This window comes from Pseudomonas sp. CP-1, assembly GCF_021213715.1.
Taxonomy (GTDB): domain Bacteria; phylum Pseudomonadota; class Gammaproteobacteria; order Pseudomonadales; family Pseudomonadaceae; genus Pseudomonas; species Pseudomonas aeruginosa.
The window spans coordinates 1-57,025 of the sequence record NZ_JAJQKY010000014.1 but is presented as its reverse complement, the minus strand read 5'-3'; the positions used below and the strand labels follow the sequence as shown (position 1 = coordinate 57,025).

Sequence of the window (57,025 nt, the reverse complement as noted above, 5' to 3'; positions counted from 1 at the left end):
CATCTGCTCGACTGTGGTGTTCTGGCTCTCGTCGAGGATGATGAAGCTGTTGTTCAGCGTGCGCCCGCGCATGTAGGCCAGCGGCGCGACCTCGATGACGTTGCGCTCGATCAGCTTGGCCACGTGTTCGAAGCCGAGCATCTCGTAGAGCGCGTCGTAGAGCGGGCGCAGGTAGGGGTCGATCTTCTGCGACAGGTCGCCGGGAAGGAAACCGAGCTTCTCGCCGGCCTCGACCGCCGGGCGCACCAGCAGGATGCGGCGGATCTGCTCGCGCTCCAGGGCGTCGACGGCGCAGGCCACGGCGAGATAGGTCTTGCCGGTGCCGGCCGGGCCGATGCCGAAGTTGATGTCGTGGTCGAGGATCGCCTTGACGTAGCGCTGCTGGTTGGCGCCGCGCGGGCGGATGTGCGCCTTGCGCGATTTCAGGGTGACCTGCGGCGCGCTCTGCAATTCCTCGAGGTCTTCCAGGCCGGACTCCTGCAGGTACAGGTGCACGGTGTCGGGAGTGAGATCGGTGCCGCTCTGCGCCTCGCGGTAGAGACGCTGCAGCAGGCGTTCGGCAACCTTGGTCCGGCGCGGTTCGCCGGCCAGTTCGAACTGGTTGCCGCGGTTGCGGATCTCGATGTCGAGGCGTTTCTCGATCTGGTGGAGATGCTCGTCGAACTGCCCGCAAAGTGTCGCGAAGCTGCGGGCGTCGAACGGCTCGAGGATAAAGCGATGAAGTTCCTGGGGGGCGTTCAAGGTGTTCTGTCGTACTCGCCAGTGGCTGATTGATAGAGAAGAGAATAACCGCTGGATATCGTCGCGCAAAGTTGCCGTATCGCGGCGGCTCTTTCCCGGTTCCCGCTGAAACGTTGGTGCACCGTGGCGGCGGGAAGGTTCAGCGAGCCCGCCGTACGGTCGTCGGCCTCAATGCAGGGTGCTGTCGATCAGGGTGCCGCGCAGCGAGTGCGGCAGCGCGTCGTCGATGTGCACTTGGGCGAACTGGCCGATCAGGCGCGGATTGTCGCAGCGGAAGTTGACGATCCGGTTGTTCTCGGTGCGCCCCTGGAGCATGCCCGGGTCCTTCTTCGAGAAGTCGGTGACCAGGATCCGCTGGGTGCTGCCGACCATGCGCCGGCTGATCTCGTAGCCTTGCTGGTGGATGCGGCTCTGGAGGATCTGCAGGCGCTGTTTCTTCACTTCTTCCGGCAGGTCGTCGGCGAGGTCGGCGGCGGGCGTGCCGGGCCGCGCGCTGTAGATGAAGGAGAAGGAGAAATCGAAGCCGACGTCCTCCACCAGCTTCATGGTCTGCTCGAAGTCCTTCTCGGTTTCGCCGGGGAAACCGACGATGAAGTCGGAGCTGATGCAGATGTCCGGTACCGCGGCCTTCAGCTTGCGGATACGCGACTTGTATTCCAGCACGGTATGGTTGCGCTTCATCGCCGCCAGCACGCGGTCGGAGCCCGACTGCACCGGCAGGTGGATGAATTTCACCAGCTCCGGCACCTCGGCGTGGGCCTGGATCAGCGCGTCGGAGAATTCCAGCGGGTGCGAGGTGGTATAGCGGATGCGCTCGATACCGTCGACGGCGGCGACCACCCGCAGCAGTTCGGCGAAGTCGGCCAGGCGGCCATCGTGGGTCAGGCCGCGGAAGCCGTTGACGTTCTGTCCCAGTAGGGTGACTTCGCGGACGCCGTTCTCGGCCAGGTGGATCACTTCGGCGATCACGTCGTCGAATGGTCGGCTGACTTCCTCGCCGCGGGTGTAGGGCACCACGCAGAAGCTGCAGTACTTGCTGCAGCCTTCCATCACCGAGACGAAGGCGGTGGGGCCATCGACCCGCGGTTCCGGCAGGCGGTCGAATTTCTCGATTTCCGGGAAGGACACGTCGACCTGCGGCTTGCGCGTGCTGCGCGCGGCGTCGATCATTTCCGGCAGGCGGTGCAGGGTCTGCGGGCCGAAGACCACGTCGACATAGGGCGCGCGCTCACGGATCGCGGCGCCTTCCTGGCTGGCCACGCAGCCGCCGACGCCGATCACCAGGTCGGGATTCTGCTGCTTCAGCTCGCGCCACATGCCGAGCTTAGAAAACACCTTTTCCTGGGCCTTCTCGCGGATCGAGCAGGTATTGAGCAGGATGACGTCGGCCTCGGCGGCGTTTTCGGTCACCTCGAGGGCTTGGTGTTCACCGAGCAGGTCCGCCATTCGCGACGAGTCGTACTCGTTCATCTGGCAGCCGTGGGTTTCGATGAAAAGCTTCTTGGCCATGCGCTTCGTCGGACAGTTCGAAAAGGACCGCGCATTATAGAGGGCGGGGCCCCCGGTTCCTAGCGTTGCTGGCCGAAAGGCTGTGCTATGATTCGCGCCCTTCATTTTCCGGCATTGCTTTCCCCGCCATGAACAAGCGCGAAAACCCCATCTACAAGGTGATTTTCCTCAACCAGGGCCAGGTCTTCGAGATGTATGCCAAGCAGATCTACCAGAGCGATCTGTGGGGCTTCCTGGAAATCGAGGAGTTCGTCTTCGGCGAGCGCACCCAGGTGGTGGTGGACCCCAGCGAGGAGAAGCTCAAGGCGCAGTTCGAAGGCGTTCTGCGCAGCTTCGTGCCGATGCACGCGATCGTCCGCATCGACGAGGTCGAGCGCCTGGGTACGCCGAAGATCAGCGAGGCCAAGGGCGCGGGCAACGTCATGCCGTTCCCCATGCCGATGCCCGGCAAGAGCGACTGATTCGCGAAAGGGACGTCAGGGCAGCGGCGCGAAGGGCGTGACGCCGCCGGCAGTCTGCAGTTCGATCAGGTAGTTGCGGAAGATCTGCCCCAGCACCCGGGTGGCGATGTCCAGTTCGTCGCGGTTCATCTGCTCGGCTACCAGGTCGGCGCTGTCCAGGGCGTCCTCGGCGCCGTTCACCGCCGCCATCTTCAGCACGATGTAGGCCTGTACGTTGTTCGCCGGAACCCCTTCGCCACGGAAGAACATGGTGCCGAGGTGGTACTGGGCCTGGGCATGGCCCTGTAGAGAAGCTTTCTCGAACCAGTTGAGGGCGGCCTGGAGGTCGCGCGGGATGCGCTCGCCGTCGTAGAAGAATTCGCCCAGTTCGTATTGCGCCTCGGCGTCGCCGCCATTGGCGACCTGCTGGCAGGCGGCGAGCGCCTGTTGCAATTCTTCGGGAACGGTGTTCAGCGCGCAGCGGCCGGTCGCTGGAATCAGCAACGAGTTGCCTCCCGCCTGCGCGAGCAGCGGCTGGAGGATCAACAGGCAACCCAGGGCGAGGGTGCGGCCGGTACGGAACATGAGGGGAAGACACCTCCTGGATCGGGGCGGGCAAGGGCTGCCCGGCCAACGAAATGCGCTGACCCTCACATTATGAAATAAGCCGACGCCTCCTTACAAAGTCTTTACTGTCTTTTCGGGAACTTTGTCGGCGCGTTTATGCATTTCGGCTAGGAAGGCGTTCCGGCGGGGTGGAGGGCGGCGCCCGGGAAGGGCGCCGCGAAGAGGGTCATTTCAGCGCGGCGAAGGCTTTTTCGGCGGCGTTCAGCGTGATTTCCAGCTCCTTGTCGCCATGGGCGATGGAGGTGAAGCCGGCCTCGAAGGCGCTAGGCGCAAGGTACACGCCACCGTCGAGCATCAGGTGGAAGAAGCGCTTGAAGCGTTCGACGTCGCTGGCCATCACGTCCTCGAAGGTGACGATGGCGTCGGCACCGCTGAAGTACAGGCCGAACATGCCGCCCGCCTGGGTGGTGACGAAGGGGATGCCGGCGGCGTCCGCGCGCTGTTGCAGGCCGTCGAGCATGCGCGTGGTGTAGGCGGTCAGTTCGTCGTGGAAACCGGGGCGGCTGATCAGGCGCAGGGTGGTCAGCCCGGCGGCCATCGCCAGCGGGTTGCCCGAGAGCGTGCCGGCCTGGTAGACCGGGCCCAGTGGGGAAATCTGCTGCATGATCTCGCGCTTGCCGCCGAAGGCGCCCACCGGCATGCCGCCGCCGATGATCTTGCCGAAGGTCGACAGGTCCGGGGTGACCCCGTAGTAGGCCTGGGCGCCGCCGAGGGCGACACGGAAGCCGGTCATCACTTCGTCGAAGATCAGCACCACGCCGTGTTCGTCGCAGGCTTCACGCAGGCCTTCGAGGAAGCCCGGCGCCGGCGGCACGCAGTTCATGTTGCCGGCAACCGGCTCGACGATGATGCAGGCGACCTCCTTGCCGACTTCGCCCAGGGTCTTGCGCACCGCCTCGATGTCGTTGAACGGCAGGGTCAGGGTGTGCTTGGCGAAGGCCGCCGGAACGCCCGGGGAGTTCGGCACGCCGAAGGTCAGGGCGCCGGAGCCGGCCTTCACCAGCAGGCTGTCGGAGTGGCCGTGGTAGCAGCCTTCGAACTTGATGATGCTGTCGCGCCCGGTGTAGCCGCGGGCCAGACGGATGGCGCTCATGGTCGCCTCGGTGCCGGAGCTGACCATGCGCACCATCTCCATCGACGGCACCATGGAGCAGACCAGGTCGGCCATTTCCACTTCCAGCGCGGTCGGCGCGCCATAGGACAGACCGTGGTCGAGCTGCCGGCGCACCGCGTCGAGCACGTCCGGATGGCTGTGGCCGAGGATCATCGGGCCCCAGGAGCCGACATAGTCCACGTAGCGCTTGTCGTCCTCGTCCAGTACATAGGCGCCTTCGGCGTGCTTGAAGAACAGCGGGGTGCCGCCGACGCTCTTGAAGGCGCGCACCGGGGAGTTGACCCCGCCGGGAATGTGTTTCTGGGCGTTGTTGAACAGCGTTTCGGAACGGGACATGGCTAGCTCTCTATCTCTCGGGCGAGGCGCGGAGGCGTCAGGCAGGTTCGAACAGGGCGCTGAAGGCGCGGGCGCGGCGTTCCACCTCGGCGGCGGACGCGGCGGCGAACAGCGCATGGATCACGGCGACCAGATCGACGCCGCGGGCGATCAGACCGGGCGCGGTATCGAGGCTGATGCCGCCGATGGCGGTGATCGGCAGGTGCAGGCGCGGCCGGGCCTGGTCGAGCAGTTCGACGCTGGCGGCGGGGGCGCCGGGTTTGGTGCTGGAATTGAAGAAGCGGCCGAAGGCGACGTAGCTGGCGCCCTCGGCCACCGCCTGCTCGGCCAGTTCCAGTTGGGCGTGGCAGGTGGCGCCGATGATCGCCTGGCGGCCGAGCAGGGCGCGCGCCGCCGACAGCGAACCGTCGGTCTGGCCGAGGTGCAGGCCGACGCCCAGGCGCGCGGCGAGTTCGGCGTCGTCGTTGACGATCAGCTGCGCGCCGTAGCGTTCGCAGAGTTCGCGCAGGCTTTCCGCCTCGCGCAGGCGCCGCGCCTGGTCGCTGGATTTGTCGCGGTATTGCAGCAGGCGCGCGCCGCCGCGTAGCGCGGCTTCGACGTAGGGCAGCAGGCGGCCGTCGTCCAGTAGCTGGCTATCGGTGATGGCGTACAGGCCGCGCAGTTTCATCGGCTGGCTCTCAGTGACAGAAGTCGGTGGGCAGGCGGCGCGGCACGTATTGGCCGTGGCCCGGACTCTCGGCGTCGCGCAGGGTCCGCCAGGTGTAGTCGAGGGCGCTCTGTACGGCGCCGTGCAGCGCTTCGCCGAGGGCGATGCGACCGGCCAGGGCGCTGGCCAGGGTGCAGCCGGAGCCATGGTAGCTGCCGGGCAGGCGCTGGCAGGTGAAGGTGCGGCGGCTGCCGTCGCGGCTGTACAGGCGATTGTGCACTTCGCTTTCGTCGCCGTGTCCGCCGGTGATCAACAGGTGCTCGCAGTGTTCCAGCAGGCGCTCGGCGCACTGGTCGGCGCTGCCCTCGGGCAGGTCGGCGAGCAGGCGCGCTTCCGGCAGGTTCGGCGTGGCGATGGTGGCGCGCGGCAGCAGCCGCTCGCGCATGGCGAAGCCGACGTCGCCCTTGCCCAGCGCACCGCCGCCGCCGGCGCGCAGCACCGGATCGCAGACCACCGGCAAGTGCGGGTGGGCGGCGAGGATCTCGGCCACCGTGTCGACCATCTCCAGCGAACCGAGCATACCCAGCTTGACCGCCGCGACGGGCAGGTCGGCGAGTACGGCGTTGGCCTGGGCCAGCACCCACTCGCGGTCGAGGACGCGGAAGTCGCTGACGTTGACGGTGTCCTGCACGGTCAGCGCGGTGACCGCCGGGGCGGCGTGGCAGCCCTGGGCGAGCAGGGCTTCGATGTCGGCTTGCAGTCCGGCGCCACCACTGGGATCGTGACCGGACAGGCAGAGCACTACGGGGCGGGAAGTCGGTGTTTTCATGGCGCGTGAGCTTACCACTAAAAGCGCTTCGTGGCGGCTGCGCGGACGACCTTTCGGGCGCCGCGCCCGGGCCCTGCGTGACACGTCCCGGGCCTGACGTGGCGTGGCGTGTGCTAAAGTTCGGCGAATATTCATACAACGCTCGCCAAGGGCGGACCATGACGAGGGAGGTGGGGCTCCCGGTCCGTTCGAGGAGCACTGCGGGGCATCATGCGGCACTGGCTGATTCTCTTTCTTCTTGCGTTGCCGTGCCTGGCGGGTGCGGTGAGCTTCAACGAGCAGGTCGAGCGCCTGCCGCTGGGGCAGTCCATCGACGTGTTCGAGGACGTGCGCGGTAGCGCCGATATCAACGACATCACCTCGCGGGCCATCGACAGCAGCTTCCGCCGCCATGACAAGGACGTGCTCAATGCCGGCTATTCGCGCTCGGTGTTCTGGTTGCGCCTGGACCTGGACTACCGGCCGGTCGCCTCCAGCGATCCGCGCACCTGGCTGCTGGAGTTGGCCTATCCGCCGCTGGACAAGCTCGACCTCTACCTGCCCGATGGCCAGGGCGGCTACCGCCTCGCCCAGCGCACCGGCGACACATTGCCGTTCGCCAGTCGGCCGATCCGGCAGAACAACTACCTGTTCGAACTCGGCCTCGAGCCGAACAAGCCGCAGCGTGTCTATCTGCGGCTGGAAAGCCAGGGATCGATCCAGGCGCCGTTGACCCTGTGGTCGCCCAAGGCCTACCTGGAGGAGCAGCCCGAACGCATCTATGTGCTCGGCATCATCTATGGCGTGCTGCTGGTGATGCTGATCTACAACCTGTTCATCTTCCTCAGCGTCCGCGATACCAGCTATCTCTACTACATCCTCTATATCGCTTCATTCGGGCTCTACCAGGTCTCGGTGAACGGCGCCGGCATCGAGTACTTCTGGCCCGACAGCCCCTGGTGGGCGAACGCCGCCACGCCATTCCTGATCGGTTCGGCGGCGCTGTTCGGCTGCCAGTTCGCGCGCAGCTTCCTGCATACCCGCGACCACAGCGTGTGGGTCGACCGCGGCCTGCTGGCGCTGATGGCGGTCGGCGCGCTGGTCATGCTGATGGCGCTGACCATGAGCTACGCCGTGGCCCTGCGCCTGGCCACCTACCTGGCGCTGGCCTTCACCGGCCTGATCTTCGCCGCCGGCATCCTCGCCTGGCTGCGCGGCATGCGCGTGGCGCGCTATTTCATCATCGCCTGGACCGCCTTCCTTCTCGGCGGCATCGTCAACACCCTGATGGTCCTCGGCTACCTGCCGAACATGTTCCTCACCATGTATGCCAGCCAGATCGGTTCGGCGCTGGAGGTGGGCTTGCTGTCGCTGGCGCTGGCCGACCGGATCAACGCGATGAAGGAGGAGCGCGCGCGAATCCTCCAGGAGTCCAGCCGCAAGCTGGAAGCGCTGAACCAGGAACTGGCCAACAGCAATCGCCTGAAGGACGAGTTCCTCGCCACCGTCACCCACGAACTACGCACCCCGATGAGCGGGGTGATCGGTTCGCTGGAGCTGATGCAGACGGTGCCGATGGACGTCGAACTCGCCGAGTACCAGCGCACTGCCGCCGGTTCGGCGCGGGACATGATGCGGATGGTCAACGACATCCTCGCCCTCATCGAACTGCAGGCCGGCAAGCTCTACCCGCGCCGCGAGCCGTTCAGCCTGCGCGGCCTGTTCGACAGCCTGCGCGCGCAGTACGCGCCGCGCGCCGAGGAGAAGGGCCTGCGCTTCGCCCTGCAACTGGACGACAGCCTGCCGGACACCCTCGAAGGCGATGCCGGCAAGCTGGCCCAGGCGCTGGGCTACCTGGTCGACAATGCGATCAAGTTCACCGCCAGGGGCAGCGTGACCCTGCGCGTCGCCGCCGGGCGTACCCATGACGGGGTGGCGCTGCGGGTGGAAGTGATCGACACCGGCATCGGTTTCGACATGGCCGCCGGCAGCGACCTCTACCAGCGTTTTGTCCAGGCCGACAGCTCGTTGACCCGTGGCTACGGAGGCCTCGGCATCGGCCTGGCGCTGTGCCGCAAGCTGGTGGAGCTGCTTGGCGGCGAGCTGACCCACGAGTCCCGGCCGGGACAGGGCAGCCGCTTCCTCCTGCGCCTGCAACTGACCCAGCCGGCCCAGGGCCTGGCGCCGCCCCCGCGGCGCGCCGGCGGGCAGGCGGTGCGGCGTCCCGAGGAGTGCACCGTGCTGGTGGTGGAGGACAACGCCATCAACCAGTTGGTGACTCGCGGCATGCTGCTCAAGCTCGGCTACCGGGTGCGCACCGCCGACAACGGCAGCGAGGCCCTGGAGTTGCTGGCGCGCGAGCGGCCGGACGGCGTACTGCTCGACTGCCAGATGCCGGTGATGGACGGCTTCGCCACCTGTCGGGCGATCCGCGCGCTGCCCGGCTGCGCGGAACTGCCGGTGCTGGCGTTGACCGCCCACAGCCACAGCGGCGATCGCGAGCGCTGCCTGGCGGCGGGCATGAGCGACTACATGGCCAAGCCGGTCAAGTTCGAAGAGTTGCAGACCCTGCTGCACGATTGGCTGCTGTGCCAGCCGATCGTCACCAAGTCCGCCTGAAGCCTTTCCGCGGCTGGCTGAAATGCCGGCCTGCGCGACCTGTATGTCTCTTTAGGCAAAGCCTGAAGCGTGATTCACTGGGAAAAAGTGAATCCGGATTCAGTCATGGTCTATCGTGTCACCGAACGCCGCCTGCAACGCGATTCCGCGCTGCGCGAGCGCATCCTCCAGCTAGGCCTGCGGCGTGTCGCGGAGGGCGGTTTCGCCGCGCTGACCATGCAGGCCCTGGCCGACGACGCGGGGATCGCCACCGGCAGCCTGTACCGCCACTTCCGGGGCAAGGGCGAGCTGGCGGCGGAAATCTTCCGCCGCGCCAGCCAGCGTGAGGTCGATGCCCTGGCCGTGGTCCTGCGCGGTCCCGGCGCGCCCGCCTGGCGCCTGGCCGAGGGCTTGCGGCGCTTTGCCGCGCGCGCCTGGAGCAGCCAGCGGCTGGCCTTCGCCCTGATCGCCGAGCCGGTGGATCCTGAAGTCGACGAGCAGCGCCTGCGCTATCGCGAGGCCTACGCCGCACTGTTCGTCGAACTGCTCGAGGAGGGCCGGCGCAGTGGCGCATTCCAGCTTTCCCTGGTGCCGCTTGCCGCGGCCTGCCTGGTCGGGGCCATCGCCGAGGCGCTGGTCGGCCCCTTGTCTCCCCCGGCGCGCGCCGCTCGCGACAGCGGCCAGCCGGAACCGAGTCTGGAGCCGGTGAGTACGGCTCTGGTGAACTTCTGCCTGCGCGCGGTGGGCGCGCCTGTCTGCGAGGAACCCTCATGAACCTGCACCAGTACGCCGAAACCCACGAAGTGACCAACCAGGTACCGTCGCTGGATGGTGCCAACCTCTACCGCCTCGACCTGCCTCTCCAGGAGTGGGTGCGTCGCTACCAGGGCGGCTGGGCCGAGGAGCGCCTGCAGCGCTACGGCGAGCTGGCCGGCGGCCCGCTGATGGCGGCCGGCTTCCTGGCCAACCAGCACAAGCCGGAGTTCCATAGCCACGACCGCTACGGCAACCGCGTCGACCTGGTGGAGTTCCACCCCGCCTACCACGAGCTGATGCGCGCCGCCATCGAACACGAACTGCCCTCGCTGCCCTGGACCGACCCGCGCCCCGGCGCCCAGGTGGCGCGGGCCGGGCTGTCCTACCTGCACAGCCAGGCGGAGGCCGGCACCGGTTGCCCGTTGACCATGACCTACGCCAGCGTGCCGGCGATTCGCCTGCAGGCGGACCTGGCCGAGAAATGGCTGCCGAAGATCCTCTCCCGCGAGTACGACCCGCGCAACGTGCCGATGGAGCAGAAGGCGGGCGTCACCATCGGCATGGCGATGACCGAGAAGCAGGGCGGCACCGACGTCCGCGCCAATACCACGCGGGCCTACCCGGTGGGGATTCCCGGGCCGGGGCAGGCCTACGAACTGGTCGGGCACAAGTGGTTCTGCTCGGCGCCGATGTGCGACGCCTTCCTCACCCTGGCCTACACCGACAAGGGCCTGACCTGCTTCCTGCTGCCGCGCCACCGGCCGGACGGCAGCCGCAACCAGTTCTACATCCAGCGCCTGAAGGACAAGCTGGGCAACTGGTCGAACGCCTCCAGCGAAATCGAGTATCGCGGCGCCCTGGCCTGGATGGTCGGCGAGGAGGGCCGTGGCGTGCCGACCATCATCGAGATGGTCGCCATGACCCGCTTCGACTGCATGATCGGCTCCAGCGCATTGATGCGTCAGGCGTTGACCCAGGCTGCCCACCATTGTGCCTACCGCAAGGTCGGCGGGCGGGTGCTGGCCGAGCAACCGCTGATGCAGAACGTGCTCGCCGACCTGGCCCTGGAAAGCGAGGCGGCGCTGGCCCTGACCCTGCGCATGGGGCATGCCCTGGACCGTGCCCACGACGAGCAGGAGGAGAAGTTCGCCCGCCTGGTCACCGCGGTGGGCAAGTACTGGATCTGCAAGCGTGCCCCGGCGATGATCAACGAAGCCTCCGAATGCATGGGCGGTGCCGGCTACGTCGAGGAAACCATCCTGCCGCGGCTGTACCGCGAGGCCCCGGTGAACTCGATCTGGGAAGGTTCCGGCAACGTGCAGTGCCTGGACGTGCTGCGTGCCCTGTCGAAGGAGCCGGGGGTGCTCGACGCGTTGTTCGCCGAACTGGGCGACGGCCATGGCGACGCCCGTCTCGCCGCGCACATCGGCAACCTCAAGGCGGCCTTCGCCGACACCGCCGACATCCAGTACCGCGCCCGCCAGCTCACCGAGGACGTGGCGATCGCCTTGCAGGCCAAGCTGTTGCTGGAAGCCGGCAACTCCGCGGTGTCCGACGCCTTCATCGGCAGTCGCCTGGGGGACGGCGGGCGGGTCTACGGCACCCTCCCGCGCGGCGTCGAGGTCGAGGCGCTGTTGGCTCGCGCCACCCCGCACCTGGCCTGAGGCGCGTCGCGATGCAAGCGCATCCGCGCTACCGGGAGCTGGTCGAGCAGGGCTTCGCCGCGGCCAGTTTCGTCGGCGACCTCGGCATCCGTCCGCTGGACTGCGGGCCGGGTTGGGTCGAAGCGGGGCTGGACATCCTGCCCCGCCACGCCCAGCAGAACGGCTTCATCCATGCCGGGGTCCAGGCGACCCTGGCCGACCATGCCGCCGGGGCCGCCGCCGCGACCCTGGTGGAGGAGGGGCAGACGGTGCTGAGCCTGGAGTTCAAGCTCAACCTGTTGCGCCCGGCGCTTTGCCAGCGCCTGTTGTGTCGCGCCGAGGTGCTCAAGGCCGGGCGCCAGGTGACGGTGGTCGAGGCCGAGGTGTTCGCCGAGCGGGACGGTCGGCGGCGCCTGTTCAGCAAGGCCACCGTGACCATGGCGGTGGTGGCGCTGGCCGAATGAGGTAACGGGAGAAAAGCGCTGTGTTTTCCTGTCGGTACAGGCAAGATGTTTTCCATGCGAACCGACAGGAAGCCCACCATGAGTATCGATTCCGACGACGGGTTCGTCGTCGCCCGCACGGCCGAGGAGGCCGTCGACCGTCTTGCCGAGCTGCACCGCCAGGCCACCGCGGCGCTGAGCCAGGCGCTCAAGCGCTACATCAAGGAGCGCATCGAGCCGAGCGAGGCCGAGCGGCAGAACTTTCACTACCCGCAACTGCGCATCGGCTACCGCTGCCAGGGCGAGGTGCCGTCCACCACCCGCGCCTACGCCAAGGTCCAGGTGCCGGGCGAATACAGCGTCACCGTCACCCACCCCGACGCCTTCCGCAAGTACCTGCTGGAACAGTTGCGTCCGCTGATGGACGATTTCACCGTGCAGGTGCAGGTCGGCCCGAGCCAACAGGACATCCCCTATCCCTACGTGGTCGAGCAGGGCGACGAGCTGGCCGGCTCCGGGGTGACCGCCGCCGAGCTGGCGCGGGTGTTCCCCAGCACCGACCTGTCCGCCGCTTCCGACGACATCGCCGACGGCCTCTACGAATGGGAACGCGCCGACCAGTTGCCGCTGGCGCTGTTCGACGCCGCGCGGGTGGACTTCTCCCTGCGCCGCCTGGTGCACTACACCGGCAGCGACTGGCGCCACGTGCAGCCGTGGATCCTGCTGACCAACTACCACCGCTACGTCGACCAGTTCATCCGCCTCGGCCTGACCCGCCTGCGCGAGGACCCGCGCTTCGTGCGCATGGTCCTGCCGGGCAACGTGATCATCGAGCGCGGGATGGACGAAGGCGAGGCCAACGCCATCGTCGCCGGGGTGGTCTGGCACCGCTACCAGATGCCGGCCTACCACCTGATCGCCGCCGATGGCGACGGCATCACCCTGGTCAACATCGGGGTCGGCCCGTCCAACGCGAAGAACATCACCGACCACCTGGCGGTGTTGCGTCCGCATTGCTGGCTGATGATCGGCCACTGCGGCGGCCTGCGGCAGTCGCAGACCATCGGCGACTACGTGCTGGCGCACGCCTACATGCGCCGCGACGGCATCCTCGACCGCGCGCTGCCGCCGCACATCCCGATCCCGGCGCTGGCCGAAGTCCAGGTCGCCTTGCAGGAAGCCGCCGCCGAAGTCACCGGCGAGCGCGGCGAGTCGCTCAAGCGACGCTTGCGCACCGGCACCGTGCTCACCTACGACGACCGCAACTGGGAGCTGCGCTGGGCCCAGGAGCGGCCACTGATCAACCTGGCGCGGGCCATCGCGGTGGACATGGAGAGCGGCACCATCGCCGCCCAGGGCTACCGCCTGCGGGTGCCCTACGGCACGTTGCTGTGCGTCTCGGACAAGCCGCTGCACAGCGAGATCAAGCTGCCCGGCTCGGCCAACGCCTTCTATGAGCGCGCGGTGAACCAGCACCTGCGGATCGGCATCGCCGCCCTCGACCTGTTGCGCAGCCAGCTCAACTCGCTGCACTCGCGCAAGCTGCGGAGTTTCGACGAGCCGCCGTTCCGTTGATCGGACGCGCCCCGGTTTCCGCGCGGAAACCGGGGCGCGCTTCTACGCCTCGCGGCGCCGAGGCCCTACAATGACGGCCCTTCGCCCTGCGTGGAACCGCGGCGCCTTCTGCCGGTCGGAACGACCACGCCTGCCATCGATGTGAGCCCCATGCCGTTCAGCGCCCCCACTCATCTCAGCAACCCGCTCCGTCGCTTCGCCCGCCGCCTGGTGCCCGATGCCGCGCCGGAAGTGGCAGCGCCGTTGCCGATGCCGGAAAGCCTGGCCGGCGAACCGTGGTTCTCGGTCGGTCGGGCGGTCGAAGCCCTCGGCGGCGAGCGGGTCGACGGCTGGATCCTGGAAGAATGGCGCGGCCTGGCCCTGCGCGCGCGTTTCAGCGCTTGCTGGCGCGATCCGCGCGGCAACCTGTGGAATGTCCTGCCGCAGGCGGGCGCCATCGCTTTTCTGGCAGACCCGCAGCGGCGCTACGAAGGCGTGCCGCTGGCCGACCAGTACCAGGCGCTCAGCCGCGATGTCCTGCTGGAAGACTACCTCGGCCTGCGGCGCCAACTGGCCCGCGCCGGCCTGGACGACGAGGCCCGCGAGCGCCTGGCCGGGATGGCCGCGCGCCTGGAAAGCTGGCTGGCCCTGGGCGGCCGTGGCGACCAGGCTTGTCCGTGCGGCAGCGGCAAGCGCTACCGCAACTGCTGCTCCCGCCTGGTGGCCCCGGCCTCCTGAGCGACGTTGCGCGGTGCGACGCGCCACTGTTCGCCGGGTTTCGGCGTGCCGAAGGTCGCCGGGTCCACGCCTTGGCTGCGCAGCGCCGCCTGGAGCGCCTTGGGCGGGTCGTCCTGCTGTTCGTCGGTGAGATTGAAGGTACCGAAGTGGATGGCCATGCTGGTCTGCGCCTGCAGCGTGCGATGGGCCTGCACCGCGTCGTCGGGATTCATGTGGTGGTCGCGCATGAACCAGCGCGGCTCGTAGGCGCCGATCGGCAGGGCGGCGAAGCGCATCGCCCCGAAGCGCTGGTTGATCAGCCCGAACTCCGGGCCGAGCCCGGTATCGCCGGGAAACAGCAGCGGGCCGTCCGGCGAGTCGATGACGAAGCCGAGCCAGAGCGTGCGGTTGGTGTCGCTGCGGGTGCGCGACGACCAGTGCTGCACCGGTACGCCATGCAGCGTCAGGCCAGCGCCCAGCGGCACGGCCTGCCACCAGTCGATCTCCACGACGTCGGCGAAACCTGTCTGGCGGATCAGCCCGGCGTTGCCCAGGCCGCTGACCACCTTGGCCGTCGGCCAGCGCCGGTGGAGCTGGCGCAGGGTTTCCAGGTCGAGGTGGTCGTAGTGGTTGTGGCTCACCAGCACCAGGTCGATCGGTGGCAACTGGTCGAGCGTCAACCCGGGCGGATGGTGGCGCTTCGGGCCGATGAAGGCGAGCGGGCTGACCCGTTGCGACCAGACCGGGTCGGTGAGGATGTTCAGGCCGCGGTGCTGGATCAGCAGGGTGGCGTGGTTGATGTAGGTGACCCGCAGTTCTTCGCCGCGGGCGCGCTCGTTCACCCTTGGCGGCGTTGCCGTCGGCGGCAGGGCGACCCACGGGCGTTGCGGCGGGCGGTTCCACTGCCACTTGAGCAGGTCGCGCAGGCTCTTGTGCGCGGTCGGCTGGATATTGCGGAAACGTTCGCCGTCGAAATGGTCCGAAGGCGGACCCTGATAGGCGCTGCCAGCGCAGCCGGCCAGGGTCAGCAGGCTGATCAGCCAGGTGGGACGCAGGGAGGGCATGAGGGGATGCTCTTGCGGTCAGGCTCTCGGACAACCTAGCATGCCGCCCGGTACCCCGATCAAGCCAACTCGTTTCCAGTCATGTCCCGTCCCCCGCGTCCTTCCCCGCGTCATCCCGTCCGCCCTGCGCCACGCCGGGTGGCCAAGGCGCCGCCGAGCGAGCCGAAGCTGCTGCTGTTCAACAAGCCGTTCGACGTACTGACCCAGTTCAACGACGAGCAAGGGCGCTCGACCCTCAAGGACTTCATCCCGGTGCCGGGCGTGTATCCGGCCGGGCGCCTGGACCGCGACAGCGAGGGCCTGTTGCTGCTGACCAACGACGGTCGCCTGCAGGCGCGCATCGCCGACCCCCGGCACAAGCTGCCGAAGACCTACTGGGTGCAGGTCGAAGGCACGCCGGACGAGGAGCAATTGCGGCGCCTGCGCGAGGGCGTGACGCTCAACGACGGCCCGACGCTGCCCGCCGAGGCGCGTCTGCTGGATGAGCCGACGTTGTGGGAGCGGGTGCCGCCGGTGCGTTTTCGCAAGTCGGTGCCGACCCACTGGCTGGAACTGGTGATTCGCGAGGGGCGCAATCGCCAGGTACGGCGGATGACGGCGGCGGTGGGCTTGCCGACGCTGCGGCTGGTGCGGGTGCGGATCGGCCCCTGGAGCCTGGACGGCCTGGGCCTCGGGGAATGGCGGGAAGTGCCGGCGCGGCTGGACTGACGAGAGGGGCGTCGTCCAGCGGGCGCGGAACGATCAGTAGTACGACTTGATCACGGCGATGCCACGACCCATCACGTCGCGCCAGGCGTCGCGGGTCTCGGCGTCGCAGTCGCGGTCGTGCTCGGCGACCGCCATCAGCAGGGCGTCCAGCCACAGGTCGTAGAGTTCCGGGCGGATATCCAGCGCGGCGCGCGAATGGCTGGCACCGAGGGCGCGCAGCTTGCTGTCGGACATGCCGCGGGCGTACATCACCAGGTTCATGATCCCGGCACGCAGCAGGTGTTTCTGCGCAGTCATGTCGGTGGTGGCGAACTTGGCGCGAATCTGCGGGGAACTGGCAAGGAAATGCCGGTAGAAATCATCGAAGAATCCGGTGCTGGCACAGCAGCGTCCATAACTCTGCATGACGCGGTCGGCGGCGTTCATGGCGACTCCCTTGTTCTAGGCAATGGCAAGGCGAGCCGGCCCCGTTGGCCGGGGCCGGCGGATGATTACGAGTGGTTGGATGACGCGCGTGGCGCCGGGGTTACATGCCCGCGCCTTCGAGGCTGCCGATGACCAGGCCCTTGATGATGAAGCCCAGTACGCCCAGGCCGAGGGCGAAGAACAGGATCAGGGTTCCGAACTTGCCGGCTTTCGACTTCTTCGCCAGGTCCCACACGATGAAAGCCATGAACAGGATAAGCACGGTCACCAGACCGGTCATCATCCACTCTTCGAACAGTTCGGGATCCATTGGCAACCTCCGGATTTTCAAGCAAACGAAGTCCGGCTCGCGGTCGGACGGAGCGTGCCATGGGGGGCGGGCAAGGCGTTTATCGTTCTACGAGCAGGCTGCTCTTTATATGCGGGGGCCACGCGGGCATGACAACTGAAACAGGCTGCCGATTATACGGCATGCCGCCTGTTCCGTGTCATGTCCCAGGTCTCGCTACGATCAATCGCGCAGGTGCTCCAGCGGCAGTTCGGTACTCGCCAGCACCTGGTTGAGGACGAAGCTGGAGCGCACGCTGGAGACCCCTTCGATGCGCGTCAGGGTACCCAGCAGGAGCTTCTGGTAATGGTCCATGTCCGGCACCACGACCTTCAACTGGTAGTCCGCGTCCATCCCGGTGACCAGGCTGCACTCCAGCACTTCCGGGCATTTGCCGATGACTTCCTGGAAATGTTCGAAGCGTTCCGGGGTGTGTCGGTCCATGCCTATGAGGACGAAGGCGGTGAGGCTCAGGCCGAGTTTCTTGCGGTCCAGCAAGGCTACCTGGCGGACGATGTAGCCGTCGTCCTCGAGCTGCTTGACCCGTCGCGAACAGGGCGATGGCGACAGGCCTATCCGTTCTGCCAGTTCCTGGTTGGAGATGCGTGCGTCGCGCTGGAGTTCTTCGAGGATACGCAGGTCGTAGCGATCGAGTTTGTTCATGGCGAGGATTTCTTTCAGGTTGATTGCCATTGGCAAGGTGAATTTGAGTGATTTATTGCGCAATCAAGGTTCTGGTGAGCAATATTAGCAATCATTGGTCGCGCCTGGCGACGTATTCTTTTACCCAGATTCACGGCCCGGACATCTCGTCCATCACGGCTCGCCCAATCAGGCCAGCCGTGGCCGCCGACCTTACAGGGTTGCGCCGGCCTCCGGGTTGCACACCGCCCAGAAGGTGGAGTGAGGTGAGCCGTCGCCAACAGCGCCGAGCCAGGACAGTTACCCCAGAAGGGAGGTCGACGGGCCTCCCTTTTTCTTTGCCCGCGATCCGGCCCGTGCCGCGCTTTTACCCATTCTTTACCCGGCGTTTACCCACCCTTGGCGGAAAACGGCGGAAAGTCGTTCCCGGGATCATTCGAACGTGGCCGGGCGACCAGGCCCGGGGCGAGGCAGACGATGAACGGTGGATGGTGGCGAATGCTCGGGGTGGGCGCTCTCTCGCTGAGCCTGTGCGTCCAGGTGCAGGCCGACGACGGCCGAGGGGGACGCGGCGGACCCGGCGGCGAGCGCGGTGTTGCCCACGGACAACCGGGACCTGGCCGCGGCGAAGCGCATGGCGGCAGTTGGGGACCGCATCCCGACTGGCGTCCGGGCCGGGTGGTGGAGGCCTTGCCGCGCGGACACCTGCGGGTGCCCTATCGCGGCGGCGAGTATTTCTTCCACGACGGCTACTGGTACCGACCCGACGGCCCGCGCTATGTGCTGGTCGTGCCGCCCCGCGGGGTGCGCGTCCGCAGCCTGCCGCCCTATGCGGAGCAGGTCTGGCTGGGCAGCGTGCTGTACTTCCTTGCCGCCGGCACTTACTACCTGTGGCATGCCGACACCCGCGAGTACGAAGTGGTCAGCCCGCCGCCGCGGGCAGCGGGACCCGTTTATCCGGTCAGCGGGCCGGCCGCCAGCTACGACGTGGTGGCCTACCCCGCGCGCGGCCAGGGGCCCGACCAGCAGGGCCGCGACCGCTACGAGTGCCACCGCTGGGCGGTGGGCGAGAGCGGCTTCGACCCGGCGGGGGCGACCTACGCGCCGGCCGCCGAGGTCGCCAACGACTACCGCCGGGCCATGGCCGCCTGCCTGAGCGGGCGCGGCTACAGCGTCAACTGACGGTTTCCTTGCCGACCACTTCCTGCGGGTCGGCATGGATCAGCACTTCGGCCTTCGGGTATTCGCGCTTGATCGCCAGCACTGCGCGGTCGGTCAGGGCGTGGGCCACCGACAGGCTCAGCTCGCCGGGCAGTTCGAGGTGCAACTGGACGAACCAGTGGTTGCCGGAAATCCGCGTGCGCACGTCGTGCGCGCCGAGCACTCCCGGCACGCTGCAGGCGAGTTCGCGCATGCGCTCGCTGATGTCGGTAGGCAGTTCCCGGTCCATCAGGATCGACACCGACTCGCGAGCGATCTGCAGGGCGCTCCAGAGGATGTACAAGGCGATGCCCAGGCCGAACAGGCCGTCGCTCTGTGGCCAGCCGTAGCGGGCCAGGAGCAGTGCCACGAGGATGCTGGCGTTGAGCAGCAGGTCCGAGCGGTAGTGCAGCGAGTCGGCGCGTATCGCGGTGGAACCGGTGCGGCGGATGACGTGGGTCTGGAAGGCCAGGAGAAGGGCCGTGAGCAGCAGCGACAGCAGCATCACCGCGATGCCCCAGGTGGCCGCGCCGAGGGGCTGCGGGTCGCGCAATTGCTCGACCGCCTGGATAGCCACCAGCACCGCGCTGGCACCGATGAACATGGCCTGGGCCAGGCCGGCCAGGGCCTCGGCCTTGCCGTGGCCGTAGCGGTGGTCGTCGTCGGCCGGGCGTAGCGAATAGTGCACCGCCAGCAGGTTGAGCAGCGAGGCGGCACTGTCCAGCAGGGAGTCGGTGAGGCCGGCGAGCAGGCTCACCGAACCGCTCAGCCACCAGGCAATGGCCTTGCCGATGACCAGGGTGACGGCGACACCGAGCGAGGCCAGGGTGGCCAGGCGCAGCAGGCGGGCGTGGGGGGAATCGGGACTCATGGGGCGCTTCTGGCAGAAGGGACGGCGCCACTGTAAACCAACCGGGCGGCGACCGGGCACTGACGCACGGTCGCGCTCGGAGGGCGGATCAGGCGGCCGGCTTCAGGCCATAGGCCGCCAGTTGCTCGACGCTGCCGCTGTGGCGGATGAGGCGCGGGTCGTCGAGCGGCAGTTCACGGCCGATCTCGCGTTCGAGGATGGCCTTGAGCTTGCGGTTGTCGACCTTGCCGTCCGCGCCGACGGCATCCTTGAGCACTTCCGGGGCGACCGAGTACTTGGCGTCGGGCAGGTAGATGGCGCCGGTGGCGAAGTCGACGCCGAAGGCGATCAGGCCGGGGATGATATAGAACAGCAGGCCGATGGCGTCGAAGGCGACGATGGCCGGATCGATGCGACCGTCGATCTGGCCGCGTCGCTCGGGGTAGAACAGCGTACCGCAGGCCGACAACTGGCTCAGCAGGGCTGCACTGAGAACGGCACAGGAAACGCGGGTGGCAAGGCGCATGTATGACCTCCGGGTGAACATGACGGCGAACTATAGCAATCGACCAGCGTTCGGCAATCTTCTGCCGCGACGATGACGATAAGACCGTCGAAAGCGCCTGCCGGTTCGCCGGTATACTTCCTCGGTCAGTCCGGAGCCAGCATGATTTCCCTACCCATCGACGCCGTTGTTCCCGCCCTGCGCCAGGCCCTTGGCGCACAACACCAGGCCGTCCTGGAAGCCCCGCCGGGTGCCGGCAAGACCACCCGGGTGCCGCTGGCCCTGCTCGACGAGCCCTGGCTCGCCGGCCAACGCATCCTCATGCTCGAACCGCGACGCCTGGCGGCGCGGGCCGCGGCCGAGCGGCTGGCCGCCGAGCTGGGCGAAAAGGTCGGCGAGACCGTCGGCTACCGGATCCGCCTGGAGAGCAGGGTCGGCCCGAAGACCCGCATCGAAGTGGTCACCGAGGGTATCCTTGCCCGTCGCCTGCAAGACGACCCGGCGCTGGACGGTGTCGGCCTGGTGATCTTCGACGAATTCCACGTTTTGCCATTTGCACAGAAATACCACTGATTCTTGTCAAAAATAAGGGGCTCTCTATCTCCCTAAGCACTGTTTCTCATGTTTGACCAACGCCAATGTTTAGCTCAAAGCCAAGCTTTCCCTGATAGCTCAGTGCATCCTACTGCTCACTTTGATCATCATGGTCAAGTCGGGCTCACACCAAGATTAGGAGGGGAGGTTGTAGATGATCGAGCTGATTTGGCAGGCTCAAGGGGCGAACGAGGCAGTTTGTTGCCCATCTCATAGGTCAGCTTAGGCACCCCCTTCCAGGAGGCCCGGACATCTGATCAAGAATTTGGTGATCAAGGAGCAAGCCTTACCTCGATCCAGCCAGCCCTGCCTCTGTCAGCTCTGTATGCACCCGCGACAACAGCTCTTCTGAACTCACCCCTGGCTCTGCTTTCAGGTAGCCCGCCACCAGAAGAGTCACCGGATGCACCCCCATCACTGAAGCCAGTTCATCGATCTTGTCGACGGTCGGGCTATACATACCCCGCTCCAGCGTACTCATGTAAGTCCTGCCGCTGACCTCAGAGAAATCTTCCTGGCTCAGACCTTTTTGCTTGCGCATGGCTCGGAGAGCTGCGCCGAGCCCCTCTTTAAGATTCATAACCCAATTTTGAATAGTGGAAATTGGGCTTTATCTGCTTTTGAACTGTATACGGCTACACCGTATACTGTTCATTTTCGATTGAGGCGAGATGCTGCAATGAAAGGCAAGACAGACTTTGCATTTGGCTCCACTGCTCCGGGCACGTGGAACCTTTCATTAGAAGGGCGGGAGCCATGGATGCTCCTCACTCTCGCAAGCTCAGCCGACCAGGCCGTTGTCCGTGCTATCTCATCGAATGACATCGAACTCGTAAAGCAGACACTTATCTCTCCCGGAGAAGGCCTCTTCGTGCGTTCATTCCAGGTGGTCTTCGCTTCTGACTTCCCCGATAACTTAGGGGTGGGCGTGGCGGAGGTCTATGAGCTGATTGAAGGAAAGACCAAGAAGAAGGAAGTGTTCTATCGGCTCAAAACCAAATACGGCGTGTTCAGGTTCGGCGGCCCGGCACACCTGCTGTCGAACCATGAAAATCTCGATTGGAGCGTGAGGATTTACTCCAGTGAACGACCGCCCAAGCGCTATTACGCCGACTGATTATGGCCACCCTCCAACAATCTGCCGATCTTCTCTACGGCGCAGGCACCCCGATGGCTGGTGTTGAAATGCCTCAGGATGAAGCCGTCCGGATCATGCGCAAGCACTTTCCATACTTCGAATACTGCCTAGTACGAGATTGGATCTGGATCGATCTCGACCTAACCCCCGAGCAAAGCGCTGCTTTCGCCAGAAACCAGCGTCAGCCCTCGCTGATCTTTGCGCACACGGTCATCTACGACAGCTCGCGACGCTTCGACGTTGGAGACTTCGTGCGCACGAGCCCACTGTATAAATGGGAAGAAGGCTTCATCTTTGCCACGCTCAATTCCGCATATCTTTTAATGGGCGATGGGGTGCGCAAGCGAGCCACCCTGGAAACGTTAACCAGCTTTTTTTGACCACAAGCAGGGCCTCCTGCCGTCTACAGCCAACGTCCAAATGCGAGGTGATCAGGATGGTTAATCAGAAGAAAACAGCCGAACCCATCCACTGTTTTGTATGTGGCGATCCATGCCTTGAGGGGCGTTGTGGCGCCTTGCATGGATACCACCCGAACGACAATGGAGGAAGTGACCTCTACTTTGCTCCTCTATGCCAGGGCTGCTTCCTCAGTGCTTTAATGTACTTGAGGCAAGAGCACGAGCTGGTTATTGAGCACAAAAAGCAGCTGAGGCCATGATGCGACAGTCGATTCGCGACGAAGTGATGAAACTGACATCCCGGCTCGCGCAGAGATGCCACCAGAGTGTTGCGGAGGAGCATGCTGCGCTGATCGCAAGGTACGCGCGTCTGGATACTGCCTGTGATGCGTTCAATGCCTTTAACGGCTGCCGCCCAGTCGAAGATTCAGATATTTTCGAAACACTCTCTCAGCGCCGTAGGGACATCGCTGACGTGCTAGCTCACGCGAACCTAGAAGCTTTCGAGCGCGAGGCGGCTCCTGGGCTGTATTTAGCTATTCCCTACTTCTATTGGTGCTCTGACATCCAGCCCATTTGGCTTGTCAATCGCACACACGAGCCATGCACCTACGTCCGGCGCGCTTGCTATGCGTTCGCCAGTGCGGATGATGGCGTCGACGAGTATCGAACGGCAAGCAGCGCCTTTGCTGACGGCATAGCTGCCGGCGCAGTCATTCAACCGGGTGAGAAGCTTCAGATCGATGACTACTCAATGCGAGTTGATGGCGATTTCGTCAGCGTCAGGAGAGTCATTCTGGTCGTCAATGGAGAGCGCGGTGAGTACTTCGTCAGTATCTCGAAGCTGGCCGGTTACCTGACGTGCGAGCACCTGCACGGTCTCCATGAACTCAAGAGCGTTCAAAGTGTTCAGGGCAAGAAGCCAACTACATTCTGAGTACCACTCTGCGATGAGCGGAGAGGTGTTCCGGGTGCGGTCTGCTCTGTGTATCGACTGGCATACGCAGCGGCTTGCCAGAAAGGCCGGCCTATTCACTGTCGTGTAGTCGGTCTGATATCTGGATCAGGGAGTGTTCGTCGACCCAGATCAGGCCCTTGTCGAACAAGGTGTGAATGTCAGCGCGTAGTAGCCGTCCATTGTCGGTACGGCTGGTCTCGTGTTACCGGTATTTGACAGTTGCATCAGGCGGGAACCGGCCAGAAGCGGGCAGTGAGTCAAACAAAAAAGTCATTCAACTTACCTATGTAAGCAAAAAACCTGATAACTTTCGCAAAATACCATAACCTCACCAAGAAAATTACTATCTATATCAGAAGCATCATGAACCATCTTGAAGTTCTTGCTTTCCAGCCAGTGCGTGATGCTTTCTTCATTAAATGAATCCAATTCGACTTTGTGTTCTAAAAAATCTCGCACTGAATCACTATAGATTATTGGCGAAGAAACAGGCGGCACCACTCTATATGTTATCCTTCCGAAAGAATTTGCCTGAGAATAATCTGTGGAGCAAATTAAAGAGCTGCTTCTGGCGTATATTCCAAATTTACCAAAGAACCATCGGTCAGCTGCTTCGTGAATCTTTATATCGGTATCCACTGGGGTGCGCCCCCTGTGGTAAAATATATTTTTCTGACTCGGCGCATCAAGAACTGTAGAAAAGCCACGATATAAAACAGGCATTGTAATCCCTATTGGTGGGCAAAATTTTTATGGGAAAAGAAACAACTATCGAAACACTGGATTTTCTTGATGTTACAGGTCTTCGCATCATAAACAACCGCTTCCGATTGCTTGAAGAGGTTCCAGGGGGAAAAAGTTCGACTAGCTTTTTTGGAGTCGACGAACAAACCAATAAAAGCATCTTTGTCAAGCTGCTAATTTTCCCAAGATCCGAACTTGAATCAGCAAGATTTCGCAATGAAGCTGAATTCCTTAAAGGTCAAGAGGGATTCAATAAACTAATCAAGAAGACGCCGAAGTATATAAGCCATGGCAGTCTTTTTCAAGGAAGGGTATTGTTCTTAGTAACTGAAAAAGTTGAAGGCACTTTACTTTCTGACTGGATAGATACAAGTTTCTGCAAGGCCGGCTTGACGGAACGTCTAAAAATTGCCTATCGCATTTTTGGTGCTGCCGAGCATTTCGGCTATTTTGTTACTCATCGCGACCTTCACCCAGGCAACATTAAAATTCTAGATGGAGATATTGATCTATATACAAGGGTTCCAAATTATAAAGTCATCATCCTTGACTGGGGGCAGTCACATTCAAAACTTGAAGCGCACTACGCAGAAGAGGATGACGACATTAAAATAATTGACAATGGGATGGGGCGCGAAATAACAACCTCCTTCTACAATCTTCCGCCAGAAACCTTTATGGACTGGAATAGAGCCGGATCAGAGTACAACAAGTATGACTCATGGGCAATGGGCCTTCTTTTATACAAGCTCATATCCGGCGAAGACCTCTTCTCCTTTGATAATATCGGTCAATTTGCAGAGTCGATGAGGCACATTGAGATGGATATTGAATCAAAGGTGCAGAGAATTGGGGAGTATGCCGGAGCAAAAAAACTCATACTTCAGGGATTGCTATATCACCTCCTCGCAAAAGATCCCCGCGAAAGAATGTTTATACAAACTGCCAGAATGGTGTTGTGGTTTATTCTTGTTGAAGATTTTGAGCCTGACGATGTTGGTATGGTTGCGCGCTTCCTGAGAGACCCTTTAGGATTTAAAGAAATTCAATGGAAGCATTTCGATAGCGACCCGCTTGATTCCATTTATTGATGCTTGAGCTAAAAATACATCAGGCTCAGCTCATTGTTAGGGAAATCGTTTTTTCCAAATTTATAGCGCAGACTCTTAGTTCGGAAATAAACCAATCTCCACAAGCATTGATAGGTAAAGTGGGGCGAATTTACTTTCGTCTGAACCAAACGTCGATAGTGGCTGGTAATACCGTGGGCGAAGGACTGCTTTTGGCCGGTTCGAGCCAGTGGCATCCGGCTCGAACCGGCCAAGCCAGCCATGGAGCACCGGCTAAACCAAGAGAACTTAGTTTTGACTAGACGATTATGGTTGCGCAAAAAGCAAACTTATTTCTTTAGTCTCGATTTTAATTTTCAAGCGAAACCCCATAGATCGACCTAACTTCATTTTCATAATGTTGGCAGCCAGATAGGGCTAATAATCTTTGGACGTTGGAGTCATAGAACCCGCCTTCAGGGCTTAATATTGTTATTGGGTTGGTCGACTTGGGATCTATGGTTTTCCCAATTTGACTAATAAAGCGCGTTACCTGATCAGTTAGATGCTTTAACTTGTCAGCATCTCGGTCATTATCTAAAACCATACGATCTGCCGATTTCATGATCTCTCTTAACGCGGCAAATTGACCCGGAGACCTCTGAAGTGTTTCCATAAATCTATAATCCATTGGGATGGACGTTATTTGCTCCAAGGCATAACCCCATGGATAATTGACAATTCCCTGAGTTCGATGCTGTGATGGAATCAATTCTCGCCATCTACAACCGCTATCGGTAACCAGTGCCGATCCTGTGACTTGTGCCAAGAAAAGTGCCATCTCATAATTTGGCCCCATTCTGAATTGGAAGAACTGACCTCCTTCACCAATGGGCATGTTTTGCAGCATAGTTAGTGGAGACGCCTCGGCATGCCGTTCTAATTCGGCGACTGCCTCCGCTGCCTTTTCCTCACTCAACCCAAACTGATGTATTAATGCTTGTTTTTTTGCAGTACTAGGCATCATTGCCATAGCGTTCAGCAAGTCCTCATTGGCCAACCTGTAGTGCAATTCTAGGTCTTTCTCACAGAACATTTCTTTAGTGCGATACTGGGATCGATCTTCAGCCATTTCCATCATACCCTTCATTAGGGCGAGGTCGAACTCTGTTGGATCTGGGATAAGGTTTACTAGGCCGCGCCCAATAAATGGCTCCATCTCAAGCATAAAGAGAAAATCTTTTAACGCTTGATATTTGTACTTTATTGGTGATTTAATCGGGCTGAATTCTGGCTTAACATTATTTGGATTGACTATTGGAGTTTCTATTAGAAATTCGTCGAAAATAGCCGCCATGGGCAAGGCATTCTCACTAATAACCCGAACATCTAATATTCCTGTGTAAAGCCCTCGAAAACTTCCATCGGGCTTAGGCAGCAACGCATAAATATCGGTATCACGAGGCCATAAAATAGAATAAAAACCATAAATTCTTGATACCTGGTCTTCGGACAGTTCGCGCCTAACATCCATCCAAGTTTTACCGCTGTCGAGACCAAGAACATCGCGAATGCAGTTGCAGAACGCTAGATTTCGCTCTCGTATACTTGCCACTTTCCAAGTGGTTCTAAGCCCATTGGGAATGTCTCGACAACAATTCTTATATTTTTTGCCACTGCCGCAACCGCAAAAATTGTTTCGACCAATTTTGGCTTCATCTATGTTCTTGTTTAGGAATTCGCTTTGAGGCGTTGTTCGACCAAATGCATCTTGATAGTGAACAGAGCCATCATCGAACTTTGCAAACATTTCCCCGCCAAACCTATAAAGTCCATCGACTGGTGGCAGGAGAAGTTTTCGTATATCGGCCCAACTACAGTTCAAGTTGATTTCAGGGTAAAGCCATTCCTCTTTACCGGCAGCTACTGATGATTGGGCTCTGCTTTTAATGACGTAATTGACTTTTGCAACCTCTTCCGCTGTAAGCCTGCGTGAGTTAATAAACTCAATAGTATTAACCATGCTATTGCGAACACGGACGGAATTGGTTCTTTGCTCAAGTGGGTTTACATTGTCAGGGTCTTGGGCATATTCAAGATTGGTTAGAATCAAGCAACGATTTTTGTCTAGCGGAAATAATGTCTGCGAGCCCTTTAATGAAATATCAGGGTCATTAGGGAATTCGCACAGTTCTGTTCCAGGAGGGCACGCGTAATTGTAAATGGTGACAGGATGGTCGGAAATTATAAATTTTACTTCGGAGTCTTCAGCGGAGACCAATTCTCTTACGCCTTCAGCCCACAAAACGCAATTTAATGTGCGCAGCGATTGCATTTCCATCATCAATTGCGGCTGGCTTAGTTTTGGGTACTTGCTCTCAATCCAAGCTAAGCCTTTGGGGGTTCTTAGTTTTTGGGCGTCAATATATACAAATAACTTTTGAAAGTTTTGATGCCATTGCGATTGGTCATCGGTTAGAAATGCTCGCACGGCTTTTGATCCGTTATCGTCTATCGGGCCAAAAAGTTTTTGCTCAATATCATCATTAAGTTCTTCACCCAAGAATGTCGAATATAGATCTATCTTATAGAACTGTTGAGCCGGCGCATGCCATCTCTTGGAGTAAATGGTCTTGGTTTCACCGTTCTTTAGGTTTATATCTCGGCGCGTTAGATAGCAGAGTTGGCCGTCCCGCTCATGGATGAATCCTTTCTGATGCCACTGAGCTACAAAATGATTATCCCTAGTCTTGCTCATTTCTTTGGCCGCCAATATTTATATAGCTCTATTGCAGATCGGTAAGATCGTAGTCACTGTTTGAATCAGCACTTTGTAGGACTGAAGACGAAAGTTTTCAATCCTAACGTTACGCAACCTACCCCCGTACGCCAATCACTTCATCCCACCTCGTCGTATACCTCTGACTCAGCATCTCCCTTCGCATCGTCCAAGCGGGTTTCGCCGGCACCCGACCAATGCGCACTGTGCCCCGTCCCTCGCGTTGATTGATCTGGTCGACTACGGCCATCAGCTGCTCGGCGCCACGGCGGGGTTTGGGCGCAAAAAGGTCTAGCGTCAATTCGCCCCGCTGACTCAAATCCATCAGCAAGATGGAACACTTAGAGAAGGGATATCCAGGGCGGTAGATCTGACCTAGGCCTCTCTGAGCGAGCGCCAAAATCTCTCTCGTGTCATCGGTAGGTGCAGGCAAGGCCAGCGTCACTGCGTTGGCGTAACGCGGCCCGTCGACATCCGCTAACTGAGTCTGAAGGCCTACCTGAATCGTGCTGCATAGCGAGCCCTGAGCACGCAATTTCTCCGCAGCGCGGCTCACATACGTAGCCAGTGCTTCACGAATCGGTGGTAGCTCTGTCTGGCGCACCCCAAACATTCTGCTTGAACTGATCGCCTCTTTAGGGGGCGGGCCTTCGTTGAAACCAATGCAACTGATACCGCGCAGCTCTCTCGCTGTGCGCTCCATGGTCACACCGAACGTCTTTCGCAGAGTGCCGATTTCGAACTGGGCCAGATCCCAGGCGGTGGAGATATTGAGGGCTGCGAGCTTGGACGCTGAGAGATGGCCCACACCCCATACCTCCGACACCGGCGCTAGGCGAAGAAGCTTATCCTGGCGAATGGGGTCGGTCAGGTCGAGCACACCACCAGTACCCTTCCACTTTTTCGCTGCCCAGTTCGCAAGCTTTGCCAAGGTCTTGGTTGTGCTGATGCCAACGCCAACAGGCATACCGATCTCGCGCGCCAGGCGCTCGCGAATGCTTCGACCCAGGCCTTCAGGATCTACCACACCAGTCATGTCGCCCCAGGCTTCATCGATGGAATACACCTCAATGCTTGGCAGCATCTCAGCCATCAAGTGCATCACTCGATTGCTGATGTCTGCATTTATGTGGAATAGAAAATCAAGTCGCAGCCGACTTTGGTCTGCTGATGGCCAAAGAAGCATTGCTTGTATGACCATGGCGCTGCCAATCATTTCAGGCCGCACCGAGATCCCGTACGCTTCGTAACCATGACGGACAGAGAGCGGCCAGAAGCGTTCCTTGGGCTTGCACCAAATAGGTCAAGGAAGTAGCGCCAGATAGAGCCCACAGGCGAATGCCACCAGAGGGTTCTACCCCGTTAACACGGACATTTTCAAGTAAGCTCACACCGAGCTGAAGGAGTGTTCATGAAGCGCAAGAAATACAGTCCGGAATTCAAACGGGAAGCTATCGAGTTGGTTCGTCGTTCAGGGGCGAGCTGTCGACAAGTGGCTCTGGAGATTGGTGTGGCTCCGAACCTGCTCACACGCTGGGTTCGAGAGGCACGGCCAGGCACAGAAAAGGCATTTCCCGGAACAGGTAGCCCGCGAGATGAGGAGCTGGCCAGACTCAAGCGTGAGTTAGCCCGAGTGACCAAGGAACGTGTTTTTTTAAGAGACGCGGCAGCGTACTTTGCCAAGGAGTCATCGAGCGGTACACGGTGATCCAGCGCTGCCGCAACGAGTACCCGGTACGACTGATGTGCCGTTGCTTGAGGGTTTCTGCCAGTGGCTATTACGCCTGGCAGGATCGTGATCCAAGCCCACGTGCTCAAGAGAATGCACGCCTGATAAGGCGCATTCGGGAGATTCACGAGGACAGCCGTGGTGTGATCGGAGCGCCACGTATGCACGAGGATCTGCTCGAGGAGGGCGAAACTGTCAGCCTGAACCGCGTTGCTCGCCTGATGGCAACTGAGCGAATTCAAGGCTGGCCACGCCGGAAGAGGCGTGGCTTTGGAAGAGTCGCCAGCGGCCGTCCAGCAGGCGTGAAAAATCTGCTGGAGCGCGATTTCACCGCGCAGGAACCGGAGCGCAAGTGGGTCACGGACATCACGGAAATAGTCACACTAGAAGGCAAGCTCTTCCTATGCGTGGTGCTCGACTTGTACAGCAAGCTGGTGATCGGTTGGTCGATGCATCACCGTCAGGATCGGCAGATGGTGATTCGAGCGGTGGAAATGGCGATCTGGCAGCGCCAGGGTGACTGGTCAGTGATCCTGCATTCGGATCGCGGCAGCCAATTCACCAGTGCGGACTACCAGCGCTTTCTGAATCTCAACACGCTGGTCTGCAGCATGAGTGCCGTCGGACATTGTGGCGACAACGCTGCCTGTGAAGGCTTCTTCGGTCAGCTCAAACGGGAGCGCGTTGCCCATCAGTCGTATCGCACTCGTGATGAAGCACGGGCGGATTTATTCGACTACATCGAGCGGTTTCACAACCCACGAATGCGTCGTAGAGTCGCCCGGCAAGATCTGAAGTTTTCAGCCCTTTTCAAACTGTCCATGGAAATGGGGTAGAACCCAGACCTCCCGATCCTACATACGCCTCAAAGCGGGCCTTTTTTGCCGGGCGGAAAGTGGTCGATACGGGACGGGACTCATAGATGGCACAAGGCTAGTCGTACTAGTTCACAGCCTCCTCCATACCATTTACTGTGTAGCCTCTGGTTCCACGGAATTTGAGCTCGGTGGAGGGCTGCATGGAAGTACGTTACTGGGAGGGGGGGCTTCACTCGTTTGAGGTGGAGGCGATCGAAAGGATGGCGAAGGCCTTCGCACCCAACGAGGAGGTGGCGCAGCCAGGTACTCCCACCGCTAAAGGGAATTCTTTCGCGGTGCTCAAACAGCTGAAAAAGCCCGACGGAGTATGGCCTTGGAAGGGGTATGCGGGCTTTCGCTTTGCCAATTCTCGTGGCTCTGATGGGGAGTTCGATCTCGTCATTATCACTCACAGCATGGTGCTGGTGGTCGAGCTAAAGCACTGGAATGGCAAGATCACTTCGAACGGCAGCAAGTGGTATCAGGACGGTAAAGAGCGGGATGCCTCTCCGGTCGAAAGAACTCGGAGGAAGATGTACGAGCTCAAGAAGAGAATGCAAAGCATCAAGGCCAGCTTGCCAAAAGGAAAAGAACCGTGGTTCGAGTTCTGCGTTGTTCTCAGTGGCAAGTGCACCCTGGATCTACCAGACGCAGAAATACCGTACGTCATGCAACTCGAAGACTTCCTCGGTCTCGCCGACGAGAAGCAGTTCAGGCAACGGTATCCCAAAGCCCACAATGTCCACTTGAATGACCATTTTGGCGACTTCGACAGACTGCTAAATGAGGGATTCGTCAAGCCGAAGGAGCTCGTGGTCGACGACTACCGTGCAATAGCACCGGCGGTATTCACCCACCCGACCAAGGTCTACAGCGAGTTCGACGCCGTGAACATCCATAATAAGGATGACCACGCGATGCTTCGGCTATGGGACTTTTCAAAGCTCGATAGCACTTCTGCCAGGACCAAGGAGGGAAGGTTCAAGATCCTCTCGCGAGAGCGGGAGATCCTTGTCTATCTTAAGCGCCTCGACCAGGACTTGGTGAATCGCTGCGCCAGATTTAAAGGAAATGTCAGCCCCGACTCCATCACCGAGCAGCATTCCGAATTGTTTGAGATGCCGGATGGGCATTTCCGTCTCAACGAATTCATAAACAGGTTCGTGGTGCGAATGAGCGGTGGGGAGCGCCTCCAGCTCCTCAAGATTCTACTGGCCCAATTTGCAGGCCTGCACGGCCATAGCGTCGCGCATAGAGATGTCGGCGATCATAGCGTTTGGTTCTCGCCAGCCTCCGGCATTGCACTTTCCAATTTCATCAGTGCCTACCACCAACCTATTGGTACAGTAGGCGACCTGCGTAGCCTACTGAGCATCGGCGCCATTTCACTGCCCGAGGACCAGGGCAACGCAAATCTGGACACGACGCCATTCAAACGAGATGTGTTCGCACTCGGGATACTGTGCTGCCATTTGATCCAAGCTAAGCCCCTTCCACTCAAGCTCGATGAAACCTACATACAAGGCGTACTGCGCGAGACAGAGGGCGCCACGGAGTGGTTCTCGGAGGTGATTCGGAAAGCCATACAGCGTAACCCGGCAGATCGCTTTGAAAACGCAATCGCATTCCTGCAGGCATTGAGCGAAGCCACTCCAGACAACTCGGCAAGCTTCGAGTTTGATAAGCGACAGCTCGATCGTTTTGCTACAGATGTGCGGTTAGCCTCGGCGTACCGAGAAGACGAAGAGCCCCTGGTGGACTCGGCAGAGAAGCTTCTGTACCGATCGGGTCCATGGATGGTGAAGTCTTGGCCATCGATCAATGCACGTGAGCCGCAAGATAGGCAGGGCCCCATGCTGATGTCTTTCTTCGAGACACTTGAGCGCTTGAAGGTCAGTAGCTTTCATTTCATGCCGAAACTTGAGCACTTCGGATACGATCGCAGCGGCAACCCTTTCTTGGCCCAAGAGCATGTAGAGGGTGTCCACTGGAGCGACTTGCACGATCTCCCCGTCCCCCAAGCCCTAATCGTCTCACGTCGATTAATTGAGGCGGTTGAGGGTCTCCATGAGCAGCAACTCAGTCACGGGGATTTGCACCCCGAAAACATTATGGTCACTTTGGGTAGTGACTACGAGTCAACTCATCTTCACCTGCTGGACTACCCTGATTTCTCGCCGACTGGTGAACGCCCCTATAACAACAGGTACAGCCCTATAGTTGAAGACAGCACTCCAGCTGAAAGGGACAATTTCGCAGTTATGCGGATGGTCCTCGAACTGCTTGGGATGGACTGGGACACCTCCCGTGAAGGAGACAACCAAGCCCTTAGGGACGCTATCGACCTAGAGAAGAGGAGCGGTTCAGGTTACCTCTCCCTCGAACGGTTCAACGATGCTCTGGAAGTTGCTTTCCAGTCCAAGCCGACCATCGAAACGATCAATGTACCCATCAGAGGCAGTGCCACCTTCGACATCCTTCCAGACAACGAAAAAATTTACGTCGTTGTCCGACCTGACCCGAATACCCCAACCAAAGCGCTCGAAGTCCTTTTCGCCGGAATTGGTGGTCAGTTCTTGGCGTGCTTCGACCCAGAAACAAAGGTATTCACAAGAGCTTTCAGACCGCATCAGGAGCAGAGAGTCAGCCTATTCTTTGTCCGAAATGCCAACCACCATCTGAACGTGCGCTTCACCGTGTCGTCTGGGGGGGCGAGCAATCTGGCGTCCCTAGGAAGCACCGGCAACCTCGCGGCCCTGTCGAGATACCTCGGACAGGACGAAGGGTTTATAGCGTTAGCTGCAAAAATCCTTGAAGCAGAAGTCCGAAAGCAAGCCGCATTAGCGGAAAGCGATGCCGCGGAGGAATCGATCACCGGCGAAGACGCCGAGAATGGACTAGCTGTCGATGACCCCAAACTTGAAGGCGTTCCTGTCCAAAGCTTCCCGGTAGGACAGATTTGGAAAACCATCACATCAACGGAGCTTGAGGCGCAACCGTCGTTCAGGGTTGCAGCAGAGCCGCGGTTCCATCGAGACAATCTGGGACTTCTCATTCCTTACATGATGGAGTCGAAGGCGCTTGAAGGCTTCGAGGCTGACGACAGCATTCGTCTGATCCTAAGGGATGGGGAGAAGGACATCGATGTTGGCGAAATCGACTTGGCCAAAAGCCTCCGCGATGCGGTCTACATCCCGGCCTCGAGCAAGTCACGACGCGTAAAAGCTGACTCGGTGCTGTATCTTCAGAGTCAGCAGAACAAAACGTCTATGGCCCGCCGCAAAAGTGCAATGGATCGGATCATCAACCGACAATCTGTCCAGCCAGATCTATTGGACTACTTCGACGAAAAGTGCAAGCTAGTCCCCAAACAGTACTCAGATGCCCCAACAGAAGAAGACTTCGCAGTTTATGAGCGGATCACGTCTGACGGCACTGTCATTGGCTTGAATGGCGCACAAAAGGAAGCCTTCACGAATCTGGTTACTACTGGACCTGTAGGCTTGCTCCAGGGCCCTCCAGGTACAGGGAAAACTGAGTTCATCGCCGCGTTTGCGCACTACCTGATCGATAAGGTCGGAGTGAGAAACATCCTTCTGGTGAGCCAGTCGCATGAGGCGGTAAACACTGCCGCTGAGCGGATCAGAGCACACTGTCGTCGCTTGGGTACTGCTCTCGATGTAGTTCGCTTCAGCAACCGGGGCCAGGTGGTCTCCGAGGAGCTCCTCGATGCCTACTCCCGAAACATCGTTGACCGCCAGAGGAATAGCTTCAGTGCCGAACTCAAGGAAAGGGTAGGTGCCTTGGCGTCGTCACTCGGATTGGGTACGGAGTTTGCCCAGACCATGGTGGACGTCAACCAACGGATCACTCGCCAGATAAAGTCCCTGGAGAGCCTCGAGAAAGACATCATGCGAGCCACGGACGACGAGGATCGAGCCGCCCTGGAAGCTCTCCGAAAAGCTGTGCAGAACGATGTAAGTCTTTCCGCTAAGGCTTACCTTGGCGATTCCGATTTGAGCGAAGTTCCTCCGCAAACGATCCTTGAGCGAGTCTATGCACGCATTCAGTCGGACCATGGGGTCCGACCGCCGGAGTTCAAGCACTGTCAGGATCTGATCCAACTCTCGCAGGATTTCAGTGAGCGCTTGTCGAGCAATCGCGCTAACTACGACGAGTTTTTAATGAGATCCCGTAGTCTCGTATGTGGAACCTGCGTAGGGATTGGCCTGCAGCACCTGAATCTTGCTGCAACCCACTTTGACTGGGTGATCATCGATGAAGGTGCACGATCCTCGCCCAGCGAGCTAGCAATCGCCATGCAAGTCGGGTCCCGAATCCTCCTGGTCGGTGACCATTCACAGCTGCGGCCGACGTATGAGGATGAGCACAAGAAAGCTATTGCTCAATCTCTTGGCATTCCTGCGAACTCAGCTGAATTCCAGCGAGTCATGCGAAGCGATTTTGAGAGAGTGTTCGAATCCCCTTACGGTCGTGCAGCACGAGCAACCCTCAAAACGCAATACCGCATGCTTCCGCCGATCGGTGACCTTGTCAGCGAAATCTTCTACGACAACGAACTCAAGAACGGTGAGCGGCCGAGCCCTGAATACTTCGCCCAAAAGACCCCAAGCTGCCTGTCTCACATTGTCACTTGGCTGGACACCGGAACGCTTGGCAGTAAGGCCTTTGATAGCGGTGGTCAAAGCATCTCAAACGGCGCTGAGGCCGACGCAATCATCCAGCTTTTGCAGGAGATCGAAGCTGATGAAGACTTCTGCGCGGGAATGGTTAGAGAAATGGCAGAGTCCCAAGAACCTCCTATTGGCGTCATCTGCATGTACCGTGAGCAACGCAAGCTGGTCCGCAAAAGATTCGCAGAGAAATCATGGTCTGAGGACTTCCGCAGACTTGTCAAAATAGAAACAGTGGACAGTTACCAAGGTAAAGAGAACCACATCATTATCGTGTCTTTAACACGAGCCAAGTCTGACCAGCACCCAGGTTTCCTATCAATTCCGAACCGTATCAACGTAGCGATTTCACGCGCTATGGAGCGCCTTATTATTGTTGGGAGTATGAAAATGTGGAGCGGCCGGAACGCAAAACTCCCACTTGGCAAGGTGGCAGGCTACATTGGGGCCAGACAGGATGATAGGAACTATCAAATTGTGCCTGCTACACCCTCGAAGAGGATTGTCTGATGGAAACTACTCCAATTGTCCTCTTTGAGCTCGATGTTGCGGTACCAGCGCAACAGTTTCGCATTGAGTACACGCTTGTTGACAAAGGCGGGCTTCCAGTCGTGCCAGAGTTTCTGCTCAGGCTACTAAAAATTTCAGCCCTCATGCCCGCCGAAATTGCGAAATACTTCGGATTCTCGGCCAAAGAGCTGAGCGTCGCGATGATTCCGTTTATTAAAAACGGTGAAATACGCATCCGCCCTGATGGAAAAGCAGAGCTCACAGAAATAGGGCTTCGACTATTTTCCGAAGGCCACGAAACCCCAATAGTAAAGCGGAAGGAAGAACGCCAGCAAACCTTCACCTTCGATTTGCTAGCGTTTAGCTATCTCGGCCGGAGCCTTAAATCAGTTGAATCAAAACGCACATTAGAGTTACAGGCCGCTACGGAGACATTAACCGAATCCTGCAGATCCGCAGTAGAAGCTTTCATGGGGCAGCTATATGACATTCACCGCATGGGACATCTTGGTGGACAGCAGCAAGAACGTCTTCCTCCAGAGCTTTACAAAGTTGCCGAAACCCAGAAGGTACGGGAAGGGTGGGAGATTTTGGTTGAGCGAGCGGCAATCGACGCGAACGCCCGCCAGGTTCGGTTTATTGCATTAGAAGGGCTGAGGGAGAACGAAGCCTATCTCCGTCAACGGACAGAACAACTGAGCCGGCAAACTGCAACAGAAAATTTCGAGTTGGTGCTCCGGCTAGTTGATATGCTTGGTGATGCGGACAGTTATGACTTTCTAAGATCAGGCGGGCTAGATCTACAGGCATTCAACGCAACTGCAGCGTCCGCAATTAATTCTGATACGCGAATTTTCGGATCTCTTCAGTTACAAGAAAATTGGAATAAAGTGTTTTCCCTGCTGGGAAAACATCGAAAAGAACTCAAGCGGACACACCAGGGAGAGCCTTTAAAGCTAACTTGGCTCGCCCCAGCATCCCATGGGCTCTGGGGGAAGTCAGCACGGCATGGAGAGATCTGCTCCGCCTTCAATGAGTTGTCAGATGCGAAAGCGCAAAGAGGGAAAGGGGAAAATATATTTGAAGTTAAAGTTCTTATCCCGCTGTCTGGCGATCGTGATATGCAAGGAATCAAGAGGGCCAGGTCGGACTGTTCAGAAGCGAAAAAATTACTATGCGGTTTCGTTGAGTCAGAAATATTAGCCCCTATTGAAGCCATCATTCTAGAGGGCAGGCTTGCAGTTGTTCTTTACCATTTAGTCATCCCGGAGATATCGCAGGTACCAATTCCGTTTGGCTTCGTCACCGAGAACGAAAATCGAGTTGACATGCTTGCGAGGCTTATAAATTCAACGCTTGAAGAGTATGTTTCGGGTAATACTCCGAGATTTCTCGGGCCAATAGAAAAATCAAAAAAGCAATAGCCCAAACAGCCCCAAATTCTGGGGCTTTTTCTTAGTAATGGAGTCCGGTCACCATGGCCTCGTCGGTATTGGAGCAAATATTGATTGTCCAGGTTTCAGCCAGCTGGCCACTCGCTCCGTCATCCTGCATACCCGCCAGGATGAGCGCTATGAACATGTCGTCACGGTGAGACGGATCCATTTTCTGGGGGTCTGCACGCGCGTCTCACTTCTCTCGGGCCTCCCCGCTGTACTGCTCTCCCATACCGGCGGATGCAAATACTTAGGATTGGGCATCGTTGAGCTCATGGAGCTCTACATCGGCTTTGAACCTGACCTATAGAGAAGATCCGCTTTGGATTTTTCTCTGCCGGTCTTGGTCGCACAGTGTGATAGTCAGGTCCGGTGCCAATGATTGGTCAAGTATGTGCAATTGCGCATAAGGGTAAATCGCACCTCAACCATTCTGGTTCTTAAGCCCAATTTCGCTTGGTGTCCTGCCGTCCAGGGTGGGTACGTTATCTAGCTTGTGAATCAGGCTATCCAGCTTTTCCAAGTCGCCCTCGGCAATGGCTCGCTCATCGGGAGTCAAAGGCACGGCCTCCAAGTACCGTCCGATAGACAATCTGCTTTCCAATGCTTGCGCCCTTGCGCTGGCTTTCGGCAAGTTGAAGTCACACCCCGCACAGGCCATGCGATGTGGGCAACTACTCCAGAACGGATTCGAACAATATGAGTCACCCAAGTCATAGAAGGTGTAGGGCTCTCCGGAATGGCGAGCAATGACGTCATGATCGATCAAGACCGAGACCATATGGGCCATTTGATCGGCTTTGACAAAAGACGCGGCCAGCTTGGTCGGCCGAATTCTAATGTAATGCAACGTCGAATTCGGGGAGCTATGCCCCGACCACTGCATCAACTCGATCAGCGACATGCCTTGAGGGACGCTGGCAAGCGCCGTCACCGCGGAAGCTCGTCCTCTGTGACTGGTGATTCGCCCGCGACTGTCTTCCAGCGGCATACCCGCCTTGGCGCATAGCATTGGAATGATGGTGTCATTGATGACACTGGAACCTATGCGCTTGCCGCGAAACTGGAACAGGTAGCTGACTTTTTCCCCTGTTCGTTCATCGAGCAGTGCAGCCTGGTTGGCAGGCCTTTCATCCAACCAGGCGTCAATGCGCTCCTTCACGACGACTGCTACAGGTTTGACGAATGCCTTGAATGTCTTACTGGCGGGAACATCGAGGTAGCATAAGGTTCCTGCGGGAACGATGGTTCCATCCTCGTGTACGACATCATGGGTCTGTGGATGTGCACAAGCTTTTTCCAAACGCATAATTTCGTTGCTGCGCAGACCCACATGTGTCCATACCACGGCGATGGCTTGGACCATCGACAGGGGATAGTGGATCTCCGATAGAAGGTCGTCGCGCCCAAGGTTAAGGCTCGCCCAAATCAGCTTGAGCCAAGTCGAGTCGTCAATCACTCGCGGGTTGATACCCGAGCTAAACGCCACGGTCCGTGGCGTGGCCAGGTGATGTCGGGGGCTGAACTTCAAACGCCCCCAGCCCCAGAGTTCAAAGTCTGTAAAAAAGCGGCGCAAGGCATGCAGAAAGCTGCGCTTTGAGTTGGCAGCGATAGGCTGGCCAAGCCCTTTGAATTGTGTTCCTTTCGCGGACTCCAGCGACCACTCACCGACCTTCATCCGGTCAACAGCGGCAATTAGCGCAGCGCAAGTAGACATGCCCCAATCGGTGGGCGTCGTAATTCCTGGTTGCTCTCGTGCTAACCAGATGCCGGTCCTCAAGATAAAACTGTAATTACTTTCACGTGTACGGGGACGTAAGGTGGAGGTGTCTCGCCAGCGACGGCACCACATCGCCCAGTGTGGATCGATACCATCGATGCTTTTCTCCCGCCATCCGGTATAGCCTCGCATGCGCAGGGGTTTCGCCAAAATCCCCATGGCAGCCAAACCGTGCGACACCTTGCCGACTGATCTCGCGATACCTTCGCTTCGGTGCTGTTGGCCCTTCAGCAACAGCTCCTCAGTAAACGTCTCCAATCGCGGATCGCCGTTTTCGAGCATTAAGGTACCCAGCACAGCGGAAAGAAACTGCTCAAGATGGCGCGCCGCGTAGCCCAGCGATCTCAACGCTCGGCTCAAGCGAGCGTGCTCACGCTTGAATATCTCGTGGCCAAAGATGAAAGAGGCGTATATCGCCGGTTGCCGGAATTTGGCGATACGCTGCGGGGCTTGAAACCCGCCGAGGTGGTAGGCAACGGATGCGAGGTAGGGCCGTGAGCCTGCTCGACCACTGAGCAAGGTCAGCCACTGCAGCTCAGACCAACACCAGTAGGGTTTACCAGTCTTAGTGACATTCCAGAGAATGGCGGCCACTGAAGAAATTGCCAATCGCTCAGAAACGCCGCTGTGAGCCGCTATGTCAACCAGCGGCCTCATGAGCCCAGGTAGCTCTGATTGAAGATAGCGCCAGTTTGATCGGAGAAGGCGATTCGAAAGTATGGTCAGTTCCAGACTCGACAGATCGCTCGGACGTTCGTACTGGCCGGCGTCAAACGGAACATAAAGGGGAACGGAGGGAGCATTCATTGCGATGCTCCAGCTCCAAAGAGCTCACAAAACATCCGGGCATCGAGACTGCCGACGGAGTGCGCCATCTTCGCTGTTAGATCCGCGCCCGATAGATGCAAGTACACTAACGTGGTTTTGGGGTCGCGATGGCCAGCATAGGTGGTCAATTCATGGAGCTTCCAGCCGGCGCGGGCCAGATGGGTAAGTCGAAGGTGGCGAAAGCTGTGGGTGCTCAGGCGAGGTAGATTAGCTTCCGTGGCCCACCCTTTAACCGTTTTGCTCCACGTCCAACGGCTCAGTGACGAGCCACGATTGCGATCCGATTCTGATCGAAACAACGAACCTCGTGACCAACCGGCGCGGCGAAGAACATGTAGATGCTCGATTAATACGGGCGCAATTTCTGGGCTGTAGCACACGACGCGGCTGCGTTTGCTCTTGGTCGTTTCCGCTCGCACCGAGATGAGCCGATGTGCAACGTCTAAATCTTCAATCCGCAAGGCCACCAACTCGGCACGGCGAAGAGCCCCGAAGTATGCCAACGACAGCATGAGCCGATCACGGATGGACGACCTGGCCGCGATACTGAGAAAGTGTCGCCACTGCTCATCGTTGAGAATGTCTGGCAGCTTAATCAGCCTCGGGACCAAGCCCCTGATAAAGCCTGCATGTCCAGGCGCCTGGAGCAGCCGACCATGTTGTCCACGAGGGACAGGGTTTTGCTTGCAAAGACCCTGAAAAACTAGATGGTCGTACCACAACCGGATGGCGGTAAGCCGTTGGTGCAAGGTTGAATTTTCTACCGCTTTCTTTTCACCAGGCAGCAGCTTGCGGATGTAGAGCGTGACTTGTTCGAATGTCGCGGATTCGGGTTGCAATCCACTCCCTTCGCAATGCAGTAAGTAATGAGCAAGGCCACGGCCATAGGCGTCAAGCGTGGCCGGCGCACGCCCCAGATTACCCAGTAGCTCCAGCCACGCTTGAACACTGGGATAGCGGCTCAACACTTGCTCGTGCGGTGGGGTAGTGGTCATGGGTGCCCCCTGAGCGTCAACGGAATCAGACTAGCTCAAAAGCATTCCACGTAACTTAATACAGCGGGTAGTTGCTGGAGCGTGCCACCACGCCCTGGCGGCGTAACTCATGGCGCACCTTGTAATAGGCAGCGCCCATGCCGATGCCTAGTAGCTTGGCTTCACTACTGCGGGCGATGATGCAGCCATCGTTGTATCTGAATGACGCTAACAGTTAGTAGTGCATAACATATTGATATTTAACGATATTGTTACGCTAACAATTTTTCGTCCTTCGCAGCCTAAATCAGGGCTTTTCAGTCCGACCCACCCCCATGCGGCCAACTAGCTGCCCGCCTCGAATGTCGTGTCCCTGGGGCCGCGAGGCCCCAAAAAACTTTGAATGAACTTCATGAGCGTGCACATCTGTTGTCGGCTGGAGTCGTTCGGTTGTTCGGAAGAGCAGGCGAAACCGAAAAGCACACGGAGTCCTCGCATAACGTCCTTGGCTCGCAGCACTATTACGGAGACCGAAGCGTTCCCGGCCAATCAGGGCTGCTGAGAGGGCCTACATCACCGACACTCCCGGCCTTCTCCGCACCCTGGAGCGCCAAGGTACTTTCGGCCGGCCAGGCGCTCGGGCAGCCAGATGAGCAAGGGTGCCGCCCCCAGTGCCAGCAATAGCCACAGTCTGGAGAACTGCTCGCCATGCGGGTCGAAGCCATAAGCCAGCAGCCCGCCGAGCGCGAGCAACAGGAAGTACGGCGCCGTGAGGTAGCAGTGAAGTCGGCGGCAGCGTGCGGCATTGACCAGGCAGGCGCCACCCATCACCGCCAGCGCGGCGCTTGCGGCCAGGAATAGCGTGGGGTGTCGATCTGCCAGAAGAATGGTTAGCGTCGCGACAACGGCAGGCAGCCCCCAGAAGCTGATCACCTGCCATGTCTGGCGCAGGCTGTCACCCCTGCCGAGTTCATTAGTCTTAATGTTCATGTTTGCACCTCGCATTCTTTACCCGGCGCAGCAGGACAATTGCTTCACGTCCTTACTGAAGGTTTGCGCCGCGAGCTTCAGGCCCTCGACCATGGTCAGGTAGGGGAACAATTGGTCGGCTAGTTCCTGCACCGTCATCCGGGCGCGGATGGCGAGGGCGGCCGTCTGAATCAGCTCGCCCGCTTCCGGGGTCACTGCCTGCACGCCCAGCAGTCGGCCCGAGCCCGTTTCGGCGACCAGCTTGATGAACCCCCGTGTGTCAAAGTTCGCCAGAGCGCGCGGCACGTTGTCCAGGGTCAAGGTGCGGCTGTCGGTTTCGAGGCCGGCTTGGTGCGCTTCCGCTTCGCTGAAGCCGACGGTGGCCACCTGCGGATCGGTGAACACCACGGCCGGCATGGTGTCGAGATTGAGCATTGCCTCGCCGCCGGTCATGTTGATCGCCGCGCGATTGCCGGCCGCCGCCGCGACATAGACGAACTGCGGCTGGTTGGTGCAGTCGCCGGCCGCATAAATATCCGCTTTGCTGCTGCGCATGCCCTGGTCGATCTGGATGGCACCGCGTTCATCCAGCTGCACGCCGGCCGCTTCCAGGTTCAGGCCGTGGGTGTTGGGCGTGCGTCCGGTGGCGACGAGCAGTTGGTCGACCCGCACTTCACCGTGCTTGGTGGTCAGCACGAACTCGCCGTTGGCATGGGCCACCTGGCTGGCTTGCGTCTGTTCCAGCACTTCGATGCCCTCCAGGCGGAAGGCCGCCGTCAGCGCTGCGCCGATGGCCGGATCTTCACGGAAGAACAGCGAGTTGCGCGCCAGGATGGTGACGCGGCTACCCAGCCGGGCAAAGGCTTGCGCCAGCTCCAAGGCCACCACGGATGAGCCGATCACGGCGAGCCGTTGCGGAATACTGCTGCTTGCCAGCGCCTTTTCCGAGTTCCAAAAGGGGGTATCTTGCAGTCCGGGAATCGGCGGCACGGCCGCACTGGCGCCGGTGGCAATCAGGCAGCGGTCGAAGGTCACGATGCGCTCGCCCCCCTCGACCAGTTCCACACTGAGCGTGTGGCTGTCCTGGAAGCGGGCGGAGCCACGCAGCACGGTGATGGCTGGGGTGCTTTCCAGAATGCCTTCGTACTTGGCGTGGCGCAGTTCGTCGACACGACCCTGTTGCTGGGCGAGCAACCGTTCGCGCAAGACAAGCGGCGGCGTGGCGGGCAGTCCGCCATCAAACGGACTTTCGCGGCGCAGATGGGCCACGTGCGCGGCGCGAATCATGATCTTGGAGGGCACGCAGCCGACGTTGACGCAGGTGCCGCCGATGATGCCGCGCTCGATCAGGGTGACGCGGGCCCCCCTTTCTACCGCCTTGAGCGCGGCCGCCATGGCGGCGCCACCACTGCCGATAACCGCCACGTGAAGCCTGTCACCCTCTTTCCCGGCGTCAGTGCCACCGCTCAGCCAGCCCCGTGCCTTATCGAGCAGGCCGGGACGGGTAGGTAGCGTGATGTCTTCGAACGCCGCTCGATACCCCAGGGCCTCGACGGCGGCCTGCATTTGTTCACGGCTTACGGCCTCGTCGACCTTCAATTCGGCCCTCCCACTGGCGTAGGAAACATCCGCCCGATGCACGCCCGGAATCTTCTCCAAGGCCTCTTTCACATGCACGACACAGGATGCGCAGGTCATGCCAATGATTTTCAGTTCGGTCATAACGTTACTCATTGAATCGTCTCTTGTCAGGTTCACTGGTTTGGCGGCGTCGGACAGGACGCCGGGGAGCAACGGCGGTGCGCGGGCGACACGAAGTCCCAGATGGACACCCCAAACATGACGGCCAGGCCGATATAGAGCAGCCAGCCGCTCCGCCAGCCGTGAGCCAGCATCAAAAACACCGCTACCAGCACCAGGGTCGGGCCGATCAGGCCAGGCGCAGCGCGTCGCCACTGCCGGTGACTGAACCAGCCGAGGGCATTGACGAGCAGAGCCACGCCGGCAAACAACGGCAACAGCGTGGTGATGAACAGGCCTTCCCATTGGCTCAAAAAGCCCAGTCCGATCGTGGCGCCCAGGCTGGCAAGGGCGGGAAAGCACGAGGCGCAACCTATGGCGGAAACCAGCACGCCGACGGAACCGGCTTTGTCACCGATCCGTGTGAACAGATTGAAAGAATTTGCCATCGGAATGCCCGCCTATTGCTTGACGCTGGACGGGTAGCCGGCGTCCTCTGTCGCCTTGGTCAGCGCCTGCGCACTGGTCTTGGCATCGTCGAAGGTGACGATGGCTTCGCGCTTCTCATAACTCACCTCGGCCTTGGTCACGCCCTCGACCTTGGTCAGCGCTTTCTTCACCGTGATTGGGCAAGCGGCGCAGGTCATGCCCGGCACCGACAGGGTGATGATTTGGGAGGCGGCCCACACTGGGGAAACCACAGCAATGAGGGCGAGAGCGGCAAGCAGCTTTTTCATGACCAACTCCTGATTAGTAGAACAAGGGGAGGATGTAGGGGAAAGCGAGCGCGACCAGCACCAAGGCCGTCACGACCCAAAAAACGAGCTTGTAGATGGTGCTTACCTGGGGATCAGCGCAGACCTCACCGGGTATGCAGACTTGAGCCGGGCGGAAAATGCGCCGGTAAGCGAAGAACAGCGCAACCAGTGCCGCGCCAATGAAGAACGGGCGGTAAGGTTCCAGAACGGTGAGGCTGCCGATCCAGGCACCGCTGAAGCCCAAGGCGATCAGCACCAGCGGCCCCAGGCAGCACGTGGACGCGAGGATTGCCGCCAGACCTCCAGTGAGGAGTGCACCGCGCCCATTTCGCGATTCAGACATACGTTCATCCTTCCGAGTGGTTGATCGATGGGTTAAGGTTATTTCCGTAGTTAGGTACGGGGTCAAGCGGCATGCACAACGCGGTGGAAAGCCTGACCATCGGCGCCTTTGCCAAGGCAGCCGGGGTTAACGTGGAAACCATTCGGTTCTATCAACGCAAGGGGCTGTTACCCGAACCGGACAAGCCCTACGGCAGCATTCGCCGCTATGGCGAGGCGGATGTCGCACGGGTGAGATTCGTGAAGTCCGCGCAACGGCTGGGCTTTAGCCTTGATGAAGTGGCCGGACTGTTGCGACTGGACGACGGCGCGCACTGCGACGAAGCGCGTGTGCTCGCCGAGCAGAAGCTTGAGGATGTGCGTGAGAAACTCGCGGATCTTCAGCGGATCGAGTCGGTCTTGGCGCAGCTGGTTGATGACTGTTGCGCGAGCCAAGGGACAGTGAGCTGTCCGCTGATCGTTTCGCTGCAAGCGAGCAAGTGACCGCCCGCACTTCGCGCGTTAGCCCACGATTTCCCGTTTGTCAGGGCTCTCTGTTTGTCGGTCTGAAGGTGGAAAGAGCGGCGCTCATTGAGCGCCGCTGACTGGGCAAAGGAGCACTTGCAAAGGCCCTAGGTTGGTACTGCTATTTGCCCTTGTGCATCAGTGGGGCGGGCCCACGTTGCATCTGGTCGAGTAGCACATATCTACCTTGCAGGCGGACAGCCGGGCTGCGCTTCGCTTCGCCACGGCCTGCCGCCGTGGCGCCCAGTTGTTCAATCTTCTTGACGGTTTCCGCCACTAGGATTGCGTCAGCCTTGTCGCGCATGGAGACAATCTGCTCGGTCGCTCTCGTGACATCGTGATCGCCGCCGTACAGCCCGTCGCCTCTGAGAAGGTCATGCAGGTGATGGATCGGATCAATTCCAAGTGGGGTCGAGGCACGCTCCGCCTGGGCGGGGTGCCGGTGACTCCTGACTGGGGATGTGTCGGGAAATGCTCGGCCCAAGCTATACCACACGGTTAGATCAGCTCTGGACAGTGAGGTGAGGCACACCCCAGCGCTGCTAGGAAGCCGGCTTACTGCTCAGAAGAACCACCTTACCAGTGGCTACGCCCTTCAGTTGAGCTAGTTCGAGAATCAGGGTCTGATTCACTGAGGCCAGTCGAGCCAGATCCTGGCTTAGCTGTGCGTTCTCCGCGCGCAATGCTCTGTTCAGCTCCCTCTCCTTCAACAATGCTTGGTGCTTCGAATCGCGCTGTGCTCGGACTGATTTCCCCATCAGACCACGAATGCGTTCAGCCACGGCTGGGTAGGTGTTGTGGATGAGACCTGGAGTGACCCCTGCCGCTTTCGCTACGCCAGAAATGGACAGCTTTCCGTTTGTTGAAAGGATGCCGTCGATGACCTTATCGAGCATCTCCGAGGTCTTCTGTCTGGAGCGTCCGGAGGATCGTTGCGCAGTTGGCTTATTGGTCAAAGTCGGCACCTTCAAGTTCGCGTTGGGTCACTGTCGCGAGCGTCCAAAGGAGACAGGCCAAGGCTGCTGATTACGTCGAATGCGACCTGCATATCACGTTTTGCCCGTTGCCTTACAGCCGGCCCGGCATCGTCGATTTCCATCAGCTCCAGCTGATGCGAGTAGATCCCCTGCCACGTGGTGGCAAAGGTCTCGTCAATCACAGAGTGTTTGCAGCCAGGACAACGGGTTGCCTCATACAAACCAGCCCCACCACAGCCCCGTTCTGTCGCGATGCACCAGCCATGACCAGTCGCTCGAATGTTTGCATGGGGGGCTGTCTGGGCCAGCAAGGCACTCCGATCTTTGATCGGAATGGCACGTAGCTCCATGATCCTCTCACCCGCCCCTCCAGCAAGTGGCTGATCATCCAACCACGACTCGATGAGATCGATCTTGAATTCCGTCATCTGTTGGAGGATTTCATCGAACAGGGTGAGATCCTGTAGGGGGTTGGAGGCATAGAGCTGAGTCATGCTCATACTGCTGTGTTTGAACTGCCACTTGAGGAAGACGAGCGAGGTACGCCCCATGCGAGACTCAACGAAGCACCGGGCATAGGTGCGACGGCACTGGTGAGTCCGCAATGGCCAATCACTTCCAGCCGCTTTTGCGACGCGCTTGAAGGCTTCATTGGAACCTGCGGCGCTGAGCACTTCGATGTGTCCAACACGTTCGGCTTTGTTGCCGTACCCATTCAAGCAGAGGAACAGTCTCTTCGAGTCCTTTCTGGCTTTCTCCAATCGAAGCAAAAGATCAGCGGAGTCAACTGAATTGCATGACAGTTCAAGGTCACTCAACTCCGCCTCGAGCTCCCTTCTCATGGGGGTTGAGCACATGGCGAAGAGATTCAACGCATCCAGCGTAAGCTCAGGGACAAGATAGTCGACTCGTCCCTTTCCCGTTTTATGCTCGGTCGTGGTTACCCAGCAGTAAGTAACGCCATCCACTACCTCTTTTCGCCACGCACCGACTTCAATCCCGATGACCTCTTCGTTACGCATGCCACTGGTAATGGATGCAATGTACAAAACAGCATCGCGGCAACGAATCATTTTGGGGCTGCGGCGAGTGAAAGTGTCAATTCCGGTGGCTTTCAGATCTTCTTTCGTCTTATGAACGATCTGCTCGCAATAGTTGAAGATCTTCGCCTGATCATCTGGCGGAATTATATCCGTTCTACCCGTATTCTTATTGGCAGCCGAAGTACCCCTTGCTTCTCCAATTCCGCTGACTCGCCACAGGGACGAGTCCCCCCACGGAAAACACTGAAGAGGGGAAAGGGTTTCGGCAGAGAATATCCATAAAAAGTCAATTATCCGCAGCCTGGAATAAAGAGGCATTGGTCTTAACGACTCTGACTTGCAATGGTGAATATAATTACTAATGTGTATGGGCCGAACATCGGAAAATCGTTCAAGCTCTAAATCGCTAAGCCAACGAATAAATGGAATGACACTGGCACTGACGAGAGTTGTAATACCCCGTGCGACAGGTGGCTTTGACCCTGGAAGCCCTCTCTTGAACCATGCATACGCAACTGCTTTGCAGTCATCAATCATCTCAGGTGGGAGATTAAAATCCCAACTGACGTACTTGTGCCCCTCGTTTACGTTAGATTGATCAAAGAAAGGTCGAAGATCCCAGCGAGCATCGCCAAAGCGGCTTAATACAAGAGTTTCGCCACGATCATTAACAATGGCACTAATAACTATCGCATCACGCTCAGCCTTGCTGAGGCCCGAGGCAGTTACAGGTTGCGCGAATAGCACATCATAGGCCTTAAGGGCGGCCCTAGAGTTCCGATTAGCCGACAAGAGCGTCACCTCGAACTTTCCTCATAAACTCAATCTTGCATCCCCAGAACGGATGAGGGGACGCTTTCGCTTTGGCTTTAGCCGCTTCGATCAGTTCAATCTTGAATTTTCGAGACGTAAACTCGTCAATAAGCCTGATGAAATCGCCCTGGCGTTTCCGCCATGCCGCCCACTCATCTGTTAAAAAATACTCCATCTCAGCGTGCAAAAACTGCTGATAGCTGAACAGTCGATACAAGTCTCCGAGAGTCCCTACAATTGCGTAACTAGGACATGTCAAGCAATGAATGAACTCGGAACAATGGGTAACGCCATCTTTGGGTGCCAGGCTTCCATAGAGGCTATCTTTGCAACCTCCTGGGGGTGTCGGTGTGACGTTGATGCCACGCAGCTGATCGGTGAATGCTTCCCCTACGAAGGTGGCACCCTCAACCTTGATCTCGTCATTTATCTTCAAATAGTGGTTATCAGCAACGCTAGGGGAATGGCCCATCACAGCGGACACCTCCAGTAGGTCGCCGCCGCTGAGCTTCCAAAGCCTACTTTCCATAGTCTTTCGAAGACGACTGAGATTAACGATCAGCGGTTGGCCCTGATCGTCCTTCAAAGCATGCCGCGCACAGATACTCTTTGTTGATTGAAATAGCGTACTGGAAGCCAGCGCGACTACCCTATGACCATGCCCATTCTGTCCGGCGCGGTAAAGCCAAACATGCGACTTAAGCTTTTCAGGCGCAAACCCAACCAGTGGCTCAGAAATTGCCAAAGCCTTATTTACAACAGCCACCCCATCTAAAGGAATTGGGTTATATCCGTCATGCAGTTCAGTTTGTCGAATGGTTTTGCTCTGAGCACCCTTGCCGCGTCTTTTTACGGTGTTCAAGAGCCGAAGATTGGGGATGAATGGATGCGGCTGGAGTGCATCTCTAGACATTTCCAGAAGCGGCGTAGTGTTAATTCCAGATCTGGCCGCAGTAATCAGCAATAAGACCGTCATTGCTTCGGCGTCATTTCCAGAGAATAAGCCCTTATGAATGGCTACTAAATCTGACTTTAGCGCAGTGATGAGCCCCTGCATTTCCGAGAGACTGAGCGGCTTCGCGTCATTGGTCGATTTCGCGGTATGGGGGAAAGGAACGGCTGGAAGTAGATCATCTTTATCCGCCTCAACGAATCCGTATTCAATTAGGCTGATGATCAATGACTTCAGCGACGTGTAATAGTTCTTCGCAGTTGACCCGTTTGGATACTTGAGCTTAAGCCACGAAACATATCGCTCAAGATGCCGCTTGGTCAGGCTGTTCGGGGTTGACGGCGGAGAATCAATCGTTCCGCTTTTCAGGAAGGCCATGAAATATCGAAGGCCATTGCTGGAGTACCCTACAAGAGTGGCCAGGGAGAAATTCCCTCCATTGACCAGTGCTCTGATTACATGAATACTCTGAATAGCCCATGCGTCAAAGCCAAACCCAATGTACTGAGAGTGATCAATCTTAGTTACATTCCGGGGATTTTTCGGAAGATCGATTCTAAGCTCATTCTCTACGGTCTCGAATCCTTTAGTGACCGATTGCATTTCAGCTTTATAGTTTTTCTTTCGGGCCAACAGTAGTACCTCAGATGCTTGGAGTAGAGACGGCCATAAACATCATGTCTATCTCGTCTTCATGAGCAAGGACAGACTGAGCCTCTAGCTGATTAATGAGATGCAGGTACACCATCGTTGTTTGAACGTCGGAGTGTCCCATCCTGTCTCGGACATAGAGCAATGGCTCTCCTTTAAAGTCTCGGCTTTTCCTCAGGGCAAGAAGGGTATAAGTCCCATAGGTATGACGAAGCATGTGGGCCCTAACATAAAATCCGCACTTGCGCTCATACGCCTTCATCACGTCGACGATGGAGTCTTTCGTGTACTGCCGCCCCTCCCTTGTCAGCACCAAGGCCGTGGCGCGCCCGTTGCCGGCCGCTTTCCGTACTTCGCGCTCATGAAGCGTGTACGACCACATTTCCTCCATCAGCGACCAAGGCACGTCAATTGTTCGAGGGCGGCCGTACTTGAGATGCATGTCCGATGGCTCGAGAGCCACGCTGATCATTTGCCCAGGGCGGAGGCCCTTCTTCAGCCGAGGATTAAAGACGTACTTGAAAGGGAAAGTGCGCGCCTCGCAGGAGCGAAGACCAGTGCGAACCATCAGATGGAACAAGATCCGGTGACTTGGATCGGCATCGAGGGCGAGGCAAACCTTAGCCTGATCTTTGGTCAGGAATTTGGTCAATCGCTTACGCTCTCGCACCATCACTGAGGGCTTCGTACTCTCGGCGTTAGGACGAGCTACGTGACTGAGGAAGCCGGAATGCGGAGTCGCTCTGACCCTTCGCTCGCCAAAGGGCAGCGCTGCGATCAGATCACGCTGCTTGGCCCATTGGTAGAACCTCACAATTAGGTTCAGTCGCTTGTTCAGAGTGCTGGGATCTAGTTCCAACTCACCGCTCGACCAGTCTCTATACCGCGACAGGACGCTCAGGCCATCTGCCTGACTCTCCTCATTCCAGGCCAGACCATTGGCCTCGAGGAAGGCGAAGTAGTCGAACAGACGGCGTCCATAGGCCTCCCACGTCAGAGCACTGAGTGCCTCACCTGACTCGACTAGCGTGTGCCAAAGGAAAGATTGCGCCGGCTCCACTGGCCAACCGTCGGCGCCAACCAACAGAGGGAAACCTTCGAATGATCGACCCGCTACAGCAAGGTCTTTTGTTGCGAACACCAGCCTCATTTCACAGCCTTAAACACCATCCAGATGACTCCCCTTCAGAGGCTGGAATGTAATTTCTCAGGCTTCTATCAAGGTGGTGCGGACTGTAATTCATTTACTAACGGAAGCAATCCCTCAGATCGTTGTTCGAGAGCACGACGACAGGCCGGCGCTTGAGCTCGGGCTGGCAGATCCGCTCGCAGCTACAGTAGAAGCTGTTGCAGTCGATGAGAGCAAACACACGAGACGGTATGCTCATGGCGACACACGACTTACTACCCACGACACCCCACACCTCAATGATCTGCTCGCCGTCTAGCTGTAGATCGGGCATGGTGGGGTCAGCAGCCTTGAGCCAGCGCCCTCCGAACAAGTCACGCTGAACCAGCCGCACTCGGTATCCCTCGCCGCCTAGGTCTACCACCACGAGCTTGTCATCCAGGTGACTGGCCGCTCGATTAACGATCAGCCGATCTCCACGAAAAATACCGAAGCCGATCAGGCTGTCGTCCAGTACCTGGACACCCCAGATATGCGGTGAGCCCAGGCCGGTAAGCCTGTCGAGAGATAGGCCATCTTCCTTTTCATCCTCGGCGGGAGACTGGAAGCCTGTAATACGCAGGTCTGTGGCTACGTCGGTCAGCAGGCGCTCGCGTAGCCGCTCACCTCGGGCCAGTATCGAAAGAGATGACATCGGAACATCCAAGGAATACTGTATATGCAAACAGCATTTGCGAAGTCCAGAGAGAGGTCAATCGGCGAGGACAGGCGGTCGACGCTACAGTGGATCGCCACCCAGCACAGCGCTTCCTGTATCACCTTCGCAGCCAGCTTCTGGGCCTGGGCTCCACTCCAAGCGGGCCTGCCGAGTAGTGAGGTCAACCAGCAGGCGCCGATCTAAACACCCCATTGCCTGGCCAGCTTCCGCCTGTATTTGAGCGTCTGTCCATGCTTGCACGACGTAGCTGAAGACCTGAGCCTCAAGATCCTCGCCCTCGGTGTGGTGCAAGATCGAGGCGCATTCCAGCAGCCCCCTCCAGCGTCCATTGCTACTTCGTGGTTCCTGACCAACCTAAAGCTGCTGCCGCAGAGGCGCAGTACCAGTCTGTGCAATGGGACATATGGAAACCCATCGATTGTGGCACGTGCGACATCACGACTGCTCCACTGGAAACGTCACAGCATCACCCTTGGGAGGCTGCTTAAAGCCCGGAATCACCACCAATTGCCTCAGGTCGTTAACTTTCAAGTCGATGCTCTTGCCGCTGGGGGCAAGAGCAAGCTCCCCTAGCGCGAATACACGGAAGTAATCGGCATCTTTCTGGCGCAGAATTCCATCGATGTATCGCCGAAATCGGTACTCGCTCATCTGCTCTTTGGATACGTAGAGGAACACTGGTTTGTTATCAACCCAGTCAAAGAACCTGAGCTTGAACCCTAAATCGTGATCGTTACCCGTGCCATAGCGCTTGACCAGGCTGGCACCTCCATGGATAACACGGTTTGAGAGTCCTACCTTGGCATAGGCGATGCTCTTGAAGTACCAAGACAGGGGAATCTCGCCTTCGCCGACTATCCTGAGCTTCATGGCTTTGAACTCCTCATCGGAGAGTTCAAGCTTGGCGTGTCGGTAGCACTCCACCAGTCGCTCAAAACTGCTGGTTCTGTGGTTTCGAGATACTCTCTCGCCTCGACCTATCCCTGTGCTTCGACTCCCCTCTGTAACATCACTGACGCCGGCAGTGCCTCCTGAGGAGGTTCCCTCTGTTGTCTCTTCAGTGGTGGGATCGAAGACATCAATGTAGTCATGCAGCTTGCGGCGAGCCCTTCGAAGGAACGCGTCGCCATCGGTTTCCCCAGGGAGCTTGCCATCGACCTCTTCGGCATCCTCATCAATCATCCACTCGCAGTCCGGAGCGTGCGCGTATTTCGGATTCTCACGAAAGTGCGCTATGCGATAGGTGTCGTGGGGTTGTTTGTCATAGTTAACTGCGGTGACTTCGGCTTGTATTGCGAGGTCGCGGCACGTCTCGTTCGAGCACAAGAACCTGAAGCGGCTGCGGGGTTCTGGGAGTGAGAAAAAGGCTCGCCGGGCTTCGGCGATTGAGAGTACCTCGCCCAGCTGGACGCAGTAAGCTCGTGTGATGGGGGTTCTAGTCGACATCCGATTCAAGTCCCTGATCTAGACCGTACTGAATTCAATCATTTGTAGCGGTATCACTTGTCGTAGCCAAAGGTACGGCGGTGCTCAGCAAGGTAAGGCAAATGCCTTGGATCGATCTTGCGCAACCTCATTGTCGAAGACAGGCCGAACTCTGGTGGTAGCTGCTTCGCAGCCGGCGACATGAGAATCGAGCCGTTATCATGGAAAGAGATCAGGCCTTGGTCGAAGAGCCGATCATAATGCGGAGCCAGCAACAACCCATTGAATGGATCAAGCTTCACGTCGGCGTCTGATTTGCTCCAGGGCACGATGTGAGAGGCGATCAGTAGCTTGGGCTCATCCACGCCGGAGAGTGCGCATGCATCTCCCCAGAACGCCATTACCTGCTTTCTAAATCTTTGCTGGCCAACACGAGCCATGACAGTCGTGGCGCGAGAGGTGATGAGGGTGGAGGTGTCCTGCTTGCTGCCCTGCCCATCTTCGTATTCCTCAGCATCAAGCACGGTAACGACGAAGCTGGACTCCGGGTTTTCCTGCACGATGGGACGGATTATCTCGACCAGAGCTTGAGGAAATTGAATCTCACATCCGCTGGTGATCTGGAAGTGATCAACCACATCTAGATCGAAACGCGGTTCAAATGAAATCTGGAGAAGGCGACGGGTGCCATCTACGAAATCACAGTGTTCACGAACCTCTGGGTGTGAGCCCCATAGAGCATGCTCTTTCTTCCGGTCACGAAATGGCTGCTCCCAAGAAGTGTTGGATAGCTGAATAAGCCTGGCCATGCTTGTTCCTTTTGATGGCGTTAGAAGGGTCAGGCTATCGATCTACCTGCGTAGCGTCTACCTTGTTGCCAGCCAAACATGCAAAGGTATGGTTTCAACAATGAGAATCGAGGCGCCTCCTTTGTCAGTTCACTGTCGTGTTCCTGTCGTGTTGGCCTGGCTGTCTACTCTCCACACTAGCTACATCGTTCAACGTGATGGAGCAGCAAAATGAAAACCTCTGAATCCAGCCAGCAACCCCGTCCACTCACTCCTACTGAACTTGCTCAGTGCGTCAGATTGTTTCGCGAAGCCAACCGCTGGTCTCAAGAGCAGCTAGCGGGGATCTCAGGGTTGAGTGAGCGAACGATTCAGCGAGTCGAGAAAGGCCTCTCAGGAGACTTCAACACGCGACGTGCCCTGGCGCGAGCATTCGAGTTCGAAGACATCGATGTTTTCAACAAGGCCTATGAGATCCCCTCCGAGGAAGAGCTAAGGGCCGCCCAAGAGAAATACGACAAAGAGAATGTCACCTTGGCGGCCACACCGCTGACCACGGGGAGGCAGCTAGCCAAACTGGTGACAACTAGTACGGCGGACATGTCCGAGCCGGCGTTCGAGTTGACCCGCGAAGCCGAGGAAGCATTTTCCGGTTTGGTGGACTATTTCAGGGAGTATCGCGATTGCGCCGACCTGTATAGCGAAAGGCAGAAAATCGAGGTGTATGACGAGATGCAGTCGTTCATCGATGCACTCAACGCGCTTGGAGTGTCTCTGGTTTACAGCGAGCGAAAGGTAAAGATGAAATGGGGGACAAACCCAGCCTCTGAGCCTATGCCCGCAAAAATCCTGTATGTCGTTGCCTTTCCGATGGGAGAAGAGCCTACGCAGTTCGCCACACCGAAGTCTGGCGCCGTTAGCCTATAGTGCCGCGTCAACTCGAATGGGATCTCTTGCGCCTTTGGTGGTGTGTCAGATACGCTCAAACAGGAGTCTGGATTTTCAGGCTCTGAACGGGCTGTTTCAAGCCAGAACTAGCACATAGCCGGGCAGACACGCTCTGCTTAGCTATGGTGCCAGCCAGGCGGTAGCCAGCAAATCCTGGCCTGCCAGGCATAAAAATCTCTAGTGGCTCATGTGCCTAGTTGGCGAGCCGCTAGAAAAACTGGAGCGCTGCATCTGATGCAACTCCCATATCAGCGTTGCATACCGCCATGGATTGGTCGGGATTCTCGCTAGCTCAGGGTACAGGCCCCATTGCGACCGAAGCGTTCATACCGGTCGCCGAGCACATGCTAAAACCTGCCTCGTGCACCTGTAATGCCGAGCGGGGCTGACGATAGGCTCATTCGCCGGTCAGAAATTTCACCGGAGACCGCCTTAACCGCGTCTCACGGTAACTGCTACACCTGGCACACCTCTGGCTGCGCCGGGTTTGAAGCCAAAACAGCGATCTCGATATGAACCTCGGGTGGAATCGAGAACCGAATCGCTCCTCATCTATCGCGATGTGAGAGAAATCAGCTCAGCGCACTCAAGGGATTGAGTGCCTGGTGCTAGTCCCTGACAAAGGCCATCGGTGACGAAAGGCCTCTGACAGAGAGCGATATCAAGCTCGACGCCGACCATTTTTATGGTCTGTACGTCGCCGCGCCCGTAACAGGTGCAAAAAATATCGGCTGAAACGCCCACGTCTATTAGCTCGTGAATAGGAATTACCCTTATGAGCGCTCGTCGTGGTGCACCTGATTGGCTGAAGAAAATCGTTTCCTGGCTCGCAGCGTTGGCCGCATCAGAAGTTTTTCGTGAGTGCTGCCGCCGCCTGTTCCGCTGGATTGAGGAAATGAGGAACAGCTAGATTGGGTGTTTGAAGGGCGGCCTACGAGAGTAGGCCGCCTTTTTTCAGCCACTGCTTCATCGTTCGGCGACGATAAGCAGTGGACGCAGGGTCATCGTTGCTACGTAGAAAGCCGGACAGGCATCACCTACCTGTAGCAAACCAGATTTCAACGTCGATCACTCCCTTTGTGAGCAAAATAGCTGCCTCAGGCGCTCACCTTTGATCCCCGCGTGCCTGGCCGGCCCTGGCGATCAGTCGCGAACAACTTCCCCCCGAGGCAGCCGTCCTTTCCCACCAATTGGCCCTAAGCAGAGCGAACATGCCTGTTCAGTTGCTGCGGAGGGCTCTATGCCTTCCACCTGTTATGGGGGCAGCAGAACCCCTACAAGCGCTCCGGCAGGGTATTCGCGGAGTCCAGGTAAGGTTCGTTGCTAAGGAGCTTGGCACGCCAGGCGGAAATCTCGCCCTCGTCCACATCCAAACGCTTGAGCCACTGATCTGCCGACCAGCCTACCAGTCGTAGCTCGCCGTCGTGAGAGCCGCCGTGCAGCGAACCCACGGTCTCATAGCGAATGTCCTTCAGCACATGGTTCAGTAACACGTAAGAGGCGGGTCTCGGGTCTTCGGCATCGCCACCGGCTGGGTACGCTCCGGCCTGAATCACCACACCGGCACCGTAGTCGTAGAAAGCGAAATGACTGGACGGCAGCTGAGCGCGCAATGCCTCCAGACCACCGACCTGCTCTAACCGCACTTGGTCGAGTATGGTCAGCCAACTGACAGTCTTTATCTTGCTGGTTTTGAACGCCGGACGATTAGCAAGCAGGCCAGCAACACCCACATCCAGCCCAGGCATACGTGCTGCCATGAAGGCCTCCGTGGGCTGATTGTCTCCCCTGTTGGTCACGGAGAGATTAAAGGAATGTCCGGCATAGCCTTGCTCTGGAGCCAGTCGGCGCGCAGAGTCGAGGAACAATCGTAGGAAGCCCAAAGGGTTCTGCTCCTGATAAAGAAGAGGAACAGAGAACTCCAGAACACTGAGATCGTCTCCCATCTTCGACTCCCAAGCTGCCTGGCCAAAAATCTCGAAGTACCAAGCACCGGCGTCGTTAGACTGTTTACCGCTCGTGTAATAGAAGCTCAGCGGGTAATCCTCATCCATGCTGGCCAGCATTTCACGCAACGGCTTTGCATCACCATAGGCAGTCAGAGGCTTACCCTCTGGAGGTTCCTCGCGCCAAAGCCAAGTGAGGTGGGGCTCTGCCAGGCGCTTGAAGTCGTCGAAGCACTGGCATAGCGCTTCCCGCACCAGAGGGGTATGAGCCTCCTTGAAGTAAAGCGTTCCGCGCAGACACAGCACGGCACCGATGTAGTCCTGAGGGCCGCCTTTCATCAGTAGATTGCCTGGTATTTCCAGCACATTTGGCTGCTTGGCCAACTCGTCTGCCAGGTTGAATTCCTGCTCCATGGGGTTTCCTCTAAATCAATAGGCTGGTGCTGGGATGGGCGGTCGCGGAGAGCGGCCACGTGTCAGGATAAACATCACGCCACTTGCGATAGCTGCCGCCCACCCAAGCTGCTCTACTGGCACCTTGGATTGCTGATTTTCCTGGCTACAGTCGCAATCGGTGGACTTCATTTCAACGATTTTCCGTTCATCGCCAGCGATCCTCTCGTACGCTTGTACCTGCCTGCTATCAGGTGGGTCAGGTGGGAACTTCATCTCCACCACCTGCTTGATATTGTCTTGCGTCGGCGGCCTGTTTGGATCTTTGACGATCACCACGTCGGGCCGGCGAATCATGCCTCTACCAGGTCTGAACGGTGGATGATCTGGGTCTTCATCCCAGTACTTGCTGATCCAGCCAGGTATCCAGCTATGAGCACTGGTTCCCGTCTGGCTGTCGAGAATGGGTTGTGGAGGGTTCTTGGTCATGTCGTAACTGACCTCGGGTTTGTATGGGCTGCGTCCCTGGAGAATTTCGTCTAACTCTCCCAATCGCTGCGCCACACAGGTCTGCTTGAGATTCTTCCCATCCTGGCTGACATTGGGGGCGCTACTGCAATAGCAGATCGCCGAACACAACACCTTCTTGTCCTGCGGATCGAGTCTGGGTTCCAAAACTCCAACGGGATTGGTTTTGCCCTCGGGGCTCATTCCGCCCTGAGAAAGGCTCGGCTGATCACTCATGCTTCGCCTTCCTGTGACCTGCCCCCAGTTTTAGTACCGCTGCCTAGTTAGTAGGCCCT

Annotated in this window: 49 protein-coding genes and 5 pseudogenes (1 of these 54 cut by a window edge); 20 read left to right on the top strand and 34 right to left on the bottom strand. The window is 58.7% G+C overall.

Annotated features, from left to right (window positions below):
• Nucleotides 1-741 carry the 5' portion of a PhoH family protein gene (locus tag LT948_RS23790; protein ID WP_016253013.1) on the bottom strand. The gene continues 282 nt to the left of window position 1, outside the view, so the window shows 741 of its 1,023 coding nt (coding positions 1-741); it begins with the start codon at nucleotides 739-741; the stop codon falls past the left edge of the window.
• A gap of 168 nt (nucleotides 742-909) precedes the next feature.
• Nucleotides 910-2,250, bottom strand: coding sequence for a tRNA (N6-isopentenyl adenosine(37)-C2)-methylthiotransferase MiaB (gene miaB / locus LT948_RS23785; protein ID WP_003093158.1), 1,341 nt, complete (start codon nucleotides 2,248-2,250; stop codon nucleotides 910-912).
• A gap of 128 nt (nucleotides 2,251-2,378) precedes the next feature.
• Here miaB and LT948_RS23780 point away from each other — a divergent pair, with 128 nt between their 5' ends.
• On the top strand, nucleotides 2,379-2,711 hold the full coding sequence (locus tag LT948_RS23780; RefSeq protein ID WP_003093157.1) for a DUF1820 family protein: 333 nt from the start codon (nucleotides 2,379-2,381) through the stop codon (nucleotides 2,709-2,711).
• A gap of 15 nt (nucleotides 2,712-2,726) precedes the next feature.
• Here LT948_RS23780 and LT948_RS23775 read toward each other — a convergent pair whose 3' ends face one another.
• From LT948_RS23775 to LT948_RS23760, 4 genes are all read right to left on the bottom strand, one after another.
• Complete coding sequence (locus tag LT948_RS23775; RefSeq protein WP_003093155.1) at nucleotides 2,727-3,275, bottom strand: tetratricopeptide repeat protein; 549 nt, start codon at nucleotides 3,273-3,275, stop codon at nucleotides 2,727-2,729.
• Between the two features lie 208 nt (nucleotides 3,276-3,483).
• On the bottom strand, nucleotides 3,484-4,767 hold the full coding sequence (gene hemL, locus LT948_RS23770; RefSeq protein ID WP_003093150.1) for a glutamate-1-semialdehyde 2,1-aminomutase: 1,284 nt from the start codon (nucleotides 4,765-4,767) through the stop codon (nucleotides 3,484-3,486).
• 37 nt (nucleotides 4,768-4,804) lie between these two features.
• The gene (thiE, locus tag LT948_RS23765) at nucleotides 4,805-5,434 is read right to left on the bottom strand and encodes a thiamine phosphate synthase (protein WP_023085572.1); all 630 of its coding nucleotides are present in this window, start codon (nucleotides 5,432-5,434) and stop codon (nucleotides 4,805-4,807) included.
• A gap of 10 nt (nucleotides 5,435-5,444) precedes the next feature.
• Nucleotides 5,445-6,242, bottom strand: coding sequence for a hydroxymethylpyrimidine/phosphomethylpyrimidine kinase (locus LT948_RS23760; RefSeq protein WP_003100335.1), 798 nt, complete (start codon nucleotides 6,240-6,242; stop codon nucleotides 5,445-5,447).
• Nucleotides 6,243-6,452: 210 nt separating this feature from the next.
• Between LT948_RS23760 and ladS the strand changes: the two genes are divergently transcribed.
• The 6 genes from ladS (at nucleotide 6,453) to LT948_RS23730 (ending at nucleotide 13,953) form a co-directional block, all read left to right on the top strand.
• Entirely contained in the window at nucleotides 6,453-8,840 is a 2,388-nt protein-coding gene (ladS, locus tag LT948_RS23755; protein WP_003093145.1) for a hybrid sensor histidine kinase/response regulator LadS, read from the top strand.
• 105 nt (nucleotides 8,841-8,945) lie between these two features.
• The gene (locus tag LT948_RS23750; RefSeq protein ID WP_003093144.1) at nucleotides 8,946-9,593 is read left to right on the top strand and encodes a TetR/AcrR family transcriptional regulator; all 648 of its coding nucleotides are present in this window, start codon (nucleotides 8,946-8,948) and stop codon (nucleotides 9,591-9,593) included.
• On the top strand, nucleotides 9,590-11,239 hold the full coding sequence (locus tag LT948_RS23745; protein WP_003122024.1) for an acyl-CoA dehydrogenase family protein: 1,650 nt from the start codon (nucleotides 9,590-9,592) through the stop codon (nucleotides 11,237-11,239). Before LT948_RS23750 ends, LT948_RS23745 begins: the two co-directional genes overlap by 4 nt.
• A gap of 11 nt (nucleotides 11,240-11,250) precedes the next feature.
• Entirely contained in the window at nucleotides 11,251-11,682 is a 432-nt protein-coding gene (locus LT948_RS23740; protein ID WP_003137711.1) for a PaaI family thioesterase, read from the top strand.
• Between the two features lie 54 nt (nucleotides 11,683-11,736).
• Nucleotides 11,737-13,236 carry an AMP nucleosidase gene (gene amn / locus LT948_RS23735; RefSeq protein WP_003119204.1) on the top strand — a complete coding sequence of 500 codons (1,500 nt, stop codon included), beginning with the start codon at nucleotides 11,737-11,739 and terminating at the stop codon, nucleotides 13,234-13,236.
• Nucleotides 13,237-13,386: 150 nt separating this feature from the next.
• Nucleotides 13,387-13,953: an SEC-C metal-binding domain-containing protein gene (locus LT948_RS23730; protein WP_003161869.1), complete on the top strand. Its 567-nt coding sequence runs from the start codon at nucleotides 13,387-13,389 to the stop codon at nucleotides 13,951-13,953.
• Here the strand turns inward: LT948_RS23730 and LT948_RS23725 are convergent.
• Nucleotides 13,911-14,996, bottom strand: coding sequence for an MBL fold metallo-hydrolase (locus tag LT948_RS23725; RefSeq protein ID WP_003132531.1), 1,086 nt, complete (start codon nucleotides 14,994-14,996; stop codon nucleotides 13,911-13,913). The two genes, LT948_RS23730 and LT948_RS23725, sit on opposite strands and share 43 nt — an antisense overlap.
• Before the next feature lie 138 nt (nucleotides 14,997-15,134).
• On the opposite strand from LT948_RS23725, the gene LT948_RS23720 reads away from it, so the two are divergent.
• On the top strand, nucleotides 15,135-15,704 hold the full coding sequence (locus LT948_RS23720; protein ID WP_003114324.1) for a pseudouridine synthase: 570 nt from the start codon (nucleotides 15,135-15,137) through the stop codon (nucleotides 15,702-15,704).
• Between the two features lie 33 nt (nucleotides 15,705-15,737).
• On the opposite strand, the gene LT948_RS23715 is transcribed toward LT948_RS23720, so the two are convergent.
• The 3 genes from LT948_RS23715 to LT948_RS23705 all read right to left on the bottom strand — a co-directional run bounded on the left by LT948_RS23715 (nucleotide 15,738) and on the right by LT948_RS23705 (nucleotide 17,121).
• Nucleotides 15,738-16,130, bottom strand: a complete 393-nt coding sequence (locus LT948_RS23715) for a globin (RefSeq protein ID WP_003093127.1) — start codon at nucleotides 16,128-16,130, stop codon at nucleotides 15,738-15,740.
• A 100-nt stretch (nucleotides 16,131-16,230) separates the two neighbouring features.
• Complete coding sequence (locus LT948_RS23710; protein WP_003093125.1) at nucleotides 16,231-16,440, bottom strand: DUF2788 domain-containing protein; 210 nt, start codon at nucleotides 16,438-16,440, stop codon at nucleotides 16,231-16,233.
• A 201-nt stretch (nucleotides 16,441-16,641) separates the two neighbouring features.
• Nucleotides 16,642-17,121 (bottom strand): Lrp/AsnC family transcriptional regulator, encoded by a 480-nt coding sequence (locus LT948_RS23705; protein ID WP_003106063.1) that lies wholly within the window; start codon nucleotides 17,119-17,121, stop codon nucleotides 16,642-16,644.
• A gap of 477 nt (nucleotides 17,122-17,598) precedes the next feature.
• Here LT948_RS23705 and LT948_RS23700 point away from each other — a divergent pair, with 477 nt between their 5' ends.
• Nucleotides 17,599-18,282: a DUF6515 family protein gene (locus LT948_RS23700; RefSeq protein ID WP_023980206.1), complete on the top strand. Its 684-nt coding sequence runs from the start codon at nucleotides 17,599-17,601 to the stop codon at nucleotides 18,280-18,282.
• Here the strand turns inward: LT948_RS23700 and fieF are convergent.
• Together fieF and LT948_RS23690 are read right to left on the bottom strand one after the other, a co-directional pair.
• Complete coding sequence (gene fieF / locus LT948_RS23695; RefSeq protein WP_003093118.1) at nucleotides 18,275-19,171, bottom strand: CDF family cation-efflux transporter FieF; 897 nt, start codon at nucleotides 19,169-19,171, stop codon at nucleotides 18,275-18,277. The genes LT948_RS23700 and fieF overlap by 8 nt on opposite strands.
• Nucleotides 19,172-19,259: 88 nt before the next feature.
• Nucleotides 19,260-19,676, bottom strand: a complete 417-nt coding sequence (locus LT948_RS23690; RefSeq protein WP_003093116.1) for a hypothetical protein — start codon at nucleotides 19,674-19,676, stop codon at nucleotides 19,260-19,262.
• Nucleotides 19,677-19,817: 141 nt separating this feature from the next.
• Between LT948_RS23690 and LT948_RS23685 the strand changes: the two are divergent.
• Nucleotides 19,818-20,198, top strand: a pseudogene (locus LT948_RS23685) (DEAD/DEAH box helicase); the annotation flags it as partial.
• A gap of 337 nt (nucleotides 20,199-20,535) precedes the next feature.
• On the opposite strand, the gene LT948_RS23680 reads toward LT948_RS23685, so the two are convergent.
• Complete coding sequence (locus LT948_RS23680) at nucleotides 20,536-20,829, bottom strand: helix-turn-helix domain-containing protein (RefSeq protein WP_033995718.1); 294 nt, start codon at nucleotides 20,827-20,829, stop codon at nucleotides 20,536-20,538.
• Nucleotides 20,830-20,928: 99 nt separating this feature from the next.
• On the opposite strand from LT948_RS23680, the gene LT948_RS23675 reads away from it, so the two are divergent.
• The 3 genes from LT948_RS23675 (at nucleotide 20,929) to LT948_RS23665 (ending at nucleotide 22,725) form a co-directional block, all read left to right on the top strand.
• Entirely contained in the window at nucleotides 20,929-21,366 is a 438-nt protein-coding gene (locus LT948_RS23675) for a hypothetical protein (RefSeq protein WP_124182836.1), read from the top strand.
• A 2-nt stretch (nucleotides 21,367-21,368) separates the two neighbouring features.
• A complete protein-coding gene (locus tag LT948_RS23670; protein WP_232197123.1) occupies nucleotides 21,369-21,767 on the top strand; it encodes a DUF6957 family protein in 399 nt (132 codons plus the stop codon).
• Between the two features lie 277 nt (nucleotides 21,768-22,044).
• A complete protein-coding gene (locus LT948_RS23665) occupies nucleotides 22,045-22,725 on the top strand; it encodes a hypothetical protein (protein ID WP_033995714.1) in 681 nt (226 codons plus the stop codon).
• 91 nt (nucleotides 22,726-22,816) lie between these two features.
• Here the strand turns inward: LT948_RS23665 and LT948_RS33380 are convergent.
• A pseudogene (locus LT948_RS33380) lies at nucleotides 22,817-22,933 on the bottom strand (HNH endonuclease); the annotation flags it as partial.
• Between the two features lie 92 nt (nucleotides 22,934-23,025).
• The gene (locus tag LT948_RS23660; RefSeq protein WP_124182320.1) at nucleotides 23,026-23,469 is read right to left on the bottom strand and encodes a hypothetical protein; all 444 of its coding nucleotides are present in this window, start codon (nucleotides 23,467-23,469) and stop codon (nucleotides 23,026-23,028) included.
• Between the two features lie 29 nt (nucleotides 23,470-23,498).
• On the opposite strand from LT948_RS23660, the gene LT948_RS23655 reads away from it, so the two are divergent.
• Complete coding sequence (locus tag LT948_RS23655; protein WP_073657999.1) at nucleotides 23,499-24,581, top strand: protein kinase domain-containing protein; 1,083 nt, start codon at nucleotides 23,499-23,501, stop codon at nucleotides 24,579-24,581.
• Nucleotides 24,582-24,909: 328 nt separating this feature from the next.
• Here LT948_RS23655 and LT948_RS23650 read toward each other — a convergent pair whose 3' ends face one another.
• Nucleotides 24,910-27,297, bottom strand: a complete 2,388-nt coding sequence (locus LT948_RS23650; RefSeq protein ID WP_071535112.1) for a DUF4238 domain-containing protein — start codon at nucleotides 27,295-27,297, stop codon at nucleotides 24,910-24,912.
• A 118-nt stretch (nucleotides 27,298-27,415) separates the two neighbouring features.
• Nucleotides 27,416-28,534, bottom strand: a complete 1,119-nt coding sequence (locus tag LT948_RS23645) for a DUF4113 domain-containing protein (protein ID WP_232197122.1) — start codon at nucleotides 28,532-28,534, stop codon at nucleotides 27,416-27,418.
• Nucleotides 28,535-28,729: 195 nt separating this feature from the next.
• On the opposite strand from LT948_RS23645, the gene LT948_RS23640 reads away from it, so the two are divergent.
• The 3 genes from LT948_RS23640 to LT948_RS23630 all read left to right on the top strand — a co-directional run bounded on the left by LT948_RS23640 (nucleotide 28,730) and on the right by LT948_RS23630 (nucleotide 36,532).
• A protein-coding gene (locus tag LT948_RS23640) for an IS3 family transposase (RefSeq protein ID WP_088326376.1) occupies nucleotides 28,730-29,883 on the top strand; the annotation gives its coding sequence in 2 pieces (ribosomal slippage) (nucleotides 28,730-28,967 and nucleotides 28,967-29,883; 1,155 coding nt in all).
• 182 nt (nucleotides 29,884-30,065) lie between these two features.
• On the top strand, nucleotides 30,066-35,108 hold the full coding sequence (locus tag LT948_RS23635; protein WP_033179076.1) for an AAA domain-containing protein: 5,043 nt from the start codon (nucleotides 30,066-30,068) through the stop codon (nucleotides 35,106-35,108).
• Complete coding sequence (locus tag LT948_RS23630) at nucleotides 35,108-36,532, top strand: hypothetical protein (protein WP_033179073.1); 1,425 nt, start codon at nucleotides 35,108-35,110, stop codon at nucleotides 36,530-36,532. Before LT948_RS23635 ends, LT948_RS23630 begins: the two co-directional genes overlap by 1 nt.
• A 436-nt stretch (nucleotides 36,533-36,968) precedes the next feature.
• Here LT948_RS23630 and LT948_RS23625 read toward each other — a convergent pair whose 3' ends face one another.
• The 7 genes from LT948_RS23625 to merT all read right to left on the bottom strand — a co-directional run bounded on the left by LT948_RS23625 (nucleotide 36,969) and on the right by merT (nucleotide 43,936).
• Nucleotides 36,969-39,131 carry a tyrosine-type recombinase/integrase gene (locus tag LT948_RS23625; protein ID WP_033179071.1) on the bottom strand — a complete coding sequence of 721 codons (2,163 nt, stop codon included), beginning with the start codon at nucleotides 39,129-39,131 and terminating at the stop codon, nucleotides 36,969-36,971.
• Complete coding sequence (locus LT948_RS23620) at nucleotides 39,128-40,147, bottom strand: tyrosine-type recombinase/integrase (RefSeq protein WP_033179070.1); 1,020 nt, start codon at nucleotides 40,145-40,147, stop codon at nucleotides 39,128-39,130. The genes LT948_RS23625 and LT948_RS23620 overlap by 4 nt, the downstream gene beginning before the upstream one ends.
• A 552-nt stretch (nucleotides 40,148-40,699) precedes the next feature.
• Nucleotides 40,700-41,116, bottom strand: a complete 417-nt coding sequence (locus LT948_RS23610) for a hypothetical protein (RefSeq protein WP_008567175.1) — start codon at nucleotides 41,114-41,116, stop codon at nucleotides 40,700-40,702.
• 18 nt (nucleotides 41,117-41,134) lie between these two features.
• Nucleotides 41,135-42,817, bottom strand: coding sequence for a mercury(II) reductase (merA, locus tag LT948_RS23605; RefSeq protein WP_008567178.1), 1,683 nt, complete (start codon nucleotides 42,815-42,817; stop codon nucleotides 41,135-41,137).
• 32 nt (nucleotides 42,818-42,849) lie between these two features.
• Nucleotides 42,850-43,284, bottom strand: coding sequence for an organomercurial transporter MerC (gene merC / locus LT948_RS23600; protein WP_061191836.1), 435 nt, complete (start codon nucleotides 43,282-43,284; stop codon nucleotides 42,850-42,852).
• A gap of 12 nt (nucleotides 43,285-43,296) precedes the next feature.
• Nucleotides 43,297-43,572: a mercury resistance system periplasmic binding protein MerP gene (merP, locus tag LT948_RS23595; RefSeq protein WP_008567180.1), complete on the bottom strand. Its 276-nt coding sequence runs from the start codon at nucleotides 43,570-43,572 to the stop codon at nucleotides 43,297-43,299.
• Nucleotides 43,573-43,585: 13 nt separating this feature from the next.
• Nucleotides 43,586-43,936, bottom strand: a complete 351-nt coding sequence (gene merT / locus LT948_RS23590; protein WP_008567181.1) for a mercuric ion transporter MerT — start codon at nucleotides 43,934-43,936, stop codon at nucleotides 43,586-43,588.
• 71 nt (nucleotides 43,937-44,007) lie between these two features.
• Between merT and merR the strand changes: the two genes are divergently transcribed.
• Nucleotides 44,008-44,418 (top strand): Hg(II)-responsive transcriptional regulator, encoded by a 411-nt coding sequence (gene merR / locus LT948_RS23585; RefSeq protein ID WP_008567182.1) that lies wholly within the window; start codon nucleotides 44,008-44,010, stop codon nucleotides 44,416-44,418.
• Nucleotides 44,419-44,776: 358 nt separating this feature from the next.
• Nucleotides 44,777-44,964: pseudogene (locus tag LT948_RS23580) on the top strand (DUF4113 domain-containing protein); the annotation flags it as partial.
• 17 nt (nucleotides 44,965-44,981) lie between these two features.
• Here LT948_RS23580 and LT948_RS23575 read toward each other — a convergent pair.
• The 8 genes and pseudogenes from LT948_RS23575 to LT948_RS23545 form a co-directional block, all read right to left on the bottom strand.
• Complete coding sequence (locus tag LT948_RS23575) at nucleotides 44,982-45,335, bottom strand: hypothetical protein (protein ID WP_008567186.1); 354 nt, start codon at nucleotides 45,333-45,335, stop codon at nucleotides 44,982-44,984.
• 71 nt (nucleotides 45,336-45,406) lie between these two features.
• Entirely contained in the window at nucleotides 45,407-47,260 is a 1,854-nt protein-coding gene (locus LT948_RS23570; protein ID WP_010794483.1) for a site-specific integrase, read from the bottom strand.
• Nucleotides 47,241-48,857: a hypothetical protein gene (locus tag LT948_RS23565; protein ID WP_010794484.1), complete on the bottom strand. Its 1,617-nt coding sequence runs from the start codon at nucleotides 48,855-48,857 to the stop codon at nucleotides 47,241-47,243. The genes LT948_RS23570 and LT948_RS23565 overlap by 20 nt, the downstream gene beginning before the upstream one ends.
• 10 nt (nucleotides 48,858-48,867) lie before the next feature.
• Nucleotides 48,868-50,025 (bottom strand): tyrosine-type recombinase/integrase, encoded by a 1,158-nt coding sequence (locus LT948_RS23560; RefSeq protein ID WP_010794485.1) that lies wholly within the window; start codon nucleotides 50,023-50,025, stop codon nucleotides 48,868-48,870.
• Nucleotides 50,026-50,143: 118 nt separating this feature from the next.
• Nucleotides 50,144-50,263 (bottom strand): annotated as a pseudogene (locus LT948_RS33375) (Y-family DNA polymerase); the annotation flags it as partial.
• A 33-nt stretch (nucleotides 50,264-50,296) separates the two neighbouring features.
• Nucleotides 50,297-50,698, bottom strand: a pseudogene (locus tag LT948_RS23555) (LexA family protein); the annotation flags it as partial.
• 459 nt (nucleotides 50,699-51,157) lie between these two features.
• Nucleotides 51,158-51,904, bottom strand: coding sequence for an ATPase (locus tag LT948_RS23550; protein ID WP_132791274.1), 747 nt, complete (start codon nucleotides 51,902-51,904; stop codon nucleotides 51,158-51,160).
• A 317-nt stretch (nucleotides 51,905-52,221) separates the two neighbouring features.
• Nucleotides 52,222-52,956, bottom strand: coding sequence for an HNH endonuclease (locus LT948_RS23545; protein ID WP_033995706.1), 735 nt, complete (start codon nucleotides 52,954-52,956; stop codon nucleotides 52,222-52,224).
• 210 nt (nucleotides 52,957-53,166) lie between these two features.
• Between LT948_RS23545 and LT948_RS23540 the strand changes: the two genes are divergently transcribed.
• Nucleotides 53,167-53,862 (top strand): helix-turn-helix transcriptional regulator, encoded by a 696-nt coding sequence (locus tag LT948_RS23540; RefSeq protein ID WP_033995705.1) that lies wholly within the window; start codon nucleotides 53,167-53,169, stop codon nucleotides 53,860-53,862.
• A 1,295-nt stretch (nucleotides 53,863-55,157) separates the two neighbouring features.
• Here LT948_RS23540 and LT948_RS23535 read toward each other — a convergent pair.
• Both LT948_RS23535 and LT948_RS23530 read right to left on the bottom strand, forming a co-directional pair.
• Complete coding sequence (locus tag LT948_RS23535; RefSeq protein WP_033995702.1) at nucleotides 55,158-56,243, bottom strand: DUF3396 domain-containing protein; 1,086 nt, start codon at nucleotides 56,241-56,243, stop codon at nucleotides 55,158-55,160.
• 15 nt (nucleotides 56,244-56,258) lie between these two features.
• Complete coding sequence (locus tag LT948_RS23530; protein WP_058199715.1) at nucleotides 56,259-56,966, bottom strand: VRR-NUC domain-containing protein; 708 nt, start codon at nucleotides 56,964-56,966, stop codon at nucleotides 56,259-56,261.
• Between the last annotated feature and the right edge of the window lie 59 nt (nucleotides 56,967-57,025).

Coding starts and splice junctions, on each gene's coding strand:
- miaB (WP_003093158.1), bottom strand. CDS start 2,250: ATGGCCAAGAAGCTTTTCATCGAAACCCACGGCTGCCAGATGAACGAG.
- LT948_RS23780 (WP_003093157.1), top strand. CDS start 2,379: ATGAACAAGCGCGAAAACCCCATCTACAAGGTGATTTTCCTCAACCAG.
- LT948_RS23775 (WP_003093155.1), bottom strand. CDS start 3,275: ATGTTCCGTACCGGCCGCACCCTCGCCCTGGGTTGCCTGTTGATCCTC.
- hemL (WP_003093150.1), bottom strand. CDS start 4,767: ATGTCCCGTTCCGAAACGCTGTTCAACAACGCCCAGAAACACATTCCC.
- thiE (WP_023085572.1), bottom strand. CDS start 5,434: ATGAAACTGCGCGGCCTGTACGCCATCACCGATAGCCAGCTACTGGAC.
- LT948_RS23760 (WP_003100335.1), bottom strand. CDS start 6,242: ATGAAAACACCGACTTCCCGCCCCGTAGTGCTCTGCCTGTCCGGTCAC.
- ladS (WP_003093145.1), top strand. CDS start 6,453: ATGCGGCACTGGCTGATTCTCTTTCTTCTTGCGTTGCCGTGCCTGGCG.
- LT948_RS23750 (WP_003093144.1), top strand. CDS start 8,946: ATGGTCTATCGTGTCACCGAACGCCGCCTGCAACGCGATTCCGCGCTG.
- LT948_RS23745 (WP_003122024.1), top strand. CDS start 9,590: ATGAACCTGCACCAGTACGCCGAAACCCACGAAGTGACCAACCAGGTA.
- LT948_RS23740 (WP_003137711.1), top strand. CDS start 11,251: ATGCAAGCGCATCCGCGCTACCGGGAGCTGGTCGAGCAGGGCTTCGCC.
- amn (WP_003119204.1), top strand. CDS start 11,737: ATGCGAACCGACAGGAAGCCCACCATGAGTATCGATTCCGACGACGGG.
- LT948_RS23730 (WP_003161869.1), top strand. CDS start 13,387: ATGCCGTTCAGCGCCCCCACTCATCTCAGCAACCCGCTCCGTCGCTTC.
- LT948_RS23725 (WP_003132531.1), bottom strand. CDS start 14,996: ATGCCCTCCCTGCGTCCCACCTGGCTGATCAGCCTGCTGACCCTGGCC.
- LT948_RS23715 (WP_003093127.1), bottom strand. CDS start 16,130: ATGAACGCCGCCGACCGCGTCATGCAGAGTTATGGACGCTGCTGTGCC.
- LT948_RS23710 (WP_003093125.1), bottom strand. CDS start 16,440: ATGGATCCCGAACTGTTCGAAGAGTGGATGATGACCGGTCTGGTGACC.
- LT948_RS23705 (WP_003106063.1), bottom strand. CDS start 17,121: ATGAACAAACTCGATCGCTACGACCTGCGTATCCTCGAAGAACTCCAG.
- LT948_RS23700 (WP_023980206.1), top strand. CDS start 17,599: ATGCTCGGGGTGGGCGCTCTCTCGCTGAGCCTGTGCGTCCAGGTGCAG.
- fieF (WP_003093118.1), bottom strand. CDS start 19,171: ATGAGTCCCGATTCCCCCCACGCCCGCCTGCTGCGCCTGGCCACCCTG.
- LT948_RS23690 (WP_003093116.1), bottom strand. CDS start 19,676: ATGCGCCTTGCCACCCGCGTTTCCTGTGCCGTTCTCAGTGCAGCCCTG.
- LT948_RS23680 (WP_033995718.1), bottom strand. CDS start 20,829: ATGAATCTTAAAGAGGGGCTCGGCGCAGCTCTCCGAGCCATGCGCAAG.
- LT948_RS23675 (WP_124182836.1), top strand. CDS start 20,929: ATGAAAGGCAAGACAGACTTTGCATTTGGCTCCACTGCTCCGGGCACG.
- LT948_RS23670 (WP_232197123.1), top strand. CDS start 21,369: ATGGCCACCCTCCAACAATCTGCCGATCTTCTCTACGGCGCAGGCACC.
- LT948_RS23665 (WP_033995714.1), top strand. CDS start 22,045: ATGATGCGACAGTCGATTCGCGACGAAGTGATGAAACTGACATCCCGG.
- LT948_RS23660 (WP_124182320.1), bottom strand. CDS start 23,469: ATGCCTGTTTTATATCGTGGCTTTTCTACAGTTCTTGATGCGCCGAGT.
- LT948_RS23655 (WP_073657999.1), top strand. CDS start 23,499: ATGGGAAAAGAAACAACTATCGAAACACTGGATTTTCTTGATGTTACA.
- LT948_RS23650 (WP_071535112.1), bottom strand. CDS start 27,297: ATGAGCAAGACTAGGGATAATCATTTTGTAGCTCAGTGGCATCAGAAA.
- LT948_RS23645 (WP_232197122.1), bottom strand. CDS start 28,534: ATGATTGGCAGCGCCATGGTCATACAAGCAATGCTTCTTTGGCCATCA.
- LT948_RS23635 (WP_033179076.1), top strand. CDS start 30,066: ATGGAAGTACGTTACTGGGAGGGGGGGCTTCACTCGTTTGAGGTGGAG.
- LT948_RS23630 (WP_033179073.1), top strand. CDS start 35,108: ATGGAAACTACTCCAATTGTCCTCTTTGAGCTCGATGTTGCGGTACCA.
- LT948_RS23625 (WP_033179071.1), bottom strand. CDS start 39,131: ATGAATGCTCCCTCCGTTCCCCTTTATGTTCCGTTTGACGCCGGCCAG.
- LT948_RS23620 (WP_033179070.1), bottom strand. CDS start 40,147: ATGACCACTACCCCACCGCACGAGCAAGTGTTGAGCCGCTATCCCAGT.
- LT948_RS23610 (WP_008567175.1), bottom strand. CDS start 41,116: ATGAACATTAAGACTAATGAACTCGGCAGGGGTGACAGCCTGCGCCAG.
- merA (WP_008567178.1), bottom strand. CDS start 42,817: ATGACCGAACTGAAAATCATTGGCATGACCTGCGCATCCTGTGTCGTG.
- merC (WP_061191836.1), bottom strand. CDS start 43,284: ATGGCAAATTCTTTCAATCTGTTCACACGGATCGGTGACAAAGCCGGT.
- merP (WP_008567180.1), bottom strand. CDS start 43,572: ATGAAAAAGCTGCTTGCCGCTCTCGCCCTCATTGCTGTGGTTTCCCCA.
- merT (WP_008567181.1), bottom strand. CDS start 43,936: ATGTCTGAATCGCGAAATGGGCGCGGTGCACTCCTCACTGGAGGTCTG.
- merR (WP_008567182.1), top strand. CDS start 44,008: ATGCACAACGCGGTGGAAAGCCTGACCATCGGCGCCTTTGCCAAGGCA.
- LT948_RS23575 (WP_008567186.1), bottom strand. CDS start 45,335: ATGCTCGATAAGGTCATCGACGGCATCCTTTCAACAAACGGAAAGCTG.
- LT948_RS23560 (WP_010794485.1), bottom strand. CDS start 50,025: ATGAGGCTGGTGTTCGCAACAAAAGACCTTGCTGTAGCGGGTCGATCA.
- LT948_RS23550 (WP_132791274.1), bottom strand. CDS start 51,904: ATGATTGATGAGGATGCCGAAGAGGTCGATGGCAAGCTCCCTGGGGAA.
- LT948_RS23545 (WP_033995706.1), bottom strand. CDS start 52,956: ATGGCCAGGCTTATTCAGCTATCCAACACTTCTTGGGAGCAGCCATTT.
- LT948_RS23540 (WP_033995705.1), top strand. CDS start 53,167: ATGAAAACCTCTGAATCCAGCCAGCAACCCCGTCCACTCACTCCTACT.
- LT948_RS23535 (WP_033995702.1), bottom strand. CDS start 56,243: ATGGAGCAGGAATTCAACCTGGCAGACGAGTTGGCCAAGCAGCCAAAT.
- LT948_RS23530 (WP_058199715.1), bottom strand. CDS start 56,966: ATGAGTGATCAGCCGAGCCTTTCTCAGGGCGGAATGAGCCCCGAGGGC.